The sequence below is a fragment of the Rhizobium sp. BK060 genome (assembly GCF_014193145.1).
Lineage (GTDB): Bacteria > Pseudomonadota > Alphaproteobacteria > Rhizobiales > Rhizobiaceae > Rhizobium.
Genome location: NZ_JACHYW010000020.1, coordinates 1 through 56,353, shown reverse-complemented (window position 1 = coordinate 56,353; position 56,353 = coordinate 1). Strand labels below are relative to the sequence as shown.

Below are 56,353 nucleotides of genomic sequence, written 5' to 3'. Positions count from 1 at the left end.
GCAAGCGGCACCTACAATATCTCGACGCTGGCCGCCCTTATCGTCGCCGGTGCCGGTGTCCCTGTGGCCAAGCATGGCAACCGCGCTCTGAGCTCGAAATCTGGCGCCGCAGATAGCCTCGCCGCTCTCGGCGTCAGGCTGGATGTAACCCCCGAGGTGATCTCGCGCTGCATTCGTGAGGCTGGTGTGGGCTTCATGTTCGCCCAGCAGCATCACTCGGCGATGCGTCACGTCGGTCCGACACGCGTCGAACTCGGCACGCGCACGATCTTCAATTTGCTAGGCCCCCTCTCCAATCCGGCCGGTGTTCGCCGCCAATTGCTTGGCGTCTACGCGCCGCAGTGGGTTGTGCCAATTGCCGAGGTCATGCGCGATCTGGGCTCCGAAAGCGTGTGGGTCGTCCATGGCAACGGCCTCGACGAAATCACCACAACAGGAAAGACGAGTGTCGCAGCACTCGAGGGGGGCAAGATCCGCACGTTCGAATTGTCTCCCGCAGATTTCGGCGTCGAGCCTTGCCGGTTGGAGGCCATCAAGGGCGGAGATGGTGTCGTGAATGCGGCCGCTCTGCGCGACGTCCTGAGCGGCGCAAAGAACGCTTACCGCGATATCGCGCTTGCCAACGCGGCGGCTTCGCTGGTCATATCGGGCAAAGCTGAGATGCTCCAGGATGGTATGCGTCTTGCTGCGCAGTCTCTGGACAGCGGTGCAACGGCCGCGGCCCTCGATAAACTCATCGCCGTGTCGAACGACATCGACTAGGATAGAGCCATGACCGACATCCTGAAGAAGATCGAACTCTACAAGCGCGAAGAGATCGCCGCCGCAAAGGCGAAAGTGTCGCTGGCCGATCTGAAGGCGATGCAGGCGGATCAATCGGCGCCGCGCGGCTTTCACCGTTCGCTGGTGGCGAAGCGAGAGGCTGGTCAGTACGGCCTGATCGCTGAGATCAAGAAGGCCAGTCCTTCCAAGGGGCTGATCAGGCCCGATTTCGATCCGCCGTCGCTGGCCAAGGCTTATGAACTTGGAGGTGCGGCCTGCCTTTCGGTATTGACGGATACGCCGAGCTTTCAGGGTGCGCCGGAATTCCTGATGGCGGCGCGTGCGGCGTGTTCGCTACCGGCACTGCGCAAGGATTTCATGTTCGACACCTACCAGGTGCAGGAAGCGCGTGCCTGGGGTGCCGATTGCATCCTGCTGATCATGGCCTCACTTTCGGATGACGATGCAATGCGCCTCGAGGATGAGGCCTTCGACCTTGGCATGGATGTACTGGTGGAAGTCCATGATGCCGTGGAAATGGAGCGTGCACTGAAACTCTCCTCCTCGCTCGTTGGCATCAACAATCGCAATCTCCGAACATTCGAAGTCAGCCTTGAGGTCAGCGAGCAACTCGCCCCAATGGTTCCAGAGGATCGCCTGCTGGTGGGCGAAAGCGGCATCTTCACGAATGCTGATTGCAACCGTCTCCAAGCGGTTGGCATTAACACCTTCCTGGTTGGTGAGAGCCTCATGCGCAAGGAGGACGTAACGGCCGCGACGCGTGCGCTGCTCTTCGGCGAAGCCGTGCTGGCGGCCGAGTGAGATGAGCGGTGGCCAAACCGGACTGACCCACATTGATGCCTCCGGCGAGGCGCATATGGTCGATGTCAGCGATAAGGTCGAGACAACAAGGGTTGCGACCGCCGAAGGCCACGTGCGAATGGCGGCTGCGACGCTCGATCTCATTCGCACGGGCAATGCGAAAAAGGGTGATGTGATCGGCGCGGCGCGCCTTGCCGGCATCATGGCGGCCAAGCAGACGAGCAATCTGATCCCGCTCTGCCACCCCCTAATGCTTACGAAGGTTTCGGTCGACATCACGGAGGATACCGACCTACCCGGCCTGCGCGTCAGTGCAACGGCGAAGCTGACGGGCAAGACCGGCGTCGAAATGGAAGCGTTGACGGCCGTTTCCGTTGCCTGCCTGACGATATACGATATGGCCAAGGCTGCCGATAAAGCCATGGAAATCGGCGGCATCAGGCTGCTCGAAAAATCGGGCGGCAAGTCCGGAGACTTTCGTCGTCCGGAGTACGGCAAATGAGCATGCTCCCCGTTGCCGAGGCGCAAGATCAGTTGCTGTCGCGCGCCAAGCCGGTTCAGACGAGCGAAATCGTTTCCTTGCAGGAGGCCGAGGGCCGCGTGCTGGCAGCTGACGTTGCAGCCAAACTGACGCAACCGCCGTTCAATGCTTCCGCAATGGATGGATATGCGCTACGCCGCGAGGATGCTCCAGAGCCCGGCGCCGAGTTGAAGCTCATCGGCACGTCGTCCGCCGGTCGTGGGTTCGACGGTGCCATCGGCAAAGGCGAGACGGTGCGGATATTCACCGGCGCCCCGGTTCCTTCAGGCGCGGACAGCGTGTTGCTCCAGGAGGATGCGGAGAAGATCGACGGCGGCATCCGCACGACATTCACTGTTCGTATTGGCCAGCACATCCGGCCGCGGGGGCAGGACTTTCTTGAAGGCGAAGCTGTACTCAAGGCGGGGACTGCGCTGGACTTCTCGCGCCTAACCGTAGCGGCTGGAATGAACCATGCGGTACTCGAGGTCTGGCGCAAGCCGGTAGTCGCGTTGCTCGCCACCGGTGACGAATTACTGCCACCCGGAAGCTCGCCGGCTCCCGCTCAGATCATTGCGTCAAGCACCTTCGGTATAGCTGCGCTGGCGCGCAAGGCTGGCGCCGATGTTCTCGATCTCGGGATTGTACCCGACGACAAGCGCGCGATTTCGGCTGCGGTCGAGCGCGCCCGGCAGGCTGAGGTCGATGTCATCGTGACGCTTGGCGGGGCGTCGGTGGGCGACCACGATCTGGTGCAGGCGGCGCTGCTCGCCGCGGGGATGAAACTCGATTTCTGGCGGATCGCCATGCGCCCGGGCAAACCGTTAATGGTGGGCAGGTTCGACGAGACGCATGTTATTGGTTTGCCCGGCAACCCGGTATCGAGTCTGGTCTGCGGGCTGCTGTTCCTGGAGCCGTTGATTCGCAAACTTGCCTCACTTCCGCCGGTCAAGCGCGAGGCAAAGGTGGAGACGACAGCAACGCTCCGTGCCAATGACCAGCGACAGGACTATGTGCGAGCCACGCTGTCGCGATCGTCATCAGGCGCACTGACGGCGAAGCCGTTCAGCAAGCAAGACTCGTCGATGATGAAGATATTCGCCCAGGCCGACTGCTTAATTATCCGACCGCCGCATGCACCGGAACTGCCCGCAGGAAGTCCCTGCCCGGTGATATTGTTAAGGCCAGACCTTCTCGACTGAGGCCGTTTTATTTGTGGTGCCGGGTATGACTGGTGAACTGAAGGCAGGATTGCGATGACGAATGAGACCGTTCGGGACACGCATGCGATGCTGTCCGGCATGACGCCCACCCTCATGGAGGGTGAGTTCGTATTCTGCGTGACCTCAGACCAGGATGTCGCCAGGCTTGCGGCTCCCGATGCGCTGGCCTGGTTTCGTGAGCGTGAAGGAATCTCCCTGATCCTCTCGAAGAGCCGGGCAGCGGAACTCGGTTTCAATTGCGATGTGCCGATGCGGCGTATCGTTCTGGAAGTCTTTTCGTCGCTGGAAGGTGTGGGCTTGACGGCCGCGGTTGCCTCCGAATTGGCAGCCCATTCAATGCCGTGCAACATGGTAGCAGCCTACCATCACGATCACGTCTTCGTTCCAGCTGCCATGGCGGACTTGGCACTGGACGCCTTGCTGAAGCTACAGAAAGCGTCGTCTAACTGAGCGTCCTCATCGATCAGCCGGATGCGGCAGCGTGAATACGCCGCCAATGGCAGCCTGTCCGGTCGAAGAGTCGCCAAAATCGGGGACGGCATATTCCGCGATAAGCTCCAACGCTGCGCGCGGCAGTGACCGTCTGCCCGGATCCCCTATGAGCACCTCGATGCCCGCCTTGCGACTGGCCGTAAGGAACTGCAAAACTCTCTGCGCAAGCTGGGCACTGTAGAAGACATCCCCCGCAAGAATAATATCGACGTCGGGCGGGTGGCCTGCGAGAACATCAGCGCTCGTTACTTCAACTGTCACGCCGTTCGCTTCGGCGTTGAGAGCGATTACCGCGATCGCGTTCGTGTCGATCTCCGCTGCAATCACCCGGGATGCTCCGCATTTTCGAGCCGCGATCCCGACTATGCCCGAACCTGCGCCGAGATCGAGGATGCGACGATTGCGAACGATGTCTCGATGCTCCAGGATATGCCGAGCAAGTAGGGTTCCGCCGGCCCAGTTATAGGCCCAATAAGGCGGTGAATCCTCCTCGTCGCTGGATCTGAGACGCGAGAGCCCGCTGCCGGGATGAGCTGTATAAAGCTGTATCTCAGGCAAGCCGGGTGCCGGCTTCAGTTGCAGGTTTTCGACGATAAAGGTGTGAACATCCACTAGGGAGAGAGCGCCGCGATTTGGGCTACGCTCACGACGGTGCAGTCCCCTCATTCCCTTCCCACTCGCCCAATCAATAATTCTTCATCGCCAGATGCGGCATCCCGCCATCCGGGAACTCGTTGCCGAACGCGACGAATCCGAAGCGTTCGTAGAGGGCTATTTTGTCACTTTGTGCCGTCAGATAAAATCGATTCTCACGAACGGATCGGTGCTCGTTCATCGCATAGGTCAACATCGCGCTCGCGACACCGTGTCCGCGCCATGCCTTGCTGACTGCGACGCGGCCGATTTTCACATGCTCCTTCGCATGAATGATCCGGAGTGTCCCGCAAACCTCGCCGCCCGCCACAGCGACGACATGATGCGCCGTGAGGTCAAGCGCATCGAATTCTTCATCGGCAGGTACATTCTGTTCGGCGATGAAGACCGCACGTCGGAGCTTGAACGCCTCGTTGCAAAGGGTGCTGAAAACAGGAACCGGTAAGACGATCGTATTTGCCATTATCCTCTCCCCTGTCTCTAGCGGCGACGCAAAAACTGCGTCGCCGTTGGGATGGTTATCCCTTCTTTTTTGAGAACTTGGGCTTCGGGCCACCGCTGCCCTTGCCCTCGAACTTCGGCTTGCCCGGCTTCTTGCCCCAGGGCTTTGAATCGCGTCGCTCGTCGCCCTCGCTGCGGGCTTCCTTGCGGAACTTATCCTTCGGGCGGTCGTCGCTGAATTCACGACGCTCGCCAAAGGCCTTCTTACCAGCATAGGGTTTCAAGGCTGTTGGTTTGCTGAAATCGGGTGTGCCGTCGAGGGGCGTGACGCGGATGCCGCGCTCCATCGTCTTGTTCTGACCGATCGACTGCAGGAAGCTGTCGGCGCGGGCGGCTGAAATCTCGACGTAAGTTTCGTCGGTCTGCATCTTGATCGCGCCGATCTCTCGTTTCGTCAGATTGCCGTTTCGGCAAAGCATCGGGATCAGCCAGCGTGGCTCTGCATTCTGCTTGCGGCCGACCGAAATCGAAAACCAGACGCTCGCCCCGAAGTCATCGCGCGGACCCTTCTGATACGGTTCGCGTGGCTCGTCGGCGGTCTCGCGGCGCTTGCCACCGCGGCTGTCCTGGACCGAGACCTCGACCAGATCCTCCGGTGCAGACTGGTTGGAGCGGTAGAGATTGACGAAGGCCGCGGCGAGCTTTTCGGCCCCATGCGTATCGAGAAGCCGCTTGACCAGGTCCCGAACTTCCTCGCTCGGCGCTTCCTCGAAGATGGGGTCGGCAAGCAGACGCGCTTCGTCGCGTGCCGTGACTTCTTCCGCTGACGGTGGAAGAGCCCATGCGGCCGAGATGCCGGCATTGCCAAGAAGGCGTTCAGCCTTGCGGCGCACGTTCAGCGGCACGATCAGTGCACTAACGCCCTTGCGGCCGGCGCGACCTGTGCGACCGCTGCGGTGAAGCAGAGTTTCGGGATTGGTCGGCAGTTCCGCGTGAATGACGAGGTCGAGGCCGGGAAGGTCGATACCGCGGGCGGCGACATCCGTCGCGATACAGACGCGAGCACGTCCATCGCGCATCGCCTGCAGTGCATGGCTGCGTTCGTTCTGTGTCAGCTCGCCAGACAAGGCGACGACGTGGAAGTTGCGATTGTGAAAGCGAGCGGTGAGATGGTTGACCGCCGCTCGCGTCGAACAGAACACGATTGCATTGGTTGCTTCGTAGTACCGCAGAACGTTGATGATTGCGTTCTCGCGGTCGCTTGGCGACACGACAAGAGCCCGATACTCGATGTCCCCATGTTGCTTTTCTTCGGTCGCCGTCGCGATCCGCACCGCGTTCTTCTGGTAGCTCTTCGCCAGCTTAGCAATGGCCGCCGGAACAGTTGCTGAGAACATCAGGGTCCGACGGTCATCCGGCGAGGAATCCAGAATGAACTCGAGATCTTCGCGGAAGCCGAGGTCGAGCATTTCGTCGGCTTCATCAAGCACGACGGCCTTGAGTGCAGAAATGTCGAGCGCGCGCCGGCGGATGTGATCGCAGAGGCGACCGGGTGTGCCGACGACGATATGGGAACCCCGCTCCAGCGCGCGGCGCTCGCTGCGGATGTCCATGCCGCCGACGCAGCTGACGATCAGGGCACCTGTTGCTTCGTAAAGCCATTCTAGCTCGCGCTTGACTTGGAGCGCGAGTTCTCGCGTCGGCGCGATCACGAGCGCCAGCGGTTCGGCCGCAGGCCCAAAACGGTCCTCGTTTTCCAGTAGCGTGGGCGCCAGCGCGAGGCCGAAGGCGACGGTCTTGCCGGAGCCGGTCTGGGCCGAAACGAGGGCGTCCGACGCGGCAAGCGCAGGGTCGAGCATGGACTTTTGAACCGGCGTCAGCTCGGTATAGCCGCGTTTCACCAACGCCTTGGCGATCGCCGGAACGACGCCGCTAAAATCTGTCATGTTGTCTATCTTTCGGAAGTCTCACGCGCACGTTGCGCCTTGGCCGGCAGTTGCCAGCAGAGAAGTTGGCCGTTCCTACTTGGTCAGACGCAAAATGTCAAAGCGGATGTCCCTGCCAGAGCCATACGTCGATGCCTTCGTTTCTGCCACGAATGCGCGCTTGCGCTGGGCCTTCGAGCTGGCCAGAGCGAAGCGGTGCGCTTTCCGGCCCGGCCGCCGCCATCAAGGCGGCGCTCAATGCCAACTTGAAACCGCGTTCGGCAGCTACTTCCATCAGGCGGCTTGCGACATTCACAGTGTCACCGGTCGCCGTAATTTGCTGGCGATTGCCGCTCCCGAGCCGCGAGGCGACGACCGGACCGCAATGTGCCCCGACCTTGAAACCGATCTTTTGGCCGCTCATGGCCGAATGAGCGATGAGCCAGGGCCGCATCCGCTCACACAGGCTGACTGCGCAGGCGGCGGCCCGCGTCGCGTCGTCGTCAGCCGGTTGCGGCAAGCCGAAGAGAATCATCGCTCCATCGCCCGTGAAGCTGGTGACCGCCCCGCCATGCGAGCGCGCCTCCTCGTCGACAAGCTCGAAGAAATCGCTGAGAACTTCGCGGACATTCGTCGCGCCGATTGCCTCGCTCAAGCCCGTGAAACCGGAGAGGTCGATGAAGATAACCGCGGCGTCCTGTCGGATCGGTTTCGCGAGAAAGTTCGGATCGCGCGCGAGCCACTCGCCCATGCCCGGTGCCTCGATGCGCTGCAAGAGGTCGCTTTGCGCCGCGAAGTGCACGGCCTGGCGACGATCGATCCAGATCTCGGCGGCGCCGAAGAGCAGGACGGGCGGCAGGGCTGCTGCGATGGGCAGTGCTGCGCTGAACCAGTAGCCATGCGCGAAGGCGGCAACGTTCAAAGCGGCCCATGCGAGCGCCGCGGAGGCAATGATGGCATAGCCGATGGCGCTGCGCCGCCACGCAAGCAGGCTGATCAGCAGCAGCGGCAGAGCCAAGGCTATAAGCGAATCGAGCAAACGTACGTTGCGGTCTCTGACGATGCTGTCGCCGGCAATCAGATGTGTCGCCGCCGTCGCCATCACCTCTACGCCTGGGAGCACCGGATCGAAAGGTGTCGGGAAGACGTCGCCGCCGCCGGTCACGGTCGAGCCGATCACGACAATCCTGTCCTCGATCGCCTTGGCGGGGAGCTTTCCGGCCAGTGCATCCGCAGCGCTGAAGGTCGGAATGGTGCCGCGTGGGCCGTAGAAGGTGACTGGCAGCCGCTGCCCATTGTCGGTCGGCAGATGCCGGTCACCAAGTGCAAGGCCGCCAGGCGAGAACGCCGGATTGATGCCCAATGCCAGCGAAGCGACCCGCAATGGAAACGAGGCATCGACCCGCTCGCCGCCGCGGGAGATCAGGGGAATGAAACGCGGTGTGCCTGACTCATCGGTAGCCACGTTGACGACCCCAATGGCGGCAACGTCGGAAAAGCGGCCAAGGGGTAACAGCATCTTGCTGGCAGTCGGTATCGCCGCCAGCGGATCGTTGGCGTCGATGCCGACCACCTGTATCTCTTTCGGGAAAACGCCGGCGGCGGCGATGACACTGGGCGTCTGCTGCAGTGCCAAAGCCAACGCTGCATCGCCCTCGTCCGATCCGGGATCAACCAGCAAGAGATCGAGCGCTATGACCTTCGGCTTCAAGGCGCTGACGGCGGACACCACGCGGGCGAGTGTCGCCCGATTGAGCGGATAGCCGTTGTCGGCGGCGGTCTGATCGTCGATTGCGACGATGCTGGTGATCGGAGGTGGCACCCGCGCGCCGACTACAGTGCTTCGAAGATCGGTCAGCGAAGCCTCGAGGCGGTCGAGGAAGCTCATACTGCCCGAAAGATGCATATAGCCGAGAAGCCCGCCCCATAGTGCGGCCAGCAGCAGCGCGATCGTGATCAGGAGCCGTCTGCCCTGCATTGGGGCGCTATTGGCCAAGGCGGGCAAGCAGGGCTGCGGCGCGGGCTGGTGGCCAGCGGCGGACAGTCAACGGGGTGCTGCCTCGCGTGACGTCAACGCCCTCGCCTACACTCAACACGACCCGCCGTCCCGCCGAGGGACGACCGACCGCGACGCGGCCGCGCACGACGAAGACGGAGGTCGTGCCGCTATTGACATCGACAGCCCAGCGCGTGCCGCGGACGGCCGCGATCGCTTGTGGCGTGACGACCTCGAATCCGCCCGGCCGCTGGGCGCGGTCAACATCCACGAGCACGGCCTTGTTGCGCAATGACACCGCGTCCGGTCGCCCATCGCGGTTACGGTCGATGATATTGAAGCGGGCCCCACTCTCGGCAACGATCGCCACGCCATCCGCGCACCGCATGACTTGCCGCGAGGTCCCCGCCATGCGCTCCATGGTGCATCCGGTCGCTTGTGCAAACGCTGCATCCGAGCCGAACAGACAGGCAGCGCTACCCCACACGACCAACGCCAAAAGCATTCTGGAGTTTACAAGCATATCCGTCCCCTACCTGAATGCACCATCGGACGACCCAGCGTGCGGCGGCCATCATACGCTGATTGCTGCAGCACGCATGCCGAAACGTCAACGGCTATCCGACAGAGTCTATGCTTTAAGCGACGTTTCGATTGACGGTCCCGTATAGCGCGCCCTTGGACGAATGAGATGGCCGCTCTCGACCTGCTCCATGGCATGAGCGAGCCACCCGACGGTACGCGCGAGCGCGAAGATCACAAGCGGCGCATTTGCGGGAAGATCAAAAACAGCCGTCATAGCCGTCAGCGCAAAATCGATGTTGACGCTTTCTCCAATGATTTCCTGCCCCGCCCTCGCCAGTTCGGCGTAGCTCGGGGGTAAGGAGAACTGGGACATCAACGCCTTTGCCCTGATGTCTCCGTCCGGATAAAGAGGGTGGCCAAAGGCGGGGAGCGATCTTCCCTGCGTCAGCGCCTGCCGTACGGTCGCGCTGGCCCCAAGGGCATTGACGTCTTCGATCAATGAGGCGACGCCCTGCCACGCGCCGCCGTGGAGCGGCCCAGTCAAGGTCGAGAGGCCCGACAGCACGGCAGCCGATAGCGTTGCGCCTGAAGAGGCTGTGACTCGGGTGGCGAAGGTCGATGCGTTGAGTTCGTGATCTGCGAGGAGCACAAGCGCGCGCCTGATGCAGTCGGCGGCTTCAGGCCTGCGCCAACTCATGGCGAGGCGCAGATGCAATGGCAATGCGCTCGTATCTGGTGCTAGGGCACCAGAGACGCTCGACAGGATACTTTGCGCTTCGGCCTTCAGCACCTTCGGCGACCGTCCAAGGGTCGGCAGGTCGTGGGTGACACGCTGCGCGAGCAGAACAAATGCGCGTTCCAGCGAGGGCGCCGCTTCCGGAGCCTCGCCCGGCGCCGTCGCAATCTGTCCAGAGTTCCATAGAAGCGTTGCGGTTTCCTCCAGCGTCGCATGTTCCGCCCAGGCGGCGGCGTCATGGCCACGATAGTAGAGCCGGCCATCCAAAATGGTGGAAATAGCAGATGGCAGTACCGGATCACCCCATTGGATGGTGTCTGCCGCAACCGTCTCGGTCTTTCGGCGGCCCGCATGTCGCGCGGCCAGCCGCGTCACGTCAGCTGCGCTGTAAAGACTTCGCCGCGGATCGGTGGCATCAGGTTTGGCCCGGATGCGGCCGCGGCTCACATTGGCGTAAAGCGTTTGCGGCTTCGTGCCGAGTTTCTCAAGCGCCTGCTCGGCGGTCAGCCAGGACATCCTGTCCTCTTACATTGATCAATTACATCAAGATTGACGTCAATCAATCTAGGCTCGATCCTGCTCTGCGTAAAGGAGAAACACCATGAAGAACGGTTTGGAAGATGTCGTCGCAGCTGAAACGCAGCTCTCCGATGTGGACGGCGAAGCGGGCCGCCTGATCATCCGCGGTGTGTCGCTCGATCATCTCGTGTCTACAGCAACCTATGAAAGCGTTGCCGCCCTCTTGCTCGACGGACTGATGGAGCGGCATTTTACTCTAGCGGATCTCGACCGGCGGTTGGGCGAAATGCGGGAGCGCCTGTTCGTGCACGTGACGACGCTCGATTCGGAGCTGTTGGCTTTGCCGCCTGTGGAAGTCATGCGGGCTCTCATCGCTCGCCTGCAAGATGGCGAGGATTTCGAGGCCGCCCTTCGATTGCTGGCTGCGCCTGCCGTCTTCCTGCCGGCGATCCTCCGTCTGCAGGCTGGCAACGACCCGGTAGCGCCGGACGGCTCCCTTTCTCAGGCGACCGACATCCTGCGCATGCTGACCGGCCAATTCCCGAGCGCGGAACAGACGGCTGCACTCGATGCCTATCTGGTGACCATCTCCGACCACGGACTGAATGCCTCGACCTTCGCATCGCGCGTCGTCGCCTCGACGCGCGCCGGCCTGACCTCGTCGGTGCTTGCGGCGCTGAGTGCCCTCAAGGGACCGCTGCATGGCGGCGCCCCCGGCCCTGTGCTCGATATGTTCGACGCGATTGGAACCAGCGAGAATGCACGCGACTGGCTCGGCCAGGCACTGGACCGCGGCGAGCGCCTGATGGGCTTCGGCCACCGCATCTACCGGGTGCGTGATCCGCGCGCCGATGCCCTGAATCAGGCTCTTCGGTCGCTCGTCTTGGCCGCGCAGGTCGATCGCGAGCGGATCGACCTTGCGGAAGCCGTCGAGCACGCGGCGCTTACAATCCTCAAGGAGCGTAAGCCGAATCGTCCGCTTAATGTTAATGTCGAATTCTACACGGCGTTGCTACTCGATGCGCTGGGATTTCCAAGAGAGTCCTTCACCGGCGTTTTCGCGATCGGCCGGACCGTGGGATGGATTGCCCATGCGCGCGAACAGAGCCTGGAAGGCCGGCTGATCCGTCCCCGCTCGGTCTATGTCGGGCCATTGCCGCAAGCGGCATGACGTCGCCAATAAGACAGCCCGGCCGCCACGCGGCCGGGCTGCTGTTTCAATCCGCAGGCTCGACGCCCAAAAAACCACCGGATTGGCGGGCCCAGAGCCGCGCATATATGCCGTTCTCCTGGAGCAGATCGGCATGCCCTCCCTCCTCCACGATACGCCCCCTTTCCAGCACGACGATCCGATCCATACGTGCAATCGTCGAGAGACGGTGCGCGATCGCCACAACGGTCTTGCCTTCCATGAAGCCATAAAGCGTGTCCTGAATAGCGGCCTCGACTTCTGAATCGAGTGCGGAGGTCGCTTCGTCCAGAACCAGGATAGGCGCGTTTCTCAAGATCGCTCGGGCCAGCGCGATGCGCTGGCGCTGGCCGCCGGAAAGCTTCACCCCACGTTCGCCCACATGCGCGTCATAGCCGGTCCGTCCCTCCTGGTCGCTGAGTCCCGGTATGAAACCATCGGCGTGAGCCTTGAGGGCCGCGGCTTCGATCATGGACTGCGGCATGTCCTCGCGACCATAGGCGATGTTGTCCCGCACTGAGCGATGCAGCAGAGTGGCATTTTGCGCTACCACGCTGAATCGGCCGCGCAGGCTCTCCTGCGTCACTGCGCGGATGTCCTGACCGTCGATCAGGATCCGTCCGCTTTCAGCTTCAAAGAAGCGCATGGCGAGATTGACGAGCGTCGATTTTCCCGCCCCCGAACGGCCAACGAGCCCGACCTTTTCGCCGGCTTTGATGTTGAGCGTGACGCCATCAAGCCCACCGCCTTCCTTGCCGTAGTGGTGCGTGATGTTCTCGAAGGACAGCGAGCCACCATTGAGCTTCATCTCAGCTGCTTCGCAGCGATCCGGAATATCGACCGGCTGTGCGATGGTGCCGAGCTGGTCGCGCGCGGCCCCGACATAATTGAATAAGGCCGCGACCGCATCGAGCAGCCATTCGGCCATGGCGGTGACGCGGAAGCCGAGCGCCAAAGCGGCGGCGACCATCCCGAGCGGGGCAGCTCCCGATTGCCAAAGGATGAGCGAGTAGCCAATCAGGCTGACCATCAACAGGCTGCTGAGAAAAACCATGCTGCTATTGACCAGGACCTCGAGCCGTTGCACCGAGATAAAGGCCCGACGCACCCTGTCGAGATGGCTGCGGTTGTCCCGATCCTGGTCTCGCTGACGGGAGAAGAGCTTGATCGTGTCCATGTTGGCGAAGGTGTCGACCAACAACCCGGAGAGCGCCGAGTCCGCCTCCTGAAACCGCTGCGACGCATTTCTTACGCGCGGGATCACGAAGCCCATGAGCGTGAAGTACAGCCCGACCCACGTGACCATCGGGACCACCAGACGCGCGTCTGCCGAGGCCATCAGCCAGATGGAGCCGAGGACGTAGATCGCCACATAGGAGATCGTGTGAATGACTGAATAGGCGGCTCCCGTCGCTGTGTTGCCGAGTTCCTGGACCCGGTAGGCGATGCGTCCTGAAAAGTCGTTCTGGAACCAGCCGACCGACTGGCCCTGCACATGGCGAAGTGCGCGCCAGCGGACCATCGCGACGGCAGTCGGCCGGAACGCGATGTCATCGAGTGCCTCTCGTGCGGCGGTGGCCAGCGGACGGATGACCAACAGCAGAAACGCGGCGATAAGGAGCGCGGCGCCATGGCGCTCCCAAAGCTCGTCGGGGCGAATGGCCGCAAGGGTATCGACTAGCCTGCCGGCGTAGCCGATCAGCCAGACTTCCAGGATCGCGCCAACGGTAGTGAGTAGCAGGCTCGCGGCAACGACACCACGAAGCGGCTGCAACGTATCGAAGATAAAAGGCCAGACCCGGTTAGACAGGGGGCTTTGGTCATAGCGTTGGAATGGATCGATCAGCTTTTCGAAGCGACGAAACATGAAGGCCCTCCAGGGGCAGGATGATGACATTTGATGACGGGCCGAACAGGCAGCCCACACCGGCACTGCTGCTCAGCGGTAATTTCCGGTGCCGTTGGTCCTCATCAAACGATCTCCCCATGGGTCGCTTTGCGCCAGCTTCAACTGGCGAATGGCGCGTTCTTACCATCTTGGGCTGCGTATGTGAATGTCTTTGCGCGAAAAGGGAGAATTCTGCCTCTACCCCTTGAGATAGGCAGCGCGTTGCTCGAGCGTCTGCCGGCAACCGAGCTCATTGTCTTCCAAACCTATCCCGACAGGAATGTCATCGGTCATCATGGTAACCTCGGTGCCGTCCGAGGTCGGCCGCATATGCGTGCGGATCGTCATTTCGCCTGCAAAGGCCGAATCGTCGGAATTGAATACCGTCTTCCAGACGACGAGAGAGTTCGAGATGAACTGCGCAATTTTCCCGGGGAACCGGTCGGTCTTCTCCGAGGTCTTGCCCTCCATGTCGGTCTCTCCGTCCGGATAGACGAGCGACATGCTGAAGGCGCGCCGCCTTGCCTGCCCTCGAACTCATGTACAACGCCGCGCGTCTCGCCTAGCGGCAGCCATGTAGCAACGGCCTTGGCATCGAGGAAGGCCGTATAGACCGCGCTGGGCGGTGCGTGAATGATCTGGGAAACAGTCGTGCTGCGGTTTTGGCTCATCCGACGCAAGATAGCGACGGTACGCCAATTGAAAAGGCCGCCGCGCCGATATGGCGAGGCGGCATCTTATTGATTAGACCAGGCGACTCTGTTCAGTCGCCGCTTCGATGAAGCTTGCGAACAGCGGATGCGGATCGAGTGGGCGGCTCTTAAGCTCAGGATGGTACTGGACGCCGATGAACCAGGGATGATCCGGATATTCGATCGTCTCTGGCAACACGCCGTCCGGCGACATTCCCGAGAAGACGAGACCGCAGTCTTCCAAACGATCCTTGTAATCGATATTGACTTCGTAGCGGTGGCGATGGCGCTCGGAAATATCGGTCGAGCCATAGATCTCGGAGATCTTGGTGTCCTTCTTCAGCGCAGCCTTGTAGGCGCCAAGGCGCATCGTGCCGCCGAGATCGCCCGATGCCGTGCGCTTCTGCAGCTCATTGCCCTTCACCCACTCGGTCATCAGGCCGACGACCGGCTCCTTCGTCGGGCCGAATTCGGTCGAAGACGCGCTATCCACGCCGGCAAGGTTGCGGGCTGCTTCGATGACGGCCATCTGCATGCCGAAGCAGATGCCGAAATACGGCACCTTGCGTTCGCGCGCAAAGCGAGCCGCATGGATCTTGCCTTCCGAGCCACGCTCGCCGAAGCCGCCGGGAACGAGAATCCCGTGGACCTTCTCAAGGTAAGGCGCCGGGTCTTCCTTTTCGAAGACCTCTGATTCGATCCATTCGAGCTTGACCTTGACGCGATTGGCGATGCCGCCGTGATGCAGCGCTTCGATCAGCGACTTATAGGCATCCTTGAGGCCGGTGTACTTGCCGACGATCGCGATCGTGACTTCGCCTTCCGGCGTGCGGATTCGGTTGCAGACCTCTTCCCAAGGATCGAGGCGCGGTTTCGGTGCCGGCTCGATGCCGAAGGCTGCCAGCACTTCGTTGTCGAGGCCTTCCTTATGGTAGGCGATCGGCACGTCGTAGATGTTGGCGACGTCGAGCGCCTGGATCACGGCGGACGGGCGGACATTGCAGAACAGCGAGAGCTTACGGCGTTCCGCTTCCGGAATTTCGCGGTCGGCGCGGACCAGCAGGATGTCGGGATGAATGCCGAGGGCCTGCAGTTCCTTGACGGAATGCTGCGTCGGCTTAGTCTTCAGCTCGCCTGCGGCCGGAATATAGGGCATCAGCGTCAGGTGGACGTAGATCGCCGTGCCGCGCGGGAGGTCGTTGCCGAGCTGGCGGATCGCTTCCATAAAGGGCATGGCCTCGATATCGCCGACCGTACCGCCGATCTCGCAGATGACGAAGTCGTAGTCGTCATTGCCCTCGGTGACGAAATCCTTGATCTCGTTGGTGACGTGCGGAATCACCTGAACGGTTGCGCCGAGATAGTCGCCGCGGCGTTCCTTGTCGATAATGTTCTTATAGATGCGGCCAGTGGTGATGTTGTCGGTCTTGGTCGCCGAACGCCCGGTGAAGCGCTCGTAGTGGCCGAGATCGAGGTCAGTTTCGGCACCGTCGTCAGTGACGAAGACTTCGCCGTGCTGGGTCGGGCTCATGGTGCCCGGGTCCACGTTCAGATAGGGGTCGAGTTTGCGAAGCCGCACCCGGTAACCACGGGCCTGCAGCAACGCTCCGAGTGCCGCGGCCGCAATTCCTTTACCGAGAGAGGAAACCACGCCGCCAGTGATGAATACGTATCGCGCCATGGGATTCACCGGATACCTTTTCAAAAACGATTCCACCAGCCCAAAAATTCATTTCCAGAATTTTTGGCGCCAACGCGGAATCTGAACAAATGAAAACCGGCAGACCCGAAGGCCTGCCGGCGGTTTATGCTGTCTGCCGCTTACTGTCCGCTTGGGACGGTAGCGGGCGCCGGAGTGGCAGGCGTGGTGGCCTGCGGTGCTGCCGGAGCAGTTTGAGTGGACGGGGCCGTTGCCGGGGCTGCGGGCGCGGTTGCTGCCGGAGCCGGAGCGGATGCGCCGCCCGTCGGAACGCCGTTGCTGCTCTGCGGGGCCGGGGCTGGTGCGACCGGAGCGGTGTTGCCGTTCTGGCCGCCGAGCGAATCGAGGATGCCGTTGCCCTGCCCGCCCGTGGCCGGAATACGGTTCAGAATATCCGTCGGACGGCTCTCATAGCGGTTGAGGATGCCGAGACCAAGCGATGTGATGAAGAACAGCGCCGCCAGGATCGCGGTCGTGCGCGTCAGCGCATTGGCCGTGCCGCGGGCAGACATGAAGCCCGAACCGCCGCCGATACCGAGGCCGCCGCCTTCGGAGCGCTGGATGAGCACGACGCCTACAAGCGCCAGCACGATCATGAGATGGATGACAATCAAAACGGTCTGCATGGGTCCAGTCCTGCCCACACGCGCGGCGGGCATAAAGTAAAATTCTGGCGCTCTTTACATGAGGTCATCCGCTATTCCAAGCCCTTCGGCTCGGAATATACACGGCTCTAAGCAAGCAACGCTTCGTATGCGCCGTAAATGGCGAGGAAGTCGGTCGCTTTCAAGCTCGCGCCGCCGACCAGGGCGCCATCGACGTTCGCGACGCCCATCAATTCTCTCGCATTGCTTGGCTTGACCGAGCCGCCATAGAGGATACGGATCTCCTTGCCGGCATCGCCAAATCGGGCGACGAGCTCGGAACGCATGAAGGCGTGAGCCTTCTCGACGTCTTCCACGGTCGGCGTGACACCGGTGCCGATCGCCCAGACGGGCTCGTAGGCAATGACCGTATTCTCCGGCGTCGCGCTATCCGGTACCGAGGCGGAAAGCTGACGCTTGATGATGTCGAGGGTCTGGCCGGCTTTGCGCTCGTCAGCCGTTTCACCGATGCAGACGATCGCCGTTAGTTCCGCGGCGAAGGCGGCCTCTGCCTTGGCGCGAACAAGGTGGTCGGTCTCGGCGTGGTCGGTGCGACGCTCCGAATGCCCGACGATGACGTAGGTGCCGAAGCAATCCGCAATCATCTCGGCCGAGATATCGCCGGTGTGGGCGCCCGACGGATTCTGGTGGCAATCCTGCGCGCCGATTGCAAGCGGGCTATCTGTGCAGAGCGCCGTGGCCACATAAAGCAGCGTCGCCGGAGGGCAGATCAGCACCTCCACCTTCGCGGAAAGTTGCCCCTGAACACCTTCAGCGATCGCCTTGATCTGGTCGAGGGAGGCACGTGTGCCGTTCATTTTCCAGTTTCCCGCCACGAGCGGGCGCACGTCAGGTGTCATGCCAGCCTTCCAATCTTCCACGTATCGAGCGGCCTTAGCAAAAGCAGGGATCAATGAAAAGGTTTCGCCCCTTTCGTTAAGGGAAATAACGGCTTTTTGTCGCGCAGATGCTTAAAATTTGGGGCCGATGTTGCTGAAAATCATAAAGCGGGACGCCGTGTACGTCATCCGGCATCCTGTCTTCTGAGCGATCGTCAGGAACCCAATATCCAGTTTAGCGTACGGCGCCAATCGATCATGCGGATCGGCGTTCCGTGATTGCCGGTCTGATAGAGCGTGAAATGCGTAGGGTAACCTGCCTTCAGCAACTTCTCGAAGAGCGTCTGCTGGTCTGTCGCCTCATAGACGGGATCGCGGCTGCCATGCGCGAACCAAAGCGGCAGCCTGGCCTTGAAGAAAGGACTTTTGGCAAAATCCGGATCGGCAACGCCACTCAGGATCACCATCCCCTTGAGGCGCTTTGCGCTATCCGGATCGCGGCTAATACCCCAGCAGACCTGACTGCCCATCGACGCACAGGCCAGGATGAGCGGCTTACCGGGCGATTGTTTGGAAACGTAACGGATCAGACCTTCAATCGCGGCCACTCCATCGCTATCGAAGCTCTTGACCGACGGCGAGTAGTAGACGCCGCCGTTGCCGGCCACTAGGTTCTTCAAGCGATTGAAGTTTCCGCCGAAGCTGTAGTCGTTGGCGCCGAGACGCCGGTCGCCGTTGCGTCCGTGAACGAAGATGACCGTAAATGCGGCTCCCGAGCTTTGTCCCACCCGGGTGACATCGAGCCGTTGGCCGCCAAGCTGCAACGTCTCATCCGATTGCTGCTTTCTGATGCCGAGAGACACGTATTTTTGTTGGGCACGTTTTTGGGGTATCTGATCGCGGCCGTTAATGTCGCGCATCTCGTCGTACTCGATGACATCGAGCGAGCCACCGTTGCTCGTCTCCAGCACATTTTGTGTGGAAAAGAGATCGTCCTTAAAGGGTGGCAGCCGCTCAGCGGCCTGGCCGCTTGCTGACGCCGCTAGGAAAAAGGCCGCAATTGCGGCGATGATGGCACAATGACTTGTGGACATTCGCATGCGCATAGTTCCCTGAGCCTTATGGCCGCTTGCCATTCCACGTCCATCAACGCAAACCAATTCCTGAGAAAGTCCGCCGGATGGGCGGCGTCGCGTAACAAGGCGCTTTCTGGCAGAATCTGCCTGATTCGCAAACGTGACATCAAATGCGGTGATTTTGGGTCAGGCATGGCATAAGCCGCCTGCCCTGAACAGGATGAAGATCTGAACGACCCCATGGACGATAGCAACGACCTCTTTTCCGGACTGCCCCTGACACCGAAGCAGGAGGAGGCTCCAAAGCCTGCCGCGCCGCCAAAGGCAGCGCCCGCCGAGGCCGCTGCTGCGGTCTCGCGTCCAGCGCCCGTGAGCTCGACATCCGACGACTACGGTGCGTCCTCGATCCGCGTTCTAGAGGGACTCGAGCCCGTTCGCATGCGTCCGGGCATGTATATCGGCGGCACCGACGAAAAGGCCCTGCACCATCTGTTCGCTGAGGTGATCGACAACTCGATGGACGAAGCGGTCGCCGGCCACGCCAACTTTATCGAGGTGTATCTCGACCGCGAAGGCTATCTGACAGTCAGCGACAACGGACGCGGGATACCCGTCGAAAACCATCCGCAGGTTCCGGGCAAGTCGACGCTCGAAGTCATCATGACCAAGCTGCACGCTGGCGGCAAGTTCGACGGCAAGGCATACGAGACATCCGGCGGCCTCCACGGCGTTGGCGTTTCTGTCGTCAATGCGCTTTCCGACGTGTTGGAAGTCGAGGTTGCGCGTAACCGGAAGCTATACCGCCAGCGCTTCTCCCGCGGTTTGCCGCAGGGCGAGCTGGAGGAACTCGGCGACGTCCATAATCGTCGTGGCACGCGTGTTCGCTTTCACCCCGATCCGCAGATTTTTGGCGAGCACGCGAAGTTCGACGCGGGGCGCGTGTTTCGTATGGCACGCTCCAAGGCTTACCTCTTTGGCGGCGTGGAAATCCGCTGGAGCTGCGAAGAAGGTGTGCTTCCGCAAGGCTCAGAGATACCTGACAAGGCGGTCTTCCACTTCCCCGGCGGCCTGAAGGATTACCTGCAGGCGACGATGGGCAAGGAATTCACTGTCACTCGCGAGATATTCGCAGGCAAGACGGAGAAAACCAGCGGTCACGGCTCGCTGGAGTGGGCGATCACCTGGTACGGCGGCGATCCTCAGGTCCATTCGTACTGCAATACCATCCCGACACCCGAAGGTGGCACGCACGAGGCAGGCCTTCGTATCGCGCTGACCAAGGGCCTGAAGAACTATGCCGATCTGACCCAGAACAAGCGCGCCGCCCAGATCACCACCGATGACGTGATGATTTCAGCCGTCGGCATGCTGTCGGTCTTCATTCGCGAACCTGAATTCGTCGGCCAGACGAAGGACAAGCTTGCGACCGTTGAAGCTCAGCGCATCGTCGAAAACGCACTTCGCGATCCGTTTGACCACTACCTCGCCGATAATCCGAACGAAGCAGCCAAGCTGCTCGATTGGGTCATCGAGCGCGCGGAGGAACGCCTGCGCCGTCGCAAGGAAAAGGAAGTCAACCGCAAGACGGCCGTGCGCAAGCTGCGTCTTCCCGGCAAGCTCGCTGATTGCGCACAGAACACCGCCCAGGGTGCCGAACTCTTCATCGTCGAAGGCGACTCGGCAGGCGGCTCGGCCAAGCAGGCGCGTAACCGTGCCAACCAGGCGATCCTCCCGCTACGCGGCAAGATCCTCAATGTCGCCAGTGCCGGCCGCGAAAAGCTTGGCGCCAACCAGCAGCTGGCTGATCTCGTGCAGGCGCTCGGCTGCGGCACACGCTCGAAGTATCGCGAAGAAGACCTTCGCTACGAACGCATCATCGTGATGACCGACGCCGATGTGGACGGCGCTCACATTGCATCGTTGCTCATCACGTTCTTCTATCAGGAGATGCCCGAGCTGGTCCGTGGCGGTCACCTCTTTCTTGCCGTGCCGCCGCTTTACAAGATCACCCAGGGCGCGAAGTCGGCTTATGCCCGCGACGACGCGCACCGGTCCGAGTTGATGGAGACCGAGTTCAAGGGCAAGGCCAAAGTCGAAATCAGCCGCTTCAAAGGTCTCGGCGAAATGCTGCCGGCGCAGCTCAAGGAAACCACCATGGACCCAAGCAAGCGCACGCTGTTGCGCGTGATGATTGACGAGGTGGATTTCGAGGGCACACGCACGGCGGTCGACGATCTGATGGGAACGAAGCCCGAAGCTCGATTCCGGTTCATTCAGGATCGTGCTGCCTTTGCGGAAAACCTAGATATCTAGAACGTCTAGTCGAGGCGTACGGTAATCTCCGTCTTCACGGAGTTGGCGAGGAAGCACAATTCGTGCGCCTCGTGATGCAGTTTTTCTTCGAGTTTACGGCTGGGATTGTCGCTTGAGTAAGTGACGCGCGGCCGAAGCTCGACACGGCTCACCATCGTTCTGCCCTGCACGGTTTCCATGAGGCCGGTTGCTGCATCGACATAGCTGTCGACCATGATGCGCTTCTTTGAAGCAAGCCAGAGGTAGAACAGCATGTGGCAGCTTGACAACGACGCAACGTACGCCTCTTCCGGATCCACATTCTCAGCCACGGCATAGGGCAGCGGCACATTGTGTGGCGAAGCGGAGGCGGCGACGGTGGCGCCGCCGTCGAAGCTCCATGTGTGTCCGCGGCTGTATCGTCCGTCGATAAAACTTGCCGCGCCCCGCTCCCACGCAACCTCTGCCGAAAACGTCGTCATCTGTCATTCTCCTTCGCGTGTCAGGCGCGCTGTTGTCATTTGCAAATGGTCCGACAATGCTTGCAGCGCTGCGGCTTCGTCGCGACGTGCGCAGGCATCGATGATGGCGCGATGCTCGGCATGGAGGATAATGCGCTCATCGGAGCCCTTCGGCTGCCTCGAGTAGGCGCGACGCGATTCACGTCGCAGTTCGTCGATCATAGAAAGAAGGCGGGCATTGCCGCATCGCCCATAGAGCGTTCGATGAAAAGCGACATCCAGCTCTTCCAGGGTAGCAGGGTCCTCCTCTTCAACCAGATCTTCATTGAGACGCTGCGCCTTACGTAAGTCGCTACCACCGAGGGTCGGCAGTGCTCCACGCAGTGCCATACTCTCCAACGCCGCGCGGATATCGGCGAGCTCGCGCGCCTGCTCTTCCGTCAAACCGACGACAGCTAAGCTTCGATCCGGCCGCCGGTCGAGCAGGCCCGACGCCAGCAGTCGATCAAGCGCCTGACGCACCGGCTGCCGGCTGACACCAAATCGCTTCGCCAAGAGCTCTTGCTTCAGGACTGTTCCTGGCAGCAGACGCCCGGCTTCTATTTCGCGCCGCAGCGCCGTTGCGATCGTGGTTGTATCCATGGATCCAAACTATCTGCTGAAATGAATTTTGGCAACGCTGTTGCGGGATTTCTGTCATATTGATTGCGGAGAATGGGGCTAAGGAGCGTAGTATAGATCGCCGGGGATCTCGGGTGCCAGTCGACGGCATAAATCCGTCATTGTGCTTGCGCCCGAGGGATGCATGGCCCATATCCATAGTCAAAATAGGGGGAAAAGAACGACGTGAGCCTTCCGAACAACAATATCCAGCGAGAGTCGCGATGGCTCGGCCCTTCGGGCCCTGCCCGCACGCCGTTAATTCCCTCGATCTCTGCAGCGCGCTGGCTGCTGGTTCTCGTTGTCGCGGCTGGCGTTTACTTCTTCTACGGCTTTGCCGTCCCCGTGCTTGCGGCGCTAGTCATCGGTTTTGCGAGCTGGCCGCTTTACCGTCGATTGCTCGAGCGCGTCGGCGGAAACACAACAATCGCTGCCACCATCGCGATTGTACTGATCGTCACGTTCCTGGTTTTGCCCATCGTTTTTGCCGTGACCTACACGACAGGAGAGGTGCGGGAATGGGTCGCCTGGGCTGTGCATGCAAACAGGTCGGGCGCGCCGACGCCGCAGTGGATCATCGCCCTGCCCTTCGCTGGCCCTTATCTCGATGAGTTATGGACCAAATACATCGGCAGCCCCGGCTCCATGGGTGAGGTCATCCAGGCTGTCAGCGGCGCCAACATCGGCAACATCTATCGGGCGATTCTCGCCGCAGGCGGCGGCGCCTTCCACCTGCTGCTGACGCTGCTTTTCATGCTGATTGCGCTGTTCTTCGTCTACCGCGATGGTTCCGCCTTCTCGCAGCAGATCGATATGCTCGGCGAGCGCATTCTCCCCAACCGCTGGGAGCGGATTTCCCGGGTCGTGCCGGCAACAATCAGTTCGACCGTCATGGGCATGACACTGATCGCTATCGGCGAGGGCATCGTGCTTGGCGTCGCCTATTGGATCGCCGGTGTCCCCTCACCTGTCACGCTCGGCGTCCTGACTGGCATCATGGCATTAATACCGGGCGGTGCGCCGCTCTCCTTTACGCTGGTGTCCGTCTATCTGCTCGCCAGTGGCTCACACGTTGCCGGCGTCGGTCTTTTTGTTTGGGGAACGGTCGAGTTGTTCATTGTCGACAAGACGCTGCGCCCGAAGCTCGTCGGCGGCCCGATCAAATTGCCATTCCTGCCCACGTTCTTCGGCCTTGTGGGCGGCGTGAAGACCATGGGCTTCCTCGGCCTCTTCATCGGGCCGGTTCTGATGGCCCTGATTGTCGCGATCTGGCGAGAGTGGATGCACGAGGTTCACGATGCGGAAACGGGGCCACAAGTCATGATCGACGAACAGGCCCCGCCAGCGTCTCGCGCGGCTGAATGATCAGGCGAGCCGCTTTTCCATGAACAGGCTGAGTGGGTCCGGCAGGTAGCTGCCGAACGGCTCGATGTCAACATAGCCGTATTTGCGGTAGAGAGCGATTGCCTCCGGCTGGTAGATGCCAGTTTCGAGCCGAACGGCCCAAAGCCTCTTTTCAGTTGCGGCTGCTTCGAGCACATTCATCAGCTTGCTTGCCACCTTCAAGCCACGCGCGGCCGGGTCAACGAACATGCGTTTGATCTCCGCCGTTCCGTCGCCAACCTCGACCAGCGCGCAGCAGCCGACGATTGCGTTATCGTTGCGGGCGACAAAGAAGCTGACAGTCGGCTTTTCCAACGTCGAGATGTCGACGAGGTGGTTGCTCTCCGGTGGATACAGCGACTGCGCATAGGTGTCGGACATGTCGAGGAGACGGAGCACGCCTTCCTGGCGCGGTGGTTCCAGAGCAATCGTGATGGACACGGGATTTTCCTGTCTTGGCGCGCGCTCCCGCATGACGAAAAGTTATTGCTGGCGCGCCTTCATTCCGTTGGAATTACAGTCTCTAAGAGGCAGAGTTTCAATATTCATAAGGCCATATTATGCAAGCGGTATTGGTTGCAATGACCATCTTGGGGTGCAACGACTCGGTTACACAATGCAACTACATCGCCACGGTCGAGAAACAGTGGCAGACAGTTACAATGTGCGACGCCGACTCGGAAAGGCAGCTGAAGCAGTTTACAAATGTCGGCTACCCGACAGTCATTGCCGTTTGCGAGCCGCCGAAGCCCGCTACGCCGCCGGATACACCAAAGGCTGTAGTAGAAAACATACCAAAACCGCCCGCACCAGCTGAAACACAAGGCCGGTTGTCGGTCTTCGCCGATCGGGTGGCAGGCCAGGTACGCGCACATCTACCATCCGGCAGCGATATGAAAACAATGCTGGTTTCACCCGTCCATTTTGTCTCGGGAAGTTATTCCTGGGTGGCGAAACGGCTTCACCCCTAGGCCGCCGCGAGAGATGCTACCTGCGCGTACGCGCGCGCATGCTGTCGCTGCTCCGCAATGTGCAGCCTCTCGACCATCTCGAGGAGTTCTTGGGCAGCACCGTGCGTTCCATGCCAACGGAGCTTCTCGAGCAGCTTGCCGCAGACGTCGCCCAGCATGGTGGCGGAAAGATTCTTCGATGCTTCCCGCCACAGCAGCGTTGCCTCGACGAAAATCACGCTGATGTCGCGGGCAAGGCCGGCCGATTCGTAGAGGGCGCGCACGGCGTGCATGCGCCCGGTTGCAAGGATGGAGCGAACGCGTCGCTCGTCACAACCCGTAAGGTTGACAATTGCCGTCGCGAAGAACTCCACCTTGCCGGAGCAGAGGGCATGTATCAGAAAGGACGGCGTCAGCTGGCCGCTTACCCGCAAATGTTCGACAAGGTCTGAAATCTCGCGCGGCGTAAGCTCGCCTGCAATCGAGACGACAGCGGCTTGGTTGGCCTCCCGGCTGATCCGATGCCGCCGGCTCGGATCGATCGTCGCTTGCGCCAATGGCAAATTGACGAGGGCGACGCTGACATGCTGCGTCAACAACTGCCGAGCGTCCGCAGGCAAATCCCCGCGATCCAGCAGCAGGTTGCGGATCTCGCAATGGTGGCCGAGACGCTCGGCGATTCTCTTGAGCGAGTAAGGTGCGATCGCGGCTCCTTCGTTTTCGAGAAGGCACATGATGGTCTCTTCTTCGCCAATTTCAGCAAGTGCGGCGGCGACCGGCCGTGAGATCGTTCCACGCGCTGCAATCAGCATTCGCGTAACGTCGCTACCGCCGGCAGCAAAATCCACCAGATCGGAATCCGACAGCAAGGGCGAGCATGTGACGGCGTGGCATGCAATTTCGGGCTGATCCGCTGCGAGCGAGAGAATAACGGCGCGCGGTGCGTCCGGCGACCACGAGATCGCCTCAGCAAGAGCCAGCCTGACCTTGGGGGACGGGTCGTCGAGCAGGAAAGTCATGGCCATCTCGGCGGCCGCGCGTTCTGCTGCAGCCATCTCGGACTGCAAATAGGCTCTGCCGAGGGCATTGGCCGCACGGGCCCTGTCTCCGGCCTTGGCGGTTTCCGCCCAACGAAGAAATGCTTCTACGATCACCCGTGTGCCCCATGCCCGAATGCGATTCTCTCGCACTCCAATCAGTGAGATTACGGTACGGGCAAAAAGTTTATGATTGGTTCACCATGTTCGTTAAGCGTCAAAGCTGCGGCCGGAACATTTCGAATACGTCGCAGCCTTCACTGTAGTCCATGTAACCCATGCGCGCGATCGGCCTAGCGATCGCCATATCGAGGCGGCCATCGCGAATGATTGTTTCATCGATGCGGATGCCGATAACCTGGCCGAAGACCATGATGTTTTCGGAATCCCCGCCGGTGAGTGACTTCGGCACAAGGGTTTCCGTTACCTTGCATTCGAGCACGGCAAAGGCTTCGGCGACATAGGGCGCATCGACAAGCTCGCCCCTCCTTGCCGTCAGACCGGCAAGCGCAAACTCGTCGACGCCGTAGTCGACGGCCGCCGACGAAACGTTCATCTTCTCCACCAGGTTCCGGCTCACGAAGTTGCAGGTGAACTCGCCGGTTTCGATCGCATTCCTTTGGCTGTGCTTGAGACCGGCAGAGGAAAACATCACGAGTTTCGGGCGGTCGGAGATCGCATTGAAGAAAGAGTACGGCGCGAGATTGATCGAGCCGTCACTTCCCTTGCTGCCGATCCAGCCGATTGGCCGCGGCGCGACAATCGCCTTGAAGGGATCATGCGCCAGACCATGCCGGTTCGTATCGGTGGTATAGAACATCAGTCCTCTCCGCCAACCCAGGTGACTGTCTCGGTCAACTCCGGACGCGGGCGTTCGATGGCAGGAAACGTCGTCGAGCCCATGTGAATAAAGCCCGCGATCTTCTCGCCCGGCCCGACGCCGAGGAGCTCATAGGCGCGCTCGTCGTAGGCGAACCATTCGGTCAGCCAATTGGCAACCCATCCATGGGCATTGGCGGCAAAGATGATGTTGAGGCAGACTGCGCCGGCAGACATCAACTGCTCCCACTCGGGGATCTTAATGTGCGGGCCGGCCTTGCTGACGACGGCAACGACGACAGGAGCGCGAGTGAAACGGGTACGTTCCACTTGTATCATTTCATCAGAAAGCTCTGGCTTGGCTTCGAGTGCAAGCTTCAGAAGCTTTTCGCCGATCCGGGCACGCTCTTCGCCGCGATAGACGATAAAGCGCCAAGGCGCGAGCTTGCCGTGATCAGGCACACGGGACGCCAGGCGCAAAATCTCTTCGATCTCGGCCTTGTCAGGCCCCGGCTCGCACATCTGAAACGCGGGAATAGAACGGCGGACACCGAGATAGTCGATGAGCTTGATATCGGATTTCATGCGGGAGAGACTTCCATTTTCATGACAGCATTTCGGATGGGCCTTGAATTTGCCATCGCGTTGGTCTTGAAGTGGCCTCTGTGATTTCAGATGTCAATTGGTTCGCACGACACATGGTTGGCATTTCGCCATATGCACGCATAAGCCTGGCCTTGGCTTTCACCGCTCTACTGCCTTTAAGCAGCCAGGCACAGGATGCCTTCCAGACCTTCAAGCAGTTGGATACGACGGCGAAGATGCCGAAGCTGAATGCCTTCATCGCGCCGGGTACGGCGCCGCAGGGTTCGAAGCTGCAAGAGGTCGCCCTTGAGGCAAAGCTGACGGCCAATGGCGATGCGGTTCAGGACGGACTATCCTGGTATGTGTTTAGCCCCATGACGGGCTCTGATGGCAAGCTGCCGCTGATCGCATCCTCACAGGGCGGCTCTGCGGACTTCCAGCTCGCGCCAGGAGATTATTTCGTCAATGTTTCCTTCGGCCGCGCCGGTGTTACCCGCAAGCTAACGGTTCCCGAAGACGGTCAGGTCGACAAGCAGACGATGGTGCTGGAAGCCGGTGGCTTGCTGTTAAACGCCGTATCGGGCTCAGACGTCCGCATTCGGCCGGATCAGCTCAGTTTCTCGATTTATTCCGCTGAGGTGCGTGAGGACGGCGAGCGCGGTCTTGTCATGGCTGACGTGCCGCCCAACACCGTGGTTCGTCTCAATGCCGGGACCTACCACATCGTCTCCGAATACGGCGACACCAACGCATCGATCCGTGCTGACATCCAGGTGGAGGCCGGCAAGCTGACAGAAGCAACGATCCAGCACAAAGCCGCGCAGATCACCTTCAAACTCGTATCCGAAGCCGGTGGCGAAGCGATTGCCGATACAGCCTGGTCGATCCTGACCGCCGCTGGTGATAGTGTCGGCGAGAGCGTTAGCGCCTTCCCGACGATGGTCCTTGCCGAAGGCGAATACTCTGCCGTCGCTCGAAACAAGGACAAGATCTACCAGCGCGATTTCAAGGTTGAGGCTGGCAAGAACACCGACGTCGAAGTGCTGATGAAGGACGTACAACCCGAAGAGCCGACGGAAGCCGCTAAAACGGTGCAGGTTCAGCCAGATCAACAGCCGCCAACGGGTGACGCCTCGCCGAGGACGCAAGCACCGCTGCCCTCCTACGACCAATTGCAGAGCGGCGCTGGCACCGGCGACGACGTGGAGTAATCGGCTTTCAGAGTATCGCAGACAAAGAAAAACCGCCCGGTCCTGTTAAAGACCGGGCGGTTTCGTATTTTAGGGCTGGAGGCAGGTCAGGCTGCCTTGGCCTTCCTGGCTTCCGCCTTCCGGCGGATGTCTGGTGGCGTGGCTTCGAGCCCGAGGCTTGCAATCGCCTCATCAAGCGACATCGAAGTTTGCTCCTGGCTGCCGAGACGGCGGATATTGACGGTGCGCTCTTCCGCTTCCTTCTTGCCGCAGACGATGATGACCGGAACTTTCGTGACGGAATGTTCGCGGATCTTGTAATTGATCTTCTCGTTACGGAAGTCAGTCTCGACCGTCAGGCCGGCGTCGCGAAGTGCTGCCGTAACTTCGGCGCCATAGCCATCGGCCTCGGAGGTGATCGTCGCCACAACCACTTGCTGTGGCGATACCCACAGCGGCAGGTGTCCCGCGAAGTTCTCGATCAGGATGCCGAGGAAGCGCTCCATCGAGCCGCAGATGGCGCGGTGGATCATGACCGGCTGCGTCTTTTCGGAGTTGCTGTCGATGTAGAACGCACCGAAGCGTTCCGGCAAGTTGAAGTCGACCTGCGTCGTGCCGCACTGCCATTCCCGGCCGATCGCGTCCTTCAGCGTATATTCGAACTTCGGACCGTAGAACGCGCCCTCGCCCGGCAGGATGCCGGTCTTGATGTTGTTCGACTGCTGCTGGATCGTCTCCAGCACATCAGTCATGACGCTTTCGGCGCGATCCCAAAGGTCGTCCGAACCAACACGCTTTTCGGGGCGCGTCGAAAGCTTGATGGTGATCTCGTCGAAGCCGAAGTCCTTGTAGACGGACAGGATCAGATCGTTGATCTTCAGGCACTCGGCTGCCATCTGCTCGTCGGTGCAGAAGATGTGCGCGTCATCCTGCGTAAAGCCACGCACGCGCATCAACCCATGCAGAGCGCCTGACGGCTCGTAGCGGTGAACGGTACCGAATTCCGCAAGACGGATTGGCAGTTCGCGGTAAGACTTCAGGCCGTGCTTGAAGATCTGCACGTGACCGGGGCAGTTCATCGGCTTCAGCGCGAAGACACGGTCGTCATCCGTATCGTCGCCGGCAACCGTGACCTTGAACATGTTGTCGCGGTACCAGCCCCAGTGGCCGGAAGTTTCCCAGAGTGACTTGTCGAGCACCTGCGGCGCGTTGACCTCCTGGTAGTCTTCAGCGAGGCGGCGGCGCATATAGGCGACAAGCGTCTGGAACATGCGCCATCCCTTGCCGTGCCAGAAAACGACGCCCGGACCTTCTTCCTGGAAGTGGAAAAGGTCCATTTCGCGGCCGAGGCGGCGATGATCGCGCTTCTCGGCTTCGGCAAGCACGTGCAGGTAATTGTCGAGATCTGCCTGCTCGGCGAAAGCCGTGCCGTAGATGCGGGTCAGCATCGGATTGTTGCTGTCACCGCGCCAGTAGGCGCCGGCCACTTTCATCAGCTTGAACGCCGTGCCGATCTGGCCGGTAGACGCCATATGCGGCCCGCGGCACAGGTCGAACCAGTCGCCCTGATAGTAGATCTTCAGATCCTGGCCTTGGGGAATCGCATCGACGAGCTCGACCTTGTAGCTTTCACCCTTGGCGGCGAAAACGTCCTTGGCCTTCTCGCGCGACCAGACTTCTTTCGTGAACGGCGCGTTGCGAGCGATGATCTCCTTCATCTTCTTTTCGATCTTTGGCAGATCGTCCGGTGTGAAGGGCTCGTTCTTGGCAAAGTCGTAGTAGAAACCGTTCTCGATGACCGGGCCGATCGTTACCTGCGTGCCGGGCCAGAGCTCCTGCACAGCTTCCGCCATCACGTGGGCTGCGTCATGCCGGATCAGCTCCAGCGCGCGACCATCGGTGCGGGTAATAATTTCAATCGCGCCTGCCGTCACCGGATCGGAAAGGTCGCGGACCTGGCCGTCGATCGCAATCGCGACTGCCTTCTTGGCAAGTGACTTGGAAATGGATTCTGCGACATCCTTACCGGTTGCGCCAGCATCGTAGCTACGCACGGAACCATCGGGAAATGTCAGGGAAACGGATTGGGACATCTAGAATTCTCCTTGTCCAGTCCCGCCAACGAATGCGGGTGGTTGCAATGAAGCGCTTCGTCCGCACGAATGCGCCGCCGCCTGATACCGAGATTTGCCGATTGAGTAAAGAAGAAGCCGGTTCAGCCGATCATTTCCGCAAGGCCGCGAACCGTGTTCCAGTTTCGCAGCGTGCCGACGCCCATGCGCTTGGTCGTCAGTGCCGAAAGCAGCTTCCATTCGCTTGGCTTTCCGGCAAAATCGATCCAGAGATCACCGCCGGTGAGCGCCAGACGCTGCTTCGGATCGGCATAAGGGCGAAGCGCCTCGATGGTGGCGGGGTCGAGCGGTTTGCGCATCACACGGACGATCACCTGGCTGCCCTCGCCGTCCAGAAATGGATTGGACTTTGCAAGTTTCAACCAGTCGGTACTTTCGCGCACGATAATATCGACGGGCTTGCCGAACCTCGCTTTGAACGCGGCTTCCAGCCTTGCCTCAATACCCGCCAGTGGCAAGGCGTCCGCCTCGAACACGATATTGCCGGTCGAAACCAGCGTCCTCGGATCTCGGTAACCGATATTTTTGGCCATGTCGCGAAGGTCGGACATCACCACGCGGCGACCGGGCGCAAGCACGATACTATGCAGCAGCGCAACGTAGATCATGCTTTCTAGAACTCCGTGTCGCCGCCCTTGGGAAGATCGTCAAGGTTATGCTTGAGGCCGCATCGATGCGCTTGTGGAAGGCATCGGCGACATCGTGACGACCGCGAAAATACCCGAAATGCGCCCTGCGTCATCTCTCTGCTGCCTTGCGCCCCAACGCGAGGTAGCGCCACGGTGTCCACCAGTGTAAGCGCTCGCCGAGCTTCTCGGGAACCGGGTCGAGTCCGCTGGTGCCTCCGGGTCCACAACGCGCGACGCGAAACAGTGTCATCCATCCACCGCTCCACAACCCGTGGCGCGCAACTGCCTCATAACCGTACTCAGAGCAAGTCGGAATGTGGCGGCATGAATTCCCGATGAAACCAGAGAGCGTCAGCTGATAGGCGCGAATAAAGCCGATCCCGAGCAACCTCCCCGGTGTCTTGCGGAACGGGCCGGAGTAATTGCGGGAGTAGGAGCGTGCGGGTCTACGGGGCGCAGCGGCGCCACCCTCGTCTTCGTCGTCATCGCGATTGATCGAACAGAATTCGCACATCGGCTATGCCGCTCAGGCCTCGACCGTTTCGGCGCGCTTGGCCTCGATCTGGCCAATTGCGTCAACAACGGCATCGAAGGTCAACATTGTGGAGGCATGTCGCGCTTTGTAGTCCTTGACGGGGCGGAGATAGCGCATGTCTTCGAAACGGCCTTCCGGCCCCTCCCCGTCCGCCTTCAACATCGCCAGCATATCCTCTCGCGCCTTGCGTAGCTCACTCGCATTGGCGCCGATTACATGGCGCGCCATGATCGAAGAGGATGCTTGTCCAAGCGCGCAAGCTTTGACGTCATGCGCAAATCCGGTCACGGTGCCGCCGTCCATTTTCAGCCAGATTTTGACCTTGGAGCCGCAAAGCTTGGAATGCGCCTGGGCGCTGGCGTCCGCGTCCGGCAGGCTGCCGATCAGTGGAATGTTGCCCGCAAATTCGAGGATCTTGCTGTTGTAGATATCGTCCATCGTGGATTCCGCTCCAGAATTCATGCGGATCGGCGCCTCAAAACTCATTGTAGCACAAAAGAAAAACACAGCGTGTCGTGCCGGGAGACTTACATAAGGATGCCGTTTTCCTATATGTATGTCGTTCGAAGGCCAGAAAAATGCAATGGCCTCGGCTAAGTTTGATTGGGAAACCGTGCCGGACGGGCAGCAATTCAAGCCCTGAAAGCCCCGGAGCCTGCCAAAGGTGCATGAATTCCCTTGAGTGGAATTGCCAGTGGCTAGTCCGAAAGACGGTCCGCAAAAGCGGATCAGGAGACAGTTGCATATGGACGCCATCATCAAGAATTTTCCGCAGACCCCCGCCGATCTAGAAGCCGATCGGCCAAGCCAGAGAGAAGCCGAGGACGCCATCCGCACGCTCCTGCGTTGGGCGGGCGACGATCCGTCGCGTGAAGGCCTGCTGGATACCCCGGCGCGCGTGGCAAAAGCCTATCGCGAACTTTTCGCCGGCTATGATATGGACCCGGAAGACGTGCTTGGCCGCACCTTTGAAGAGGTTGCCGGCTACGACGACATGGTCCTGGTCAGAGACATTCCCTTCTTCTCCCATTGCGAACACCACATGGTTCCGATCATCGGCAAGGCGCATGTCGCTTACATGCCCGACGGCAAGGTCCTTGGCCTTTCGAAGATCGCGCGGGTCGTCGAAATCTACGCTCGCCGCCTGCAAACGCAGGAAACCATGACGGCCCAGATCGCAAAGGCCATCGACGACACGCTCGCTCCCCGCGGCGTCGCCGTCATGATCGAGGCCGAACATATGTGCATGGCGATGCGCGGTGTACAAAAGCAGGGCTCGACCACATTGACGACAACATTTACCGGAACGTTCAAAACTGAGCCGGCTGATCAAGCCCGATTCATGTCTATGGTCCGGGGCCGCTGAATACGGCTTCGATTAAGAAAGCCGCGACGATGCCCTTTGCGTTCAACACACCGTCCGACGATAAATCAGAACTCGAGGACGCGGGAGATTTCACGCCGCGGTTTGACGATCGCGGTTTGATCACCGCGATCGTCACCGATGCTGCCGATGGCGAATTGCTGATGGTGGCGCATATGAATGCGCAGGCTCTCGCCCTGACCATCCAGACCGGAAAGGCGCATTATTTCAGCCGCTCGCGGGGCAAGCTCTGGATCAAGGGCGAGACTTCTGGCAACACCCAGATGGTCAAGGAAATACGGACGGATTGCGATCAGGATGCGATCTGGCTGAAGGTCGAGGTCGCTGGCCACGATGCCACCTGTCACACCGGCCGCCGGTCCTGCTTCTATAGAACCGTCAACCTCGAAGAGGGCAAGCCGATGCTCGAAATTGTCGATGATGAGCTCCAGTTCGATCCCAATGAAGTTTACGGAAAAGACTCTTAGCCGAAAATTGCCTCTTATTGGGCCAAAATCTACGCCTATATACGAATTGGAAAGGGACGCGGGCCACTAATATAGTTCGTTTTTGATTGTTTGCCGGGAGGGAGGCGAGTCATGCTGAATTGGGGTTTGTACCGCCAAAGCTCCGACGTAGGCACGTCCAACACCAGCACCCCGACAGCGCCAGACATGAACGCTCCCGCCATTCCCGCGCCTGCGCCCAAAAAAACCAAACTTGCCCTTGCGCTGGGAGGAGGTGCGGCGCGCGGTTGGGCGCATATAGGTGTCCTACGCGCCTTGGACGAGGAAGGCATCGAGATCGGCATGGTTGCCGGAACCTCGATCGGAGCCTTGGTCGGGGGTTGCTATCTGGCCGGCAAGCTTGATGAACTGGAAGGATTTGCCCGTTCGCTGACAATGCGGCGCATCGCCAGTCTGCTCGACCTGACGATCGGCGGCAGCGGCTTGTTCGGTGGTATGCGGCTGACAAAGCGCATGCAGGAACATCTGGAGGGCCTGAACGTCGAAGATCTGGACCGGCCGTTCGTGGCCGTCGCTGCCGAGGTCAACACCGGGCACGAGGTCTGGATCGCCAACGGATCGCTGATCACGGCGCTTCGCGCCTCCTATGCCCTGCCCGGTATCTTCGAACCCATTCGCAGCAACCAGCGGACGCTTGTCGACGGCGCCTTGGTCAATCCGGTTCCCGTCTCCGTATGCCGCGCCTATGAGCAGCCGCTCGTGGTTGCGGTCAACCTGAACTACGATCTTTATGGTCGATCAGCCGTCGTCCGGCACAATGCCACCCTCTCGCCATCCGAAGTGCACCGGCGCGAAGAGGCGCCCTATGCCAGGCTCGGCATGACCGGTGTGATGGTGCAGGCGTTCAACATTATCCAGGACAGGATTGCGCGTGCGCGCCTTGCGGGCGATCCGCCGGATATGTCGCTTCAGCCGCGCCTCGGCGACATCGGCTTGTCAGAGTTCCATCGCGCCGGAGAAGCGATCGAGCGCGGCTACGAGGAAGCTAAGCTGCGGCTTCCTGAATTGAAACGTATGCAGGAAATATTCGCCGGCTCTCTCTAGGCGCCGGCGAAGCGTTCAGCCGGCGATGTAGGCCTTGATCTGCTCTGCTTCCAGTTCGACTTCCGCGATACGGGTTTTCACGACGTCGCCAATCGAGATGATACCCGCGAGCTTGCCATTCGTCTCAACGGGAACGTGGCGGAAGCGGCGGCTTGTCATCAGCCCCATCAGGTCGTTCACGGTTGAATCTTCATGGCACCGGTAAACCTTTGCGGTCATCAACGAGCCAACGGGTTGATCGAGACAGGCGGCTCCCCCCTTGGCGATCGCGTGCACCACGTCGCGCTCCGTGAAAATCCCGGAAATCTTGTTCTCCATCCCAACGATGACAATGGCGCCGATCTTTTTCTTGCTGAGAATCACAGCCGCTTCGGAAACGGTCGTGTTCGGCCCGGCGGTTACGACATCCCTGCCTTTTGTATCGAGTATGGCCTTGACTGTATTGGACATTTTGAACCTCCTATGTCGAAAGTGAAGCACTTCTACTGATCACAGGCATCCGCGGCGGTTTCTCCTCCCATTACGGATCAGTTCGAATGGTGCACTCCAACTCTCAAGATTGCAATATATCCGATGCTTCTGAAGTTAGCGGCTCCTCGGGCGGCTTCCGGTCAAAAAGACTGAAGAGAATGAAGCCGAAAATGAACCCTCCGATATGGGCGTCCCAGGCGATTGCCTGCGACCCGTCGCCGATCAGCGGGACGCCGACGGCAATCAGCAGATTGCCCACGAACCAGAAGAGAATGAATGCGACGACCGTGCGGCTGTGAAACGCTTCGAGCATCGAAAGACGCGCATTGAGATGCGCCGGCCGGGCAATCCGCTGTTCCGGTGGGAATGCAAAGCGGCAGGCGGCGCCCATCAGGCCGGACACAACGCCGGACGCGCCGATCAGCAACGTGGCCTCTCCCCAATTCAAGGCCGCATGGAGAGCGGCGGCCGCGATCGCGGATAGCACCCAGAAGGTGACAAATCGGAACGCGCCAATTCGGCGCGCCACCGGCGTACCAAAGGCCATCAGCCATAGCCCGTTGAAAACGATATGCTCTATGCTGCCGTGAAGGAGCGAATAGGTGATCGGCGTCCAGAGAAGTTGCGGGCCCTGCTCCGACAACGGCGTGATGTACCTCAACGGAATGAAGCCGAAATTGAAGAACAGCCAGTCGAGACCGTTGCCAGATAGAAACAGTGATTGAACGGCGTATATCAGCCCCAATAGCGCAAGTGCTGCGAGCACCGAGCCTGGAAGGTTGAAGATGGGTGACCGCGGCGCCGGAGGCTCCATCGCCGCTTGCGGCTCGACCGAGTGCTCGTTCATCTTCGTCCTCGCTTGATTGCGGCACAGCCTTACAGGACGAAAGGTCAAAAAAAAAGCCGTCCGGCAAAGACCGGACGGCCTTCGAGCGTCTAGGGATAGACCCGCGCCCGACAGTCCGTGCTGAACTTCCCGAAGGCAGGAAGCGATGAGGAAACACTGCCACGGCACGGCTGGCGGCTCAATCGAAACCCTTCCTTAACCTTAACCGCCGCGAGTTGGCACGAAATACGCACGGCATCAGACTGCACGGCCATGACGGCTGTGTTTTGATCCAAAGTGAAACAGCCGGTGCCGTAATGCGTCTCAAAACCACGATCGACCTATTCGAATATTGGAATCGCATCCGCGGCCAAGACCTTGCGCCGTTGAGATCGCAGGTCGAACCAACGGATTTGCGGCAGATTCTATCAAGTGTGTTTCTCCTCGAAACAACCGACACAGGTCGCGTCGCGTTCCGTCTTGCCGGAACGCGTATTTGCGATCTCTTTGGCCGCGATCTCGGTGGCGCCCCGTTTTCCGAGCTCTGGGCGTATGGGAATGACGACATCGAGCCCACAGCGGTCGGCATCATGACCCACGCGATCCCCGCGCTGCTCAACGCCACGGGTTTCACGGCGGCCGGTCATCGTGCCTGCTTCGAAGTGATCCTGCTGCCGCTACGCTCCGACAACGGCGAATGCGACAAGCTGCTGGGCGCCATCGCTCCTGCGGCCGCTTTAAGCTGGCTCGAAGTCGTGCCGCTCCAGTTCCTCGCTCTCGATCGCAGCCGATTGCTGCACGAACGGCTTGGTGGCGATGAGAAGCCTAATGACACGGAGCTTGAGGATAAGCACACGCTATACGCGCGTCCACCCTCGATCGCCGATACAATGCGACGCGTCATGTCTGGTCTATTTGCTGAAGCCGACACTCCCAGTGTTCCGGTTCGACACAACTGATTGCGTGCGTAGAGGACGAACCTGAACAACCTTCTGTTAAGGGATTGCGGGTAATGATCGGGCGGTTGTATTTTATGAAGAAGCCCTTTGATGCACGCGTTCCAGCAAGTTCAGACGCAACGGACTGCGCCTCGCCTCGAACAAGGTGCCTTTCAACGCGTACCTATTAACATGCAGGGCCGGTTGATGCTGGCGAATTACGAGGAATTTGAGTGCTTGGTGATCGACATGTCGCCGGGCGATATGTACGTGACTTGCCAGGGACGTCCGCGCGCCAGCGAGCGTGTTGTAGCCTACATCGACCACCTTGGACGCGTCGAAGGCTATGTGCAGACGGTCGATGGTCGTGGTTTCTCCATGTCGATCCATGCGACCGAACGCAAGCGGGAGAAGCTCGCGGCGCAGCTCACCTGGCTTGCAAACAAGCATGAACTCGGTCTTCCTGAAGACCGGCGTCACGATCGCCTGACGCCGCGCGAGACCAAAACCGAAATCACGTTGGAAGACGGCGCCCGCTACAGCTGCCGCATCATGGATTTGTCGCTCTCCGGCGCCGCAGTCGATGTCGAGGTGCGTCCGCCGATTGGTACACCGCTCCGCCTCGGCAACATGCGTGGCCGCGTCGTCCGTCATTTCGTAGAAGGCGTGGCGATCGAGTTCCTGTCGATCCAGTCACGCGAAACGCTTTGCGAGTTTCTTTGATTGCTGTCACCAGTGCGTCGCGCACATGATGCGTGAGGCTGCCGGAAGGGTGGCGCATGACGAGTCTCTATCCTGAAATAGAACCCTACGACCATGGCTTTCTTGATGTGGGCGACGGGCAGCGGATCTATTGGGAGGCCTGCGGCAATCGGGATGGTTTGCCGGCGCTCTACCTGCATGGAGGCCCCGGCTCCGGCTGTTCGACGTTCGCTCGTCGCTACTTTGATCCCTCTGCCTATCGCATCCGTCCTCTTTGACCAGCGCAATTTCGGCCGTAGTCTGCCAAGCGCTGCCGATATGAGCACCGAACTTCACGCGAACACTACCTGGCACTTGGTCGAGGACATCGAGAGGCTGCGAAATCACCTCAGGGTGACACGCTGGTTGCTGCTCGGAACCTCGTGGGGTTCGACCTTGGCACTTGCCTATGCTGAGACCTATCCCGCGAGCGTTCGCGCGATAGTGCTTGCAGGGGTTACCACCACGCGGCCTTCGGAAATCGACTGGCTCGTGCATGGAATGGGCAGGCTCTTTCCCGCGGAGTGGGACCGCTTGCTGAACGCACTTCCTGCCGATTTCAGGGAACTCGGCGTACTTGAGGGGTATCACCGTCTTCTCAACTCGCCCCGGAAAGACGTCCGCCTTGAGGCCGCGCGCAATTGGCACGACTGGGAGGCGGCTTCGATCCTCCTCGCTGATCCAAAGGGGCTCCCTCGCCGTTGGCAAGATCCCAGCTACCTGCTGACACGGGCTAGGATCATTACACATTACTTCCGCAATCTCGCCTGGCTGGACGACAGCGTCCTGCTGCGTGATGCAGAAAGGCTGGCGGGCATACCTGGTGTGCTTGTTCAGGGGCGGCTAGACCTCGAAGCGCCACTCGTAACGGCGTGGGAGCTCTCGAAAGCCTGGCCGCAAAGCAGGCTTGTTGTCGTGGAGAATGCTGCCCATTCGGCATCGCACGAGGATTTGGCCGGCACAATCGTCGACGCGACAGGCACTTTTCGCGAAATTTCTCAAAAATAATTCTGGCACCGAAGCTGAAATCGCTCGGCCAATCGGCCACTTTTGGCGCTAGTTCCTCGGTTTCAATCGAAGCGCAGGCCAGCACCGCGACCGGCTTGGATGGTAAATAAAGTCCTCCACAAACCTCCAGTCTGGTCGCGCCGTTAATAATTTGTCCCAGAACGCTCCGATCACACGCCGGACCGCTTTCCTGGGAAGGAACAATTTTAATCAAAATTAGCGCGAAAGCGCTTCGAATTTTAGGTGTATTCGATTTTGTTTTTAGTCGATTTCTCTGCGTGTTTGAATCAACTAAGCCTTTAATTTAACTGCGTAATTTTGCGCTGAATAAAAGCGTCTGTGTCAGGTTCTTCTCACAACGGGGAGACGACAAATGACGATAGCAACTTTCATCAAAGGCAGTTTGGCTGTCGGTGCGATGTTGATTGCGATGGCGGGTTCGGGACAAGCGAGCCCCCTCAACATGACGGTCCTTGGAAACGCGAGCCCGCCGATCGGCGCCTATCAATTCTGCAAGGAGATGCCCGCCGATTGCGCCAATGCGGCCGGTGATCAAGGCGAACTCCTTCTGACGGAAGAGCGCTGGAAGGCGATCCTCAAGGTGAACTACCAGGTCAATTCGTCGATCACGCCGCTGACTGACAAGGAAATCTACGGCGTTGAGGAGCGCTGGGCCTACCCTCGCACGGCTGGCGATTGCGAGGACTATGCCCTGTTGAAGCGCAAGATGCTGATCGAGGCCGGCTTTTCGCCTTCCGATCTGCTGATGACTGTGGTCCTGCAGCCGAATGGCGAAGGCCATGCGGTGCTGACGGTCCGCACCGACCGCGGCGATTTCATTCTCGATAACATGCGCAACAAGGTCATGCTTTGGGCCGACACAGAATACACGTACCTGAAACGTCAGTCCGCCGACGATCCGACTCGCTGGGTCAAGCTGCAGGATGGTCGCGCAGTAGCGGTCGGCAGCGTCAAGTAAGCATGCTGTCGCCGGATAGATGGCGACAACCATACGGCTCCGGTCGTCCCCGGCATCCCCGTCCCTGACCGGCGCCATAGAACCGCTCCCGCTGTCCCGGGAGCGGTTCATTTTTTTCGGCTTCCATCTGCGTTTAATTGTCTGTTAACTGTGGTAGCCGGATCATTGCCGAAATAATCAACGGCACCGGCGACTCCTGTTCTTTTCGCGGCGGTCTGACATCCGAAGGCCGCCATGAACCATACAGGTACTGCCCACGAGATTGAGGAATCGCCGCTCCTTTCGACGCGCTTCATCGTCCGTCTTACGGTCGTTGTCGCCTGCCTTGCGGCATTGACGCTGATCATCAGTTTCGGTGGTCGCTGGTTTGGGGCGCGCATTTCCCTCGCCGGCAATACAGATTCGACCGCTCCGATCACCCTGACGATCGGCCGCGATACCCTCAGTCTTCCCGAAAACACGCTGCGCTTCCCCAGCCAGCGGAAAGACGGCCTTTCCGAACGGGCGGACCTCTATCTCACATGGCCGGAAATGCAGGGCTACAGCAACGAGCATCGCGAGCGTTTCGACGACATTGCCCGGTCGTCGGGACTGATCTTCCTCCAGATCGCGCAGAGCACGATGTCGCGGGATATGTCCGGACGCCTCGAGCCGATCTACTCGCATCTGATCGAGGGTGACGGCGTGCCCTTTGCCAATGGCATGACGCTGCACCGCCTGCGCGCAGACGCAGGCTATGCTGGCGAAGTTCTGTTGACCGCGCCACGCCCCGGCGCCCCGGATTACGTCGTGCGTTGCGCCTTGCCAGCGACGCCTCAAATGGCCACCAGCGGCGATTGCCAGCGCGATATAAAAGTCGGTCGCGACTTAACTGTGCTTTACCGCTTCTCAAGCACGCATCTGCCCGATTGGGACCATATTGACGCCGCTATTCGCCATTTTGTGGAGGCGCGACTTGTGAACGCTTCTGCGACACGCCGCTAGAATGATCCGATGTGGCGAAAGAAACGATTAATCATAAACGGATTGGTAACCCCAGACGGATAATTTGCGGAGAGAACGATCGCGCCGGGAGGCGGGCGATCTTTCCAGTATCCGAAATGCAAGCGAAGAGTAGAATAGTGCTAAGGTCAGTCTCCTCCGTATCTCCATCGCGATCCCGCAATTTTCTGATAAGAGCGATTACGGCGCTGTCTCTCGCGGCCGGTATCGTCATGGCCGACTCGATCGATGCCGATGCGGAGGCTGCCAATTCGAAATATGCGGGCATCGTTGTCGATGCAAAGACCGGCAATGTTCTCTACAGCGAGAATGCGGATCGTCTGCAGTATCCGGCGTCCCTCACCAAGATGATGACCCTCTACCTGACGTTCGAAGCGTTGGAACAGGGGCGCATCCGTCTGGACACATCGGTTCCTTTCTCCGCACACGCTTCCGCTCAGGCACCGACAAAGCTTGGTGTGCGCCCCGGCGGTACGATCACCGTGGAACAGGCAATACTTGGCCTCGTGACGCTTTCCGCCAATGACGCCTCTACGGCGCTTGGCGAGTTGCTTGCCGGCTCGGAAGACCGCTTTGCACAGGTGATGACGGCCAAGGCGCACGCGCTCGGCATGACACGCACGACCTATCGCAATGCCAACGGCTTGCCGAATACCGCCCAGATGACGACCGCGCGCGATCAAGCCCGCCTCGGTATCGCACTTCGCCAGCATTTTCCGCAGTATTACGGCTATTTCTCAACGCAGAGCTTTAAGTTCGGCAGCCGTGTTATCCGGAGCCACAACCGTCTCGTTGGTTCCGTGCGCGGCGTCGATGGCATCAAGACCGGCTATACACGTGCCGCCGGTTTTAACCTGGTGAGCTCCGTTCAGGTCGATGGCAAGTCGATCGTTGGCGTTGTTCTCGGTGGTGCTTCGACCCCTGCCCGAGACAATCAGATGCGCAAGCTCATTGCAGTCTATCTGCCGAAAGCATCCAGCCGCGGCGGCTCCCCAGATCTGATCGCCCAGATCGTGCCGCAACCTGTAGCGCCTGTCGCTGAAACACGCGTTGCTTCAGCTGCGCCTGAAGTCAGCCTGCCGCGCACCGCACCGACCCCGGACACTCGCTACCAGCCGGCCTCCGCGCAGGTCGCCTATGCCGATCTTGCCAAGCCAAAGTCCGACAATCCGCTGCTCCAGCAGGAAATGCCAGCCCCGAAGAAGGTCAAAACCCAGGCTATCAAGCAGGCATCTGTCGCCACGCCGACGCCTGCACCCGCCTATGTGCCGCCGGAACAGGGCGACACGACTGTCGACGAACTGACGACGGCATCGACCAAGGAGCCGCAGCTGGCTGGCTGGGCCGTCCAGATTGGTGTTTCCGCCAGCAAGGAAGGCGCAATGGATCTGCTCGACAGCGCCAAGAGCAAGGGTGGCAAGGCCCTTCGTTCCGCGAAGCCTATCGCGGTCGCTAACGCCGGAAGCTACCGTGCACGCTTCGGCGGCTTTGATGACCAGCGTGCTGCTGTGAACGCCTGCAATGCCCTGAAGCGGGCTGGTGTGAAGTGCTGGGCCACGGCCCAATGATCAAAAGGACTGCCGCCTGACATGCACGGGCGGCAGTCCAAGACGTCGTGATCGGTGTGTTTGATCCGACGGAGTTCTGAGACTCGGTTTGTAATGCGTACGAGGATGAGAATGGCGATCAACGAGAATATTCCGGAATTTCCGCCACACGGCCGGGTGACCGGCAAGAATCCGCGAGCCGGTTTGCACCCGCTACATGAAGCGGCCTTGCGACTGGCGGAAGTGGGGTTGCAGCGGCAGAAGCCCAAAACGGCAAAGACCAAAGATCTAATTAACCTGCTGCTGTGCCATGGCGCGCGGGCGTGGCGCTGCTCACAAGCGGAAGCCAATATCCACCTTCACGTCACCTGCCCGGAAGGGCGAGCACCGGTAACACTGCGCCTGCGCTGATCAGAGCAGGCCGAGTTCAGAAAGCTCGCGGCGAAGGTCTGCGGGCATTTCCGCAATTCCCTCGCCCAGGCTGTTCAGATCGCGCGGCACGTCCTCTTGCGGATAATAGCGCCAGCCCTGGAACGCTCGCTTCGGCTGTACGGCCGTTTCGATGACTTCAGGCCCCAGCACAAGATGGCATCGTGAGATTCCTTCGACATCTGTAAAAGTCTGGATGTCGAGCAGTTTCTGGCGCGCCTGAACCTGCCCCTTGATGACCCAATAAAGTGAACCGCCTTCGAGCAATTCCTCGACACGTTTCGGGACCATCCTCGTCGTATGGACGGAATGAGGCTCAAGCCCGGCCGCGATCGCCCGCAAAGAGCGTTCGGCGACCCATTCGCGCAGATCGTCAATCGAGTCCGCGCCTACGCATAATTTAATGAGATGCAATGCCATGCCGCCGTTGAAATCCTTTTAGCGGGCAGCGTCAAGCGGCAAGTCGCATGTCCACAAAGTCAACATTCCACGACGTTGACGGCAAGCCCGCCAGTGGATGTCTCCTTGTACTTCTCGCTCATGTCGTTGCCGGTCTGCCGCATGGTCTCGATGCAGGCATCAAGCGGAACGAAGTGCTTGCCGTCTCCCTTGATCGCCAGCGACGCGGCCGTAACCGCCTTGACTGCGCCGAGAGCATTTCGTTCGATGCAGGGAACCTGCACGAGGCCCGCGACGGGGTCGCAGCTCATACCGAGATGATGTTCCAGCGCGATTTCGGCGGCGTTCTCGATCTGCTCGGGCGTGCCGCCCATGACGGCGGCGAGGCCGGCAGCTGCCATTGCGGCTGCAGATCCCACCTCTCCCTGACAGCCGACTTCCGCGCCGGAAATAGAGGCGTTGTGCTTGATGATCCCGCCGACAGCGGCGGCGGTGAGCAGATAGTCGCGGATACCGTTCTGGTCCCAGTCGTCGTGGAAATGCTCGTAATAACGGATCGTTGCGGGGATGACGCCCGCGGCTCCATTCGTCGGCGCCGTCACGACGCGACCCCCGGCGGCATTTTCCTCGTTCACGGCCATGGCGTAGACGCTCAGCCAATCGTTTGCGAGTAGCGGGTTGATGCGATTGCTGCGCCACTCTTCCTGCAGCTTGTCATGAATCGCGCGGGCGCGGCGGCGAACGTTCAGTCCGCCCGGCATGATGCCATCGACCTTGAGACCGCGTTCGATGCAGGAGCGCATTGCTTCCCAGATGCGATCGAGACCGGCGTCCAGTTCCTCGCGGCTCCGCTGCGTTTCCTCGTTGGCACGCTTCATCTGCGCGATCGAGAGGCCGGAGCGCGCAGCCATATCGAGCATCTGCTTGGCTGACGCAAAAGGATACGGAACCTTGCGTGAATCAGAGGGCGTCTTCTTCTTCGCGCGCATCTGCTCGAGTTCGGTGTCAGTCACCACGAAACCGCCGCCGACGGAATAGTAGATGCGCTTGATCAGCATCCGCCCGTCTTTGTCGAAGGCGGAGAAGGACATACCGTTGGCGTGTCCGGGCAGCGGCTGCTTCTTGTCGAAGATCAGGTCGTTCTTCGGTTGGAAGCCATAGCTCGGATGGCCGGGCGGCGAGATGCGGCCGGTACGCTCCACCTGATCGATGATGCCGTCCATCTTGTCCGGATCGACGCTGTTAGGCTGCTCGCCCATCAGTCCGAGAATGACGGCCCTGCCCGTTCCATGTCCGATCCCGGTATGGGCTAGCGAACCGTGCAGGCTAACCTTCATGGACGCAACCTGAGCGCCCGAGGTCGGGCGCGGCCAATCGTTCGAGAGAATCAGATCGAGGAACCGATTGGCGGCAGTCATCGGACCCATCGTGTGCGAGCTGGAAGGCCCGACACCGATCTTGAAGACGTCGAAAACGGAAAGGAACATGACTGCGTCCTGTAAAGTTGCTGCGCAAACCTACGCCACCGGCTCTCGCGATCCCCGCGACGGACCGACATAGCATTTCACGCGTGCGACATCTGTAAAACGAAGCGCGGCTGCTTGCCAGTCATTGCAGCACGCGCCCGCATCTGTAGAGTGGCGCGGCGACGGGAACCTGATTCAATATAATGATGACGACAGCGGATTACATTGCACTGGTGTTCTTTGCGGCGATCTGGTTCTGCTATGCGCGCCTGCTGCAAAGCTCGAGCTTCTTTGGCAGGACCAGCCTCACGCACGCCATGCGGGAGCGCCGGCGCGAGTGGATCTACAATTCGCTGCGGCGCGACCTGAAGATGATCGACACTCAGATCATGGCCGGCCTGCAGAACGGCACTGCTTTCTTCGCCTCGACGTCGATCTTCGCCATCGGCAGCTGCTTTGCGCTGCTGGGCGCAACGGAGAAGGTCGACGCGGTCTTCGCCGACCTGCCTTTCGTCTTTCATAGTGGGCATGCCGTCTTCGAAATGAAGGTCGGCGGCCTTGCAGCGCTTTTCGGATATGCCTTTTTTAAGTTCGGCTGGTCGTATCGCCTCTTCAACTACTGCACGATCCTTTTCGGCTCCATCCCGATGATGCGCGACACCGAACAGGATGTGATTGCGGCCGAGCGGGCGGCCGAACGCGTCATCCGCATGAACATCATTGCGGCGGGTCATTTCAACGAGGGGCTGCGCGCCATCTTCCTCTCGATCGGTTACCTCGGTTGGTTCATCAACCCCTATGTTTTCATGCTGACGACGACGATCGTGATCGTCGTCCTGACCAGGCGGCAGTTCTTCTCTGAGGCGCGTCTGGCGATTATGGACGCCAACCCGCCATCAAATCTCCACCTTTCTCCTATTCCCCGCGCCAAGCCGTCGAACGATGGCAACGAGTCATCCGAGGGATTGTGAATGAAGGCTCCGGCGACGAAAACATATGCGAGCGTCAAGCCGCCTCGCATCGGCTTGCTGGATACGGCACGCGGTGTCGCCCTGATGGCGATGGCGACCTATCACTTCACCTGGGATATGGAGTTTATGGGCTACCTTACCCCAGGCACCGCTGAAACCGGCTGGCTAAAGCTCTATGCCCGCGCGATCGCATCGACATTCCTGTTCATCGTAGGGGTCAGCCTGGTCCTCGCCAACACGCCGGAAATTCGCTGGCGGACGTTCTGGAAGCGGTTTGCGATGATCGCCGCGGCCGCGCTTGCGATCTCCGTCGTGACGCGCTTCGTCTTCCCGAATGAATGGATATTCTTCGGTATTCTGCATTGCATCGCCGCTCTCAGCCTGCTTGGCCTTGTCTTCCTGCGTCTGCCACTCCCCGTCACCATCGTCGTGACGGCCGTCGTGACTGCAGCATGGGCCGTGGATACCTGGCTCGCGCCGGATCTATTGCGTTCGCCGATCTTCAATCCGCGTTACCTTGCCTGGATCGGCTTGGCCGAGATGCCGCAGCGATCGAACGACTATGTGCCGATTTTTCCCTGGGCCGTGCCCTTCCTGCTTGGCGTGACGGCGACCCTGCTTGCCATGAGGACGGGGCTGCTTGAGAGGCTTGCCAGGGTTGGTACAGGATCAAGCTTACCGGCGAAGGCCGGGCGCCATAGCCTCGCCTTCTACTTGATTCACCAGCCGGTGCTGATCGCGATTGCCTACGGGCTGTCCGTGGGAATTCCACCTGCGAAACCGGATCCCGTCGAAAGCTACCTGAAGCAATGCAATGCTTCATGCACGATGCAGGAAGGCGAAGCGCTATGCCGCAGCTTCTGCCAGTGCACACTTGACAAGCTACAGAAGGAAAATCTCTTCACGGAATTCCAGTCCGGTGCCGTCAAACCGGATGATGGGCGAATATTGGCACTGGCGAGCGAGTGCAGCGTCGACGCGCAATAATCAGGTGCCGACGCCGATGTCGGCGAGACGCCCGAGGCAGGCCTCTTCGATGTTGTCGAGTTCGGTCAGAGTGTCGTCGATATCCTTGCGCTTCTGGCGCAGATCTTCGCGCTTCTCATCGACGCGCTTCATCAGGAGCTTGAGCTGGCCCAATTCGCCCGGCGGCTCCTTATAGACCTGAATGATCTCGCGGATTTCCGCGATGGTGAAGCCGATACGCCGGCCACGCAGGATTTCCTGGATTAGACGGCGATCCGCCGGACGGAACAGCCGCGTGCGTCCACGCCGCTCGGGATGGATCAATCCTTCGTCTTCGTAGAACCTGAGCGTACGCGTCGATACTCCAAACTCGCGCGTCAATTCGGTTATGCTATAGTACTTGCTGACCGGCATGGGCTCCCCACCATTAAGGAAGGTAATAATATTGACTTTTACGTAATAGTCAATTTCTGCAGCGAAATCGAGCCGGCTAAATTCCGAACCACCATGTGGCGATACCAAGAAAGGCAAAGAAGCCCGTACAATCGGTCACGGTCGTGACAAAGACAGACGACGCGATGGCCGGGTCCGCGCCGATCTTATGCAGTAGCAACGGCAGCAAAATTCCGGCAAGTGCCGCCGCAAAGAGGTTGATGATCATGGCCGCGCCGATCACGAAACCAAGCTGGTAATTGTGGAACCACGTTGCGGCAATCATGCCCATGATGACCGAGAAGAGCGCGCCGTTGGCGATGCCGACCCCTGCCTCCCTGCGGATGATGCGCCCGGCGTTGTAGATGTCGATGTCGCCGGTTGCCAATGCGCGGACAGTGACCGTCATCGTCTGTGTCCCCGCATTGCCGCCCATGGACGCCACGATCGGCATCAGTACCGCGAGCGCGATCATCTTCTCGATCGATTCGTCAAACAACCCGATGACGCTTGCAGACAGCAAGGCCGTTCCAAGATTGATTACCAGCCAGAGAAAGCGCGAGCGCACGGTAGAGAGAACATTGTCTGAGAGCTCTTCGTCGCCAACACCGCCAAGGCGCTTGATGTCTTCGTCGGCCTCCTCGTGAATAACGTCGACCACATCATCGATCGTGAGCACACCAACCAGCCTGTCGTTCTCGTCGACGACGGCGGCAGAGAGAAGGTCATACTGCTCGAAAAGCTGCGCGGCTTCTTCCTGGTCCATCTCCGCAGGGATCGGATGGTTCGTCTCCCGCATGACGGATTCGATCTTCGTCTGCCGCTTTGTGCGCAGGATCTTGTCCAGATCGATAGCACCCAGCAGTTTGAATGTCGGGTCGATGACGAAGATCTGCGAGAAGGAATATGGTAGGTCCTCCTCGTCGCGCATGTAGTCGATCGTTTGGCCGACTGTCCAAAACGGTGGCACCGCGACGAATTCCGTCTGCATACGGCGTCCCGCCGAGCTCTCGGGATAGTCGAGCGCGCGCCGCAGCCGCACGCGTTCTGTAAACGGAAGCTGCGCAAGGATCTCCTCGCGGTCCTCGGTGTCGAGATCCTCAAGGATGTAAACAGCGTCGTCGGAATCGAGTTCGCCGATTGCCGCTGCAATCTGTTCATTCGGGAGCTGGTCGACTATCTCACGGCGAATCGTCTCGTCGACCTCGGTCAGCGCCGTCATGTCGAATTCGTCGCCCAGGAGGCGAACGAGCGCGAGTCGCTGGTCTGGCTGCAGCGATTCGAGAAGGTCGCCTATTTCGGATTCGTGCAGGCGGGCAACGTGTTGGCGCAGGAAGATCGTATCGCGATCGGCGATCGCTGCGCCCACCAGTGCGAGGAAATCGCCTCTGACGTTGCCGCTTTCATCATAGATGTCGGCGTCGCCGCTGTCTGGCCGCGGGCGGACGAGCTCTTCTGCGTCGTTCGTCATGATTTGCCGCCCTCGCATCTCGTTTGAAGTTCAACGACTAAGCGCCGAAACATGTAGCTTCGTGCTAGCTGAAAGCTCGAAGCCCGTCCAGCTGCAAAAGCCTCGCGTGGGTGACAATGCGCGTGCGCAGCGATAGTTTCCGCGTGTCTCAAATCAGGAACCTTGCCAGTGGCTGTCCGCCCCATATTGCGCTTCCCCGACGTCGGTCTCAGAACCGTTTGCGAGCCCGTTGAAGTCTTTGACGAGCGATTATACAAACTCGCGGATGACCTGTTGGATACTATGCGGGCCGCTCCGGGTGTCGGTATCACCGGCGCACACATCGGCGTGCACCTTCGGGTCGTCGTGATCGAGTTCAGCCGTGACGACGGGCCACGCTATTATGTCAATCCGGAGATCATGATTGCGTCCGACGAGACGATTCGCCATGTCGAAGGAAGCGTCTCTATGCCTGGCATGACCGACGAGGTCGTGAGGCCCAAGGCAATCCGTGTGCGCTACCGTGATTTGTCCGGCGCCGAGCATGAGGAAGACGCGCAGGACTTCCTCGCAGTCTGCATCCAGCACGAGATCGATCAACTCGACGGTGTCTTTTGGACACAGCGCCTTTCCAGGCTCAAGCGGGAGCGACTGGTCAAACGGTGGGACAAGTTGCGCAACTAACAGCGGCATGAAGCCTTCTGGAGCATCCCGGTTTAAGCTCCTAATGTCTCGTCTCTTGATTGCGCAAATACCGACGCCACCCGCCCTGGAATAGGAAACAATGTTCCATCACAAAACTGTCAAATCCGGTCGCGTATCTGTGATTTCATTTGATAAACCGCCGGCAGTTGTGTGATTTTTTGCCCGCATTCTTGCCGCAATTCGAGCGCGAACTCACTCTTGCCGAGGGTTTGGTATCGTTGTCATTGCAACGACGAATTGAGGAGATTTTCCATGCGCTTCAGATTTGCCGCCGCCGCTTCCATTCTCGCCCTCGGCCTGGCAAGTGCCGCCTTCGCCCAACCGCAGTACTCAAACGACTACAATAACGATAGTGACGGGTTTGCGCCGGTCCAGATGGTGCCGAAAAAGCCGGTCCACTATGTCAATCGCAAGGTGCCGGAATACTCTTCCGACTACACGAATGACAGTGATGGATTCGCCCCGAGCCGGATGTCGTCGCCCGTCGACAGGACGACAACGGCCAGCATCAAGCCGCTGCCCGACTGCGATTACATGAAGACGAACTCCAAGGTGCATACGGCCGGCGGGGATAGCGGAGCGTCACATTCCGACGCCTGCCGCGACATCGGTGACAAATAGCAATCTAACTACAAAGGGCCGGTCAGCCGACCCTTTGTGCTCTCCTCGCGAGGGCTTTTGCGTCATCTATCGTTGACCGTATCGCCGAAGACCGATTCGAACGCCTGCCGAAGCTGGATGTCGACATCAGCCATCATGACCGGCAGGCCGAGATCGACGAGGCTTGTAACGCCATAGGCCGAAATTCCACATGGAACGATTCCGCTGAAGTGGTCGAGATCGGGTTCGACGTTCAGCGACAGACCGTGAAATGTTACCCACTTCCGCAGCCGGATGCCCAGCGCCGCGATCTTGTCTTCAGCCATCGTGCCATCGGGCAGAGCCGCTTTGTCCGGCCTGCGCACCCAGACGCCAACACGGTCCTCGCGCCGCTCGCCGCGGACGTTCATCGATCCCAGCGTACGAATGACTACCTCCTCAAGCGCGGCGACGAAGGCGCGCACGTCCTGGCGCCTGCGCTTCAAGTCCAGCATGACGTAAGCAACACGCTGGCCAGGCCCGTGATAGGTATATTCGCCGCCGCGTCCCGTGGCGAAGACGGGGAACCGATCGGGCTGCACAAGGTCTTTGGCATCCGCGCTGGTTCCCGCCGTATAGAGAGGCGGATGTTCCACGAGCCAGACGAGCTCGTCGCCGCCGTCTGCAATTGCCGCGACTTCGCGTTCCATGTTTTCCACAGCCTCCGCATAGGGCGTGAGGCCGTCGGCGATCCGCCATCGGATCGGCCGCGAGCCTTCAAGGGGCAACATGGAGAATTCAAGATCGGTGCGTAGCATGGCCATTCCTTGTCGCTTCTGCTCGAGAGGCAGCATTGCGAAGGTTATATGGCCCCGTTTTAGAGGCGATTCAAATGCTGTGATTTGTTTTGAAAAAATCTGTCATATCGCCCTTGTGTACCCCAAACGCTTTTGCTACATGCTGCCCCGCCGGCACAAATCGGCACCTACCACGATGCGGTCGTGGCGGAATTGGTAGACGCGCAGCGTTGAGGTCGCTGTGGGGCAACCCGTGGAAGTTCGAGTCTTCTCGACCGCACCAACCATCCCTGCGATGGTTATCAAGAGCTCTTCTCTTCATCTTCGACAGGAGATAATCCCGAGCACGCTATTGACGCGACTTGTGGAAGAGCCCTCCCTCAAACGCGAAGCTGGCATTCGCTTCCCCCCCGATTCGGTCGAGGCTCGATTCATGACCGCCGAGTGTTCGAGCCGGCCCTGGTGAGCGCGATGTCCCTGACGACCTTATCGTTGACCGCTTGATGCTTTCGCCGATGTTGGCGCCACTGCGTTTCGCAGGCCTTAACAGCGTATCAATGAACACTTATCGGCGCTGCCCCCAAAGCGCGCGGAAGGCTATCTTCGTCCTCGTTGATCCGGTCACTTCGAAATCCCGGGCAGACCAGCGCAACGTTCGCGTCCGCAAATTGCTGCTCCTGGCTGCAGGGCTTCTTCCGCCCCTTCACCCGAACCGTGACTTTCTGTATAGCCTCTTGGACCTGATATAGAATCTCACCGATGCGCAATCCTCCCGAACACCAAAATCCTCTCCAGGGAATGGCCCTCATGGCGGGCGCCATGCTCGTGCTGCCGGCGATGGATGCAATCGCGAAATACATGGCGACCTTCGAGGCCATGTCGCCGGGACAGGTGACATTCTACCGCTTCTTCTTCCAGCTCGTCTGCACGCTGCCGTTTCTGTTCGTGATCTTCGGCCGCAAGGCACTCCAGGCCAAACGCCCCTGGATGAATCTGTTGCGCGGGATCCTCCACGGGGCGGCGAGCCTGCTCTTCTTCGTTGCCGTGAAATACATGCCGCTCGCAGACGTGTTTGCGATCTATTTCGTCGAACCCCTCATGCTCACCGCGTTGTCGGCAATCTTCCTCGGCGACAAGGTCGGCTGGCGCCGATGGATGGCAATTGTCGTCGGGTTCGGTGGCGCAATGATAGTCATCCAGCCGAGCTACGAGATCTTTGGTCTGAAGGCGCTCTTGCCCGTTTTTTGCGCCTTCCTGTACTCGCTCTATCTCTTTTTGAACCGGGCGATCGGCGATGCCGATTCACCGCTGACGATGCAAACGATGGCGGGTATTGGAGGTACTGCCTTCATGGCGGCGGCATTGATCGTGGGCAATGGGTTTGGCGTCGGTGATTTCCACCCCTCCTTGCCTTCCTCTGCGTTGGCGCTCGCTCTGCTGCTGATTCTTGGGACGATTTCGGGCTATGCCCACATGGTCATCGTACGCGCCTTCCGGCTGGCACCGTTGTCGCTGCTGGCACCGTTCCAGTATTTCGAGATCATTTCCGCAACTGTGCTCGGCTACGCGCTCTTCGGGGATTTCCCGAACGTCTCCAAATGGATCGGTATCCTGATTATCGTCGCTTCCGGCCTCTTCATCATCTGGCGGGAGCGCCTGCAGACCCGATCGTTAAAAACGTCGTGACCGGTTGAGTGCGCCGTTAACACTGCTTCTTGAGGGATCATAAATTCGCTCGCGCTAGAACGACCTTCGGCCTCATGATGAGGTCTGGAGACAAAAGATGAGCGAATTCCGTCTCGCTTTTCCGGCATGTGTGATCGCCGGAAAGCATCGGCTGACGGCCGAAGATATCAGTCTGCTGCGCAAGCACACCTTCCCGGAAGGCATCCGGACCGCGGACGACGTGGTCGTCATGCTGGCGCTGAACAATTCCTGCCCCGAAAAATGCCCGGAATGGAGCTCCTTCTTTGTGGAGCAGCTCGCCGGTTTCATCGTCAACTACACCTATCCTCAAGGGTCACTTGACGAGATAAACGTGGCCTGGCTCATGCGTATGGTCGCGACCGACGGCGTGGTCAACTCGGCGCTAGAGCTCGAATTGGTTCTGCACGCAATGGAGATCTCGGCGAACGTGCCGGATGAACTGCGCGCCTTCGCACTCGACCAGCTGCGTCTTGCGCTGACAGAAAACGTCGGCGGCTACAGGCTGTGTCGCGCAGTGGATCGAAAGGGCATCACGCGCCAGGATATCGATTACGTCATGCGGGTTCTGCGCGGCGTTAGCGATGCCGGCGTTATCAGCGCACCGCCCCTCACCTGGAGCGTTATGATGCGGATGGCGGAGGAAACGCTGCCAGCCGCAAATCATCCACGTTGGCCCGCTATTCTCTCAGCGCTTCAGCTCGTCGACTATGCCGAGGCCCCACGTCGCAGCCGGTGGCTCAGGATCGTGGATGACAGCTTCGGCAGCGAAACCGCGGTCGCCTGACACCCCCCGATATTCTTTCGGCTGATTGTGCGTTCCGGTGTTTATGCGTAAAACTCCGGAACGCATGTTTTGGGTGGAGTCTCCATGTTCAAGAAAATCCTGATCGCGAATCGCGGCGAGATCGCTTGCCGCGTTATCAAGACCGCGCGCCGTATGGGAATTGTGACGGTAGCGGTCTATTCAGATGCGGATCGGGATGCACTCCACGTGGAAATGGCTGATGAGGCTGTTCATATCGGCCCTGCGGCAGCCGCCGAAAGCTATCTCGTCGCGGATAAGATCATCGCAGCCTGCAAGCAGACCGGCGCCGAAGCGGTCCATCCCGGCTACGGCTTTCTCTCCGAGCGAGCGTCGTTTTGCGAGGCACTGGAGAAAGAAGGCATTGTCTTCATCGGTCCGAAGCCGAAGGCCATTATGGCGATGGGCGACAAGATCGAATCGAAGAAGTTTGCCAACGCCGCCATGGTCTCCACCGTCCCCGGTTATCTCGGCGTCATCGAGGATGCGTCTCACGCAGAAAGGATCGCCGCCGAGATCGGCTATCCCGTTATGATCAAGGCGTCTGCCGGCGGCGGCGGTAAGGGTATGCGCATTGCGTGGAACGAAGCAGAAGTGCGCGACGGTTTCGACCGGGCACGTTCGGAGGCAAAGAGTTCCTTTGGTGACGACCGTGTCTTCATCGAAAAATACGTTGTCGAGCCCCGCCACATCGAGATTCAGGTGCTTGCCGACGCGCACGGCAACGTCGTCTATCTCGGCGAACGCGAATGCTCGATCCAACGCCGCAATCAGAAGGTTGTCGAAGAAGCCCCTTCACCTTTCCTCGATGCCAACACCCGCGCGGCGATGGGTGAGCAATCGGTCGCGCTTGCCCGAGCTGTGGAATATCAAAGCGCCGGCACGGTCGAATTCATCGTCGATCGTGACCGCAATTTCTATTTTCTGGAAATGAACACGCGCCTGCAGGTCGAGCATCCGGTTACTGAACTGGTCACGGGTATCGACCTCGTGGAGCAAATGATCCGCGTTGCGGCCGGCGAGAAGATACCGTTCGTGCAAGGTGACATAAAGCTGAACGGCTGGGCGATTGAGAGCCGGTTGTATGCCGAGGATCCCTATCGCAATTTCCTGCCTTCAATCGGTCGTCTGACGCGATATCGGCCGCCTGCGGAAGGCAAATCCGAAAGCGTCGTCGTGCGCAACGACACCGGCGTTTTCGAAGGCGCCGAGATTTCGATGTACTACGATCCGATGATTGCGAAGCTCTGCACCTGGGCACCGACGCGCCTGGAGGCGATCGAAGCGATGGGCGAGGCGCTCGACGGTTTCGTTGTCGATGGAATTGAACACAACGTCCCCTTCCTTGCCGCGCTGATGAAACACCCCCGCTGGCGCGAGGGACGTCTATCGACCGGTTTCATCGCCGAGGAGTACCCGGATGGTTTTGAGCCGATGGTGCCCGATACAGACCAGCAAGCGATTCTCGCGGCCGTCGCCCTTTCGGCGTCTCTCATCGAGGCCAACCGTCGAGAGCGCTTCGCCGACCGCTTGCGCACTCCCGGCGGTGCGACACGTGATGATTGGACCGTCAGGCTCGGTGACAGCTACGTCGATTCGCGTTTGGTTGACAGGCTAGTGACGATCCCGTTCGATATGGACATCGAGATCGGCGGCAAGATTTCCAACGTTGTCACCGATTGGAGACCTGGCGACGCCGTTTGGCGCGGCAAGGTCGCGGGCCAAAACGTGATTGCGCAAATCCGCCCGGTTCTCAACGGTCTCCGGCTGGACTGGCAGGGAATATCCCTGAAGGCCAAGGTGCTGACGCCGCGCCATGCCGCGCTAGAGAAGCTGATGCCGGTCAAGCTTCCGCCCGATACATCGAAGCTGTTGCTCTGCCCTATGCCTGGTCTCGTCGTTTCGATTGCAGTGGTCGAGGGCCAGGAAGTCAAAGCTGGTGAAACGCTTGCCGTGGTCGAAGCTATGAAAATGGAGAACGTGCTGCGCGCCGAACGCGATCTTGTCGTCAGCAAAATCAACGCCAAGCCCGGAGAGAGCCTTGCCGTCGACGCCGTGATTCTCGAGTTCGCCTGACGACCGCCGACGCTCCTTGGCGTCCAGCCGGTTAGGTTTTGTTAACGGCTGGACTGCCTATCGTGACCCGCCCGGCAGGATGCCGGGTGGAGGTAGCAAATGACGACGCTGCAATCGGCGATCCTCTTGCTGGTCATAAATTTCGGCCTTCTCTGGCTTTTGATGCGGGTTCCGCTAGGGCGCAGGACCATTTGCCTTAGCCAAACCTATCGATGTTCCCCCGATACACTCTGGAAGGCGATGAATCCCGCCGGTGCGGATGCGTCCTGGCACCACTCGGTCATCAGCAGTCGCGCGCTTGCCGATCGGAGCGGTGTCGTGGAGCAGACCTACCGGCATCTCGACAAGAACGGCGCGCCCTCGCGCCGGCTTCTTGCACTGGACCCGTTGCCATCAATGGCGAGTAATGCCCACGGCTTCCAGGCTCGCATCATCGATGACAGCACGCTGGATCCCACATTCTGGAACCACTACCGGGAGCGGCGCATCATTCGACCAACACCTGATGGTGCTCTGCTGGAGGTCGAACAGACGGACCGGTACCGCGGGCTGGCTTTCCTCATGTTTCGCTATTTCGTTCTGCGCCGGGAAATGAAGGCGCTTGATGGATGGTTGAAGACAGGCGAATCGCTGCCGCAGGGCTACTTTGAGAGACCGCTGGTCCAAGGCGGACTTGCAGTGTTGTCGACTCTGCTGCTCTGGCCCTTCCTTGGGCTCGATGCAGGTGGCCTGATGCTCTCGACCTTCCTGACGCTTGTCATTGTCTTGCATGAACTGGGGCATATGGCGGCCTATCGCATGTTCGGTCATGCATCGGTCAGGATGATCTTTGTACCTCTGCTTGGTGGCATCGCTGTCGGCGGGAGGCCGTACCGGTCGCTATTCGAGGTGGCAACTTGTGCCCTGATGGGCGCGGGAATGTCGGCCTTTATGGTCCCGATCCTAGCAGTCGCCTCGCAGCTTTCGGATGTTGGCCTGCTGCCCTCGGCGTCACGCGGACCTCTGCTGATTTTCCTGTTGATCCTCGGCACTTTCAACCTGCTGAACCTACTGCCGATGCACCGTTTCGATGGAGGTCAGGTTCTCCGGCAAATCTTTCGCACGCGAAGGTCGCAGATAGCGGCCAGTTTCGTTGTGACGCTCTGCATTCTCGGCATTGGTTTCGAGATCGGTTTGCCCGCGAAGATGCTGACGGCGGGCCTGTTCGTCTTCATGCTTGTCAGCCTTGTCTGTGGCGGTTTGGTGAAGCCGCGCCAGATGCTTGACGAGATGAAGGATGGCGAGCGCATGCTCGTTGCTTTTGGCCTCTACGCGGCTATTGCAGTACATGGCTATGCCATTATTTTCGCAACCGAAAAGCTCTTCTGACGCAAGCCGCACAGCGACCGGCGCAATCAGTGTGTTCGGGGCGGAAATTCAAACTGTCAGGCGGTTTTTTCTTGAGCCGCAGACGCGGTGCGTGCAAAAGTCCGCGCAAATCAAGTCATTAGGAGGAATTCGATATGGACGTTCGCGCCGCCGTTGCCGTTGAGGCTGGCAAGCCGCTTGAAGTGATGACCGTTCAGCTGGAGGGGCCACGGGCCGGCGAGGTGCTGGTCGAGGTGAAGGCGACCGGCATCTGCCACACCGACGACTTCACCCTGTCGGGCGCCGATCCAGAAGGCCTGTTTCCGGCCATCCTCGGCCATGAGGGCGCCGGCATCGTCGTCGATGTCGGTCCGGGTGTGACCTCGGTGAAGAAGGGCGACCATGTCATTCCGCTCTATACGCCGGAATGCCGTGAATGCCCGTCCTGCCTGTCGCGCAAGACCAA

At 59.9% G+C, this 56,353-nt stretch carries 56 protein-coding genes, 1 tRNA gene and 2 pseudogenes (1 of these 59 cut by a window edge); 30 read left to right on the top strand and 29 right to left on the bottom strand.

The features are described 5' to 3' along the window. The 5 genes in view from trpD to FHT71_RS21270 are tightly spaced (at most 54 nt apart) and all read left to right on the top strand, a layout consistent with a single transcriptional unit that may run on beyond the window. A protein-coding gene (trpD, locus tag FHT71_RS21290; RefSeq protein WP_007793708.1) for an anthranilate phosphoribosyltransferase crosses the window boundary here: on the top strand, positions 1-762 show its 3' portion. It extends 255 nt beyond the left edge of the window; 762 of the gene's 1,017 nt are visible here — the last part of the coding sequence; its start codon lies beyond the left edge, outside the window; the stop codon is at positions 760-762. Between the two features lie 9 nt (positions 763-771). After that, positions 772-1,584: an indole-3-glycerol phosphate synthase TrpC gene (gene trpC / locus FHT71_RS21285; RefSeq protein ID WP_183721805.1), complete on the top strand. Its 813-nt coding sequence runs from the start codon at positions 772-774 to the stop codon at positions 1,582-1,584. Position 1,585: 1 nt separating this feature from the next. Further along, positions 1,586-2,086, top strand: a complete 501-nt coding sequence (gene moaC, locus FHT71_RS21280; protein WP_132591126.1) for a cyclic pyranopterin monophosphate synthase MoaC — start codon at positions 1,586-1,588, stop codon at positions 2,084-2,086. Next, entirely contained in the window at positions 2,083-3,306 is a 1,224-nt protein-coding gene (glp, locus tag FHT71_RS21275) for a gephyrin-like molybdotransferase Glp (RefSeq protein WP_132591128.1), read from the top strand. The genes moaC and glp overlap by 4 nt, the downstream gene beginning before the upstream one ends. Positions 3,307-3,360: 54 nt before the next feature. Beyond that, entirely contained in the window at positions 3,361-3,777 is a 417-nt protein-coding gene (locus FHT71_RS21270; protein ID WP_007793719.1) for an ACT domain-containing protein, read from the top strand. A 6-nt stretch (positions 3,778-3,783) separates the two neighbouring features. On the opposite strand, the gene FHT71_RS21265 is transcribed toward FHT71_RS21270, so the two are convergent. From FHT71_RS21265 to FHT71_RS21240, 6 genes are all read right to left on the bottom strand, one after another. After that, positions 3,784-4,485: a 50S ribosomal protein L11 methyltransferase gene (locus FHT71_RS21265; RefSeq protein WP_132591130.1), complete on the bottom strand. Its 702-nt coding sequence runs from the start codon at positions 4,483-4,485 to the stop codon at positions 3,784-3,786. Positions 4,486-4,504: 19 nt separating this feature from the next. Further along, positions 4,505-4,936 carry a GNAT family N-acetyltransferase gene (locus FHT71_RS21260; protein ID WP_132591132.1) on the bottom strand — a complete coding sequence of 144 codons (432 nt, stop codon included), beginning with the start codon at positions 4,934-4,936 and terminating at the stop codon, positions 4,505-4,507. 55 nt (positions 4,937-4,991) lie between these two features. Next, positions 4,992-6,860, bottom strand: a complete 1,869-nt coding sequence (locus FHT71_RS21255; RefSeq protein WP_183721803.1) for a DEAD/DEAH box helicase — start codon at positions 6,858-6,860, stop codon at positions 4,992-4,994. Positions 6,861-6,957: 97 nt separating this feature from the next. Then, the gene (locus tag FHT71_RS21250) at positions 6,958-8,817 is read right to left on the bottom strand and encodes an adenylate/guanylate cyclase domain-containing protein (protein ID WP_183721801.1); all 1,860 of its coding nucleotides are present in this window, start codon (positions 8,815-8,817) and stop codon (positions 6,958-6,960) included. A gap of 7 nt (positions 8,818-8,824) precedes the next feature. After that, positions 8,825-9,340 carry a FecR domain-containing protein gene (locus FHT71_RS21245; protein ID WP_245505495.1) on the bottom strand — a complete coding sequence of 172 codons (516 nt, stop codon included), beginning with the start codon at positions 9,338-9,340 and terminating at the stop codon, positions 8,825-8,827. Between the two features lie 126 nt (positions 9,341-9,466). Next, positions 9,467-10,612, bottom strand: coding sequence for a citrate synthase (locus FHT71_RS21240; RefSeq protein WP_132591140.1), 1,146 nt, complete (start codon positions 10,610-10,612; stop codon positions 9,467-9,469). Positions 10,613-10,697: 85 nt separating this feature from the next. On the opposite strand from FHT71_RS21240, the gene FHT71_RS21235 reads away from it, so the two are divergent. Continuing rightward, positions 10,698-11,786 (top strand): citrate synthase/methylcitrate synthase, encoded by a 1,089-nt coding sequence (locus FHT71_RS21235; protein WP_183721798.1) that lies wholly within the window; start codon positions 10,698-10,700, stop codon positions 11,784-11,786. A gap of 46 nt (positions 11,787-11,832) precedes the next feature. Here FHT71_RS21235 and FHT71_RS21230 read toward each other — a convergent pair whose 3' ends face one another. The 6 genes and pseudogenes from FHT71_RS21230 to FHT71_RS21205 form a co-directional block, all read right to left on the bottom strand. Then, entirely contained in the window at positions 11,833-13,671 is a 1,839-nt protein-coding gene (locus tag FHT71_RS21230) for an ABC transporter ATP-binding protein (RefSeq protein WP_132591144.1), read from the bottom strand. Positions 13,672-13,890: 219 nt separating this feature from the next. Then, a pseudogene (locus FHT71_RS21225) lies at positions 13,891-14,363 on the bottom strand (SRPBCC domain-containing protein). Between the two features lie 73 nt (positions 14,364-14,436). Next, positions 14,437-16,065 carry a CTP synthase gene (locus FHT71_RS21220; protein WP_037082873.1) on the bottom strand — a complete coding sequence of 543 codons (1,629 nt, stop codon included), beginning with the start codon at positions 16,063-16,065 and terminating at the stop codon, positions 14,437-14,439. A 140-nt stretch (positions 16,066-16,205) separates the two neighbouring features. Continuing rightward, positions 16,206-16,709 (bottom strand): preprotein translocase subunit SecG, encoded by a 504-nt coding sequence (gene secG, locus FHT71_RS21215; protein ID WP_183721794.1) that lies wholly within the window; start codon positions 16,707-16,709, stop codon positions 16,206-16,208. Positions 16,710-16,816: 107 nt separating this feature from the next. Then, entirely contained in the window at positions 16,817-17,587 is a 771-nt protein-coding gene (tpiA, locus tag FHT71_RS21210; RefSeq protein WP_183721791.1) for a triose-phosphate isomerase, read from the bottom strand. A gap of 194 nt (positions 17,588-17,781) precedes the next feature. Then, on the bottom strand, positions 17,782-18,666 hold the full coding sequence (locus tag FHT71_RS21205) for a phospholipase (RefSeq protein ID WP_037082913.1): 885 nt from the start codon (positions 18,664-18,666) through the stop codon (positions 17,782-17,784). A 216-nt stretch (positions 18,667-18,882) separates the two neighbouring features. Between FHT71_RS21205 and parE the strand changes: the two genes are divergently transcribed. After that, positions 18,883-20,955, top strand: coding sequence for a DNA topoisomerase IV subunit B (gene parE / locus FHT71_RS21200; protein WP_132591150.1), 2,073 nt, complete (start codon positions 18,883-18,885; stop codon positions 20,953-20,955). Between the two features lie 5 nt (positions 20,956-20,960). Here the strand turns inward: parE and FHT71_RS21195 are convergent, their stop codons facing one another. Beyond that, a complete protein-coding gene (locus FHT71_RS21195; protein ID WP_132591152.1) occupies positions 20,961-21,416 on the bottom strand; it encodes an OsmC family protein in 456 nt (151 codons plus the stop codon). 3 nt (positions 21,417-21,419) lie between these two features. Then, on the bottom strand, positions 21,420-22,037 hold the full coding sequence (locus FHT71_RS21190) for a GntR family transcriptional regulator (RefSeq protein ID WP_132591154.1): 618 nt from the start codon (positions 22,035-22,037) through the stop codon (positions 21,420-21,422). A gap of 225 nt (positions 22,038-22,262) precedes the next feature. Here FHT71_RS21190 and FHT71_RS21185 point away from each other — a divergent pair, with 225 nt between their 5' ends. Further along, the gene (locus FHT71_RS21185) at positions 22,263-23,420 is read left to right on the top strand and encodes an AI-2E family transporter (RefSeq protein ID WP_244423761.1); all 1,158 of its coding nucleotides are present in this window, start codon (positions 22,263-22,265) and stop codon (positions 23,418-23,420) included. Here the strand turns inward: FHT71_RS21185 and FHT71_RS21180 are convergent, their stop codons facing one another. Beyond that, a complete protein-coding gene (locus FHT71_RS21180; protein ID WP_132591156.1) occupies positions 23,421-23,879 on the bottom strand; it encodes a GNAT family N-acetyltransferase in 459 nt (152 codons plus the stop codon). It lies immediately after the preceding gene. A 119-nt stretch (positions 23,880-23,998) separates the two neighbouring features. Between FHT71_RS21180 and FHT71_RS21175 the strand changes: the two genes are divergently transcribed. Continuing rightward, positions 23,999-24,409, top strand: a complete 411-nt coding sequence (locus FHT71_RS21175) for a hypothetical protein (protein WP_183721789.1) — start codon at positions 23,999-24,001, stop codon at positions 24,407-24,409. Here the strand turns inward: FHT71_RS21175 and FHT71_RS21170 are convergent. From FHT71_RS21170 to FHT71_RS21160, 3 genes are all read right to left on the bottom strand, one after another. Continuing rightward, positions 24,406-25,542: a DUF2336 domain-containing protein gene (locus FHT71_RS21170; protein ID WP_183721787.1), complete on the bottom strand. Its 1,137-nt coding sequence runs from the start codon at positions 25,540-25,542 to the stop codon at positions 24,406-24,408. The two genes, FHT71_RS21175 and FHT71_RS21170, sit on opposite strands and share 4 nt — an antisense overlap. 100 nt (positions 25,543-25,642) lie before the next feature. Then, positions 25,643-26,245, bottom strand: coding sequence for a flavin reductase family protein (locus FHT71_RS21165; protein ID WP_007793787.1), 603 nt, complete (start codon positions 26,243-26,245; stop codon positions 25,643-25,645). Beyond that, entirely contained in the window at positions 26,245-26,829 is a 585-nt protein-coding gene (locus FHT71_RS21160) for a nitroreductase (protein ID WP_132591162.1), read from the bottom strand. The genes FHT71_RS21165 and FHT71_RS21160 overlap by 1 nt, the downstream gene beginning before the upstream one ends. Before the next feature lie 113 nt (positions 26,830-26,942). On the opposite strand from FHT71_RS21160, the gene FHT71_RS21155 reads away from it, so the two are divergent. Then, positions 26,943-28,040 (top strand): hypothetical protein, encoded by a 1,098-nt coding sequence (locus FHT71_RS21155; protein ID WP_183721770.1) that lies wholly within the window; start codon positions 26,943-26,945, stop codon positions 28,038-28,040. Positions 28,041-28,126: 86 nt separating this feature from the next. Here FHT71_RS21155 and thrS read toward each other — a convergent pair whose 3' ends face one another. The 4 genes from thrS to FHT71_RS21135 form a co-directional block, all read right to left on the bottom strand. Beyond that, positions 28,127-30,112 (bottom strand): threonine--tRNA ligase, encoded by a 1,986-nt coding sequence (gene thrS / locus FHT71_RS21150; protein ID WP_132591166.1) that lies wholly within the window; start codon positions 30,110-30,112, stop codon positions 28,127-28,129. 122 nt (positions 30,113-30,234) lie between these two features. Then, on the bottom strand, positions 30,235-30,759 hold the full coding sequence (locus tag FHT71_RS21145; protein ID WP_007793799.1) for a DUF1697 domain-containing protein: 525 nt from the start codon (positions 30,757-30,759) through the stop codon (positions 30,235-30,237). Between the two features lie 130 nt (positions 30,760-30,889). Further along, positions 30,890-31,294 (bottom strand): membrane protein insertion efficiency factor YidD, encoded by a 405-nt coding sequence (yidD, locus tag FHT71_RS21140; protein ID WP_183721768.1) that lies wholly within the window; start codon positions 31,292-31,294, stop codon positions 30,890-30,892. Positions 31,295-31,306: 12 nt separating this feature from the next. Continuing rightward, complete coding sequence (locus tag FHT71_RS21135; RefSeq protein ID WP_007793804.1) at positions 31,307-31,753, bottom strand: iron-sulfur cluster assembly scaffold protein; 447 nt, start codon at positions 31,751-31,753, stop codon at positions 31,307-31,309. Between the two features lie 307 nt (positions 31,754-32,060). Here FHT71_RS21135 and folE point away from each other — a divergent pair, with 307 nt between their 5' ends. From folE to FHT71_RS21120, 3 genes are all read left to right on the top strand, one after another. Then, positions 32,061-32,681 (top strand): GTP cyclohydrolase I FolE, encoded by a 621-nt coding sequence (folE, locus tag FHT71_RS21130; RefSeq protein WP_007793808.1) that lies wholly within the window; start codon positions 32,061-32,063, stop codon positions 32,679-32,681. A gap of 29 nt (positions 32,682-32,710) precedes the next feature. Beyond that, on the top strand, positions 32,711-33,166 hold the full coding sequence (gene hisI, locus FHT71_RS21125) for a phosphoribosyl-AMP cyclohydrolase (protein WP_132591170.1): 456 nt from the start codon (positions 32,711-32,713) through the stop codon (positions 33,164-33,166). 111 nt (positions 33,167-33,277) lie between these two features. Next, the gene (locus FHT71_RS21120; RefSeq protein ID WP_132591172.1) at positions 33,278-34,249 is read left to right on the top strand and encodes a patatin-like phospholipase family protein; all 972 of its coding nucleotides are present in this window, start codon (positions 33,278-33,280) and stop codon (positions 34,247-34,249) included. 15 nt (positions 34,250-34,264) lie between these two features. Here the strand turns inward: FHT71_RS21120 and FHT71_RS21115 are convergent, their stop codons facing one another. After that, positions 34,265-34,699: a CBS domain-containing protein gene (locus tag FHT71_RS21115; RefSeq protein WP_007793817.1), complete on the bottom strand. Its 435-nt coding sequence runs from the start codon at positions 34,697-34,699 to the stop codon at positions 34,265-34,267. A gap of 103 nt (positions 34,700-34,802) precedes the next feature. Next, positions 34,803-35,567 (bottom strand): rhomboid family intramembrane serine protease, encoded by a 765-nt coding sequence (locus FHT71_RS21110; RefSeq protein WP_132591174.1) that lies wholly within the window; start codon positions 35,565-35,567, stop codon positions 34,803-34,805. Between the two features lie 296 nt (positions 35,568-35,863). Here FHT71_RS21110 and FHT71_RS21105 point away from each other — a divergent pair, with 296 nt between their 5' ends. The 7 genes and pseudogenes from FHT71_RS21105 (at position 35,864) to FHT71_RS21075 (ending at position 42,172) form a co-directional block, all read left to right on the top strand. After that, positions 35,864-36,505, top strand: coding sequence for a PAS domain-containing protein (locus FHT71_RS21105; protein ID WP_132591176.1), 642 nt, complete (start codon positions 35,864-35,866; stop codon positions 36,503-36,505). Between the two features lie 90 nt (positions 36,506-36,595). Continuing rightward, the gene (locus FHT71_RS21100; protein WP_132591178.1) at positions 36,596-37,207 is read left to right on the top strand and encodes a PilZ domain-containing protein; all 612 of its coding nucleotides are present in this window, start codon (positions 36,596-36,598) and stop codon (positions 37,205-37,207) included. 56 nt (positions 37,208-37,263) lie between these two features. Then, positions 37,264-38,233 (top strand): annotated as a pseudogene (pip, locus tag FHT71_RS21095) (prolyl aminopeptidase). 373 nt (positions 38,234-38,606) lie between these two features. After that, positions 38,607-39,212 (top strand): transglutaminase-like cysteine peptidase, encoded by a 606-nt coding sequence (locus FHT71_RS21090; RefSeq protein WP_183721765.1) that lies wholly within the window; start codon positions 38,607-38,609, stop codon positions 39,210-39,212. Between the two features lie 234 nt (positions 39,213-39,446). Further along, positions 39,447-40,196 (top strand): hypothetical protein, encoded by a 750-nt coding sequence (locus FHT71_RS21085; RefSeq protein WP_183721763.1) that lies wholly within the window; start codon positions 39,447-39,449, stop codon positions 40,194-40,196. 116 nt (positions 40,197-40,312) lie between these two features. Then, complete coding sequence (locus FHT71_RS21080; RefSeq protein ID WP_183721760.1) at positions 40,313-41,782, top strand: D-alanyl-D-alanine carboxypeptidase; 1,470 nt, start codon at positions 40,313-40,315, stop codon at positions 41,780-41,782. A 111-nt stretch (positions 41,783-41,893) separates the two neighbouring features. Then, entirely contained in the window at positions 41,894-42,172 is a 279-nt protein-coding gene (locus tag FHT71_RS21075; protein WP_007793839.1) for a hypothetical protein, read from the top strand. Here FHT71_RS21075 and FHT71_RS21070 read toward each other — a convergent pair whose 3' ends face one another. Together FHT71_RS21070 and FHT71_RS21065 are read right to left on the bottom strand one after the other, a co-directional pair. Further along, the gene (locus FHT71_RS21070) at positions 42,173-42,610 is read right to left on the bottom strand and encodes a DUF1489 family protein (protein ID WP_183721758.1); all 438 of its coding nucleotides are present in this window, start codon (positions 42,608-42,610) and stop codon (positions 42,173-42,175) included. It lies immediately after the preceding gene. A gap of 59 nt (positions 42,611-42,669) precedes the next feature. Further along, positions 42,670-44,076: an L-serine ammonia-lyase gene (locus FHT71_RS21065; protein ID WP_007793843.1), complete on the bottom strand. Its 1,407-nt coding sequence runs from the start codon at positions 44,074-44,076 to the stop codon at positions 42,670-42,672. Between the two features lie 185 nt (positions 44,077-44,261). Between FHT71_RS21065 and FHT71_RS21060 the strand changes: the two genes are divergently transcribed. Beyond that, positions 44,262-45,026, top strand: a complete 765-nt coding sequence (locus FHT71_RS21060) for a DUF599 family protein (RefSeq protein WP_037082916.1) — start codon at positions 44,262-44,264, stop codon at positions 45,024-45,026. After that, entirely contained in the window at positions 45,027-46,013 is a 987-nt protein-coding gene (locus tag FHT71_RS21055) for a DUF1624 domain-containing protein (protein WP_183721755.1), read from the top strand. On the opposite strand, the gene FHT71_RS21050 is transcribed toward FHT71_RS21055, so the two are convergent. Further along, complete coding sequence (locus FHT71_RS21050; RefSeq protein WP_007793852.1) at positions 46,014-46,406, bottom strand: MerR family DNA-binding transcriptional regulator; 393 nt, start codon at positions 46,404-46,406, stop codon at positions 46,014-46,016. A 76-nt stretch (positions 46,407-46,482) separates the two neighbouring features. After that, a complete protein-coding gene (gene mgtE, locus FHT71_RS21045) occupies positions 46,483-47,898 on the bottom strand; it encodes a magnesium transporter (RefSeq protein WP_183721833.1) in 1,416 nt (471 codons plus the stop codon). Between the two features lie 165 nt (positions 47,899-48,063). Here mgtE and FHT71_RS21040 point away from each other — a divergent pair, with 165 nt between their 5' ends. Together FHT71_RS21040 and FHT71_RS21035 are read left to right on the top strand one after the other, a co-directional pair. Continuing rightward, positions 48,064-48,558: a peptide deformylase gene (locus FHT71_RS21040; RefSeq protein ID WP_183721752.1), complete on the top strand. Its 495-nt coding sequence runs from the start codon at positions 48,064-48,066 to the stop codon at positions 48,556-48,558. Positions 48,559-48,831: 273 nt separating this feature from the next. Further along, a complete protein-coding gene (locus FHT71_RS21035) occupies positions 48,832-49,200 on the top strand; it encodes a hypothetical protein (protein ID WP_132591196.1) in 369 nt (122 codons plus the stop codon). Between the two features lie 62 nt (positions 49,201-49,262). Here FHT71_RS21035 and lipB read toward each other — a convergent pair whose 3' ends face one another. Then, a complete protein-coding gene (gene lipB, locus FHT71_RS21030; protein WP_132591198.1) occupies positions 49,263-49,982 on the bottom strand; it encodes a lipoyl(octanoyl) transferase LipB in 720 nt (239 codons plus the stop codon). A 171-nt stretch (positions 49,983-50,153) separates the two neighbouring features. Here lipB and FHT71_RS21025 point away from each other — a divergent pair. From FHT71_RS21025 to FHT71_RS21000, 6 genes are all read left to right on the top strand, one after another. Beyond that, positions 50,154-50,238: transfer RNA gene (locus FHT71_RS21025), tRNA-Leu, on the top strand. A 524-nt stretch (positions 50,239-50,762) separates the two neighbouring features. After that, the gene (locus tag FHT71_RS21020) at positions 50,763-51,641 is read left to right on the top strand and encodes a DMT family transporter (protein WP_132591200.1); all 879 of its coding nucleotides are present in this window, start codon (positions 50,763-50,765) and stop codon (positions 51,639-51,641) included. A gap of 97 nt (positions 51,642-51,738) precedes the next feature. Continuing rightward, positions 51,739-52,446 carry a hypothetical protein gene (locus FHT71_RS21015; RefSeq protein WP_183721746.1) on the top strand — a complete coding sequence of 236 codons (708 nt, stop codon included), beginning with the start codon at positions 51,739-51,741 and terminating at the stop codon, positions 52,444-52,446. A gap of 84 nt (positions 52,447-52,530) precedes the next feature. Further along, the gene (locus tag FHT71_RS21010) at positions 52,531-54,540 is read left to right on the top strand and encodes an acetyl/propionyl/methylcrotonyl-CoA carboxylase subunit alpha (RefSeq protein WP_183721743.1); all 2,010 of its coding nucleotides are present in this window, start codon (positions 52,531-52,533) and stop codon (positions 54,538-54,540) included. A gap of 99 nt (positions 54,541-54,639) precedes the next feature. Beyond that, on the top strand, positions 54,640-55,908 hold the full coding sequence (locus FHT71_RS21005; RefSeq protein ID WP_132591206.1) for a hypothetical protein: 1,269 nt from the start codon (positions 54,640-54,642) through the stop codon (positions 55,906-55,908). A gap of 134 nt (positions 55,909-56,042) precedes the next feature. Further along, a partial coding sequence (locus FHT71_RS21000; RefSeq protein WP_183721741.1) for an alcohol dehydrogenase catalytic domain-containing protein occupies positions 56,043-56,353 on the top strand: 311 nt, incomplete at its 3' end.

Bases quoted from the DNA above. Each gene is read 5' to 3' on its own strand.
- FHT71_RS21265 (WP_132591130.1), bottom strand. From the start codon at position 4,485: ATGAGGGGACTGCACCGTCGTGAGCGTAGCCCAAATCGCGGCGCTCTC.
- FHT71_RS21010 (WP_183721743.1), top strand. From the start codon at position 52,531: ATGTTCAAGAAAATCCTGATCGCGAATCGCGGCGAGATCGCTTGCCGC.
- lipB (WP_132591198.1), bottom strand. From the start codon at position 49,982: ATGGCCATGCTACGCACCGATCTTGAATTCTCCATGTTGCCCCTTGAA.
- FHT71_RS21250 (WP_183721801.1), bottom strand. From the start codon at position 8,817: ATGCAGGGCAGACGGCTCCTGATCACGATCGCGCTGCTGCTGGCCGCA.
- FHT71_RS21110 (WP_132591174.1), bottom strand. From the start codon at position 35,567: ATGAACGAGCACTCGGTCGAGCCGCAAGCGGCGATGGAGCCTCCGGCG.
- FHT71_RS21065 (WP_007793843.1), bottom strand. From the start codon at position 44,076: ATGTTCCTTTCCGTTTTCGACGTCTTCAAGATCGGTGTCGGGCCTTCC.
- FHT71_RS21080 (WP_183721760.1), top strand. From the start codon at position 40,313: ATGCAAGCGAAGAGTAGAATAGTGCTAAGGTCAGTCTCCTCCGTATCT.
- FHT71_RS21155 (WP_183721770.1), top strand. From the start codon at position 26,943: ATGGTTGGCATTTCGCCATATGCACGCATAAGCCTGGCCTTGGCTTTC.
- FHT71_RS21135 (WP_007793804.1), bottom strand. From the start codon at position 31,753: ATGGACGATATCTACAACAGCAAGATCCTCGAATTTGCGGGCAACATT.
- FHT71_RS21220 (WP_037082873.1), bottom strand. From the start codon at position 16,065: ATGGCGCGATACGTATTCATCACTGGCGGCGTGGTTTCCTCTCTCGGT.
- FHT71_RS21255 (WP_183721803.1), bottom strand. From the start codon at position 6,860: ATGACAGATTTTAGCGGCGTCGTTCCGGCGATCGCCAAGGCGTTGGTG.
- FHT71_RS21270 (WP_007793719.1), top strand. From the start codon at position 3,361: ATGACGAATGAGACCGTTCGGGACACGCATGCGATGCTGTCCGGCATG.
- FHT71_RS21240 (WP_132591140.1), bottom strand. From the start codon at position 10,612: ATGTCCTGGCTGACCGCCGAGCAGGCGCTTGAGAAACTCGGCACGAAG.
- FHT71_RS21105 (WP_132591176.1), top strand. From the start codon at position 35,864: ATGCGTCTCAAAACCACGATCGACCTATTCGAATATTGGAATCGCATC.
- FHT71_RS21090 (WP_183721765.1), top strand. From the start codon at position 38,607: ATGACGATAGCAACTTTCATCAAAGGCAGTTTGGCTGTCGGTGCGATG.
- FHT71_RS21175 (WP_183721789.1), top strand. From the start codon at position 23,999: ATGCAAGCGGTATTGGTTGCAATGACCATCTTGGGGTGCAACGACTCG.
- FHT71_RS21195 (WP_132591152.1), bottom strand. From the start codon at position 21,416: ATGACGACGTTTTCGGCAGAGGTTGCGTGGGAGCGGGGCGCGGCAAGT.
- FHT71_RS21055 (WP_183721755.1), top strand. From the start codon at position 45,027: ATGAAGGCTCCGGCGACGAAAACATATGCGAGCGTCAAGCCGCCTCGC.
- glp (WP_132591128.1), top strand. From the start codon at position 2,083: ATGAGCATGCTCCCCGTTGCCGAGGCGCAAGATCAGTTGCTGTCGCGC.
- tpiA (WP_183721791.1), bottom strand. From the start codon at position 17,587: ATGACACCTGACGTGCGCCCGCTCGTGGCGGGAAACTGGAAAATGAAC.
- FHT71_RS21205 (WP_037082913.1), bottom strand. From the start codon at position 18,666: ATGCGAATGTCCACAAGTCATTGTGCCATCATCGCCGCAATTGCGGCC.
- FHT71_RS21100 (WP_132591178.1), top strand. From the start codon at position 36,596: ATGCACGCGTTCCAGCAAGTTCAGACGCAACGGACTGCGCCTCGCCTC.
- trpC (WP_183721805.1), top strand. From the start codon at position 772: ATGACCGACATCCTGAAGAAGATCGAACTCTACAAGCGCGAAGAGATC.
- FHT71_RS21190 (WP_132591154.1), bottom strand. From the start codon at position 22,037: ATGGATACAACCACGATCGCAACGGCGCTGCGGCGCGAAATAGAAGCC.
- parE (WP_132591150.1), top strand. From the start codon at position 18,883: ATGGACGATAGCAACGACCTCTTTTCCGGACTGCCCCTGACACCGAAG.
- moaC (WP_132591126.1), top strand. From the start codon at position 1,586: ATGAGCGGTGGCCAAACCGGACTGACCCACATTGATGCCTCCGGCGAG.
- FHT71_RS21070 (WP_183721758.1), bottom strand. From the start codon at position 42,610: ATGGCATTGCATCTCATTAAATTATGCGTAGGCGCGGACTCGATTGAC.
- FHT71_RS21085 (WP_183721763.1), top strand. From the start codon at position 39,447: ATGAACCATACAGGTACTGCCCACGAGATTGAGGAATCGCCGCTCCTT.
- FHT71_RS21050 (WP_007793852.1), bottom strand. From the start codon at position 46,406: ATGCCGGTCAGCAAGTACTATAGCATAACCGAATTGACGCGCGAGTTT.
- FHT71_RS21145 (WP_007793799.1), bottom strand. From the start codon at position 30,759: ATGATCTACGTTGCGCTGCTGCATAGTATCGTGCTTGCGCCCGGTCGC.
- FHT71_RS21035 (WP_132591196.1), top strand. From the start codon at position 48,832: ATGCGCTTCAGATTTGCCGCCGCCGCTTCCATTCTCGCCCTCGGCCTG.
- FHT71_RS21005 (WP_132591206.1), top strand. From the start codon at position 54,640: ATGACGACGCTGCAATCGGCGATCCTCTTGCTGGTCATAAATTTCGGC.
- FHT71_RS21115 (WP_007793817.1), bottom strand. From the start codon at position 34,699: ATGTCCAATACAGTCAAGGCCATACTCGATACAAAAGGCAGGGATGTC.
- hisI (WP_132591170.1), top strand. From the start codon at position 32,711: ATGCCCTTTGCGTTCAACACACCGTCCGACGATAAATCAGAACTCGAG.
- FHT71_RS21235 (WP_183721798.1), top strand. From the start codon at position 10,698: ATGAAGAACGGTTTGGAAGATGTCGTCGCAGCTGAAACGCAGCTCTCC.
- FHT71_RS21245 (WP_245505495.1), bottom strand. From the start codon at position 9,340: ATGCTTTTGGCGTTGGTCGTGTGGGGTAGCGCTGCCTGTCTGTTCGGC.
- secG (WP_183721794.1), bottom strand. From the start codon at position 16,709: ATGCAGACCGTTTTGATTGTCATCCATCTCATGATCGTGCTGGCGCTT.
- FHT71_RS21260 (WP_132591132.1), bottom strand. From the start codon at position 4,936: ATGGCAAATACGATCGTCTTACCGGTTCCTGTTTTCAGCACCCTTTGC.
- FHT71_RS21120 (WP_132591172.1), top strand. From the start codon at position 33,278: ATGCTGAATTGGGGTTTGTACCGCCAAAGCTCCGACGTAGGCACGTCC.
- FHT71_RS21165 (WP_007793787.1), bottom strand. From the start codon at position 26,245: ATGTTCTATACCACCGATACGAACCGGCATGGTCTGGCGCATGATCCC.
- FHT71_RS21020 (WP_132591200.1), top strand. From the start codon at position 50,763: ATGGCGGGCGCCATGCTCGTGCTGCCGGCGATGGATGCAATCGCGAAA.
- folE (WP_007793808.1), top strand. From the start codon at position 32,061: ATGGACGCCATCATCAAGAATTTTCCGCAGACCCCCGCCGATCTAGAA.
- FHT71_RS21160 (WP_132591162.1), bottom strand. From the start codon at position 26,829: ATGAAATCCGATATCAAGCTCATCGACTATCTCGGTGTCCGCCGTTCT.
- FHT71_RS21075 (WP_007793839.1), top strand. From the start codon at position 41,894: ATGGCGATCAACGAGAATATTCCGGAATTTCCGCCACACGGCCGGGTG.
- FHT71_RS21015 (WP_183721746.1), top strand. From the start codon at position 51,739: ATGAGCGAATTCCGTCTCGCTTTTCCGGCATGTGTGATCGCCGGAAAG.
- FHT71_RS21060 (WP_037082916.1), top strand. From the start codon at position 44,262: ATGACGACAGCGGATTACATTGCACTGGTGTTCTTTGCGGCGATCTGG.
- thrS (WP_132591166.1), bottom strand. From the start codon at position 30,112: ATGTCCCAATCCGTTTCCCTGACATTTCCCGATGGTTCCGTGCGTAGC.
- FHT71_RS21230 (WP_132591144.1), bottom strand. From the start codon at position 13,671: ATGTTTCGTCGCTTCGAAAAGCTGATCGATCCATTCCAACGCTATGAC.
- yidD (WP_183721768.1), bottom strand. From the start codon at position 31,294: ATGTGCGAATTCTGTTCGATCAATCGCGATGACGACGAAGACGAGGGT.